This window comes from Pseudomonas berkeleyensis (assembly GCF_014109765.1).
GTDB lineage: Bacteria > Pseudomonadota > Gammaproteobacteria > Pseudomonadales > Pseudomonadaceae > Aquipseudomonas > Aquipseudomonas berkeleyensis.
This window is the reverse complement of sequence record NZ_CP059139.1, coordinates 2,641,890-2,699,560: the sequence shown is the minus strand read 5'-3', so window position 1 is coordinate 2,699,560 and position 57,671 is coordinate 2,641,890. Positions and strand designations below refer to the sequence as shown.

The following is a 57,671-nucleotide window of genomic DNA, read 5'->3' as shown; positions in this document are numbered from 1 at the left end:
TGTTCGGCCTTGCCAGTGGCGGCGGCAACACGATAGCCGAGCTGCTTGAGCAGCACGACCGCGATACTGCCGACGCCGCCCGTAGCGCCCGTGACCAGCACGGTGCCGGATTCCGGGGTGACGCCAGCCTGCTCCAGCTTGTCCACGCACAGTGCAGCGGTCAGGCCGGCAGTGCCAAGGATCATCGCCTCGCGCAGCGGCAGCCCCTGCGGGCGCTTGATCGCCCAGGCCGCCGGCACGCGGATGTACTGGCCGAAACCACCGGCGGTATTCATGCCCAGGTCGTAGCCGGTGACGATCACCTCGTCACCCACGGCGAACTCGGCAACGCTGGAAGCCTCGACCACACCCGCCGCGTCGATACCAGGCGTATGCGGGTAGGCCTTGGTCACACCACGATTGCCGCTGGCGGACAGGGCATCCTTGTAGTTGAGCGAGGAATAGCGCACGCGGATCAACAACTCGCCCTGCGGCAGTTGCTCGACGTTGCGCTGGACTACTTCACGCTGGAAACCGCCATCGGCGCCTTCGCTGACCAGCAAGGCCTTGAACTCGGTCATCACCCTCTCCTCTTATCGTGGTTCGCTGCTGTGCGACGCGAGTCGGCCGTGCAGCCCATCATGAACGAAGCGTTACCAGAAGCGCTGCTGATTGAGCCGGCTCAACCAGGTCAGGACGAAGCGATCCAGCGCCATGCTGGCAGCCAGCCCGACACGCTCCTGCAGGCTCTTTTTCTGAGCGAAATGCAGATGGAACAGTTCAGCCTCGGCGGCGCGCTCGGCCAGGTACTGGTCGCTGGTCTTGAGTTCATCCACCAACAGGCGCTCCTGCGCGGCCATGCCCAGCCAGACTTCACCGGTGGCGATGGCGTCGATGTCCAGTTGCGGGCGGTAACGGGCGACGAAACCCTTGAATAGTTCGTGGGTGGTTTCCAGGTCTTCCTGGAATTTCTCCCGACCTTTCTCGGTGTTTTCACCAAAGACGGTCAGCGTGCGCTTGTATTCACCGGCGGTCAGCACTTCAAAATCGATCTCGTGCTTTTTCAGCAAGCGATGCACGTTGGGCAACTGCGCCACCACGCCGATGGAGCCGAGAATGGCGAAAGGCGCACTGAGAATTTTCTGGCCGATGCAGGCCATCATGTAGCCGCCGCTGGCGGCTACCTTGTCAACGCACACGGTCAGCGGAATGCCGGCATCGCGGATACGCACCAGCTGTGAAGAGGCCAGACCGTAGCTGTGCACCATGCCGCCACCGCTTTCCAGGCGCAGCACCACTTCGTCCTCGACCTTGGCCATGGACAACAGCGCCGTCACTTCATGGCGCAGATTGTCAGTGGCCGATGCCTTGATATCGCCATCGAAATCCAGCACGAACACCCGCGGCTTGCTGGGCGGCGCTTTTTTCTCCTGTTTGGCAGCCTTGGCCTCCGCCTTGCGCGTGGCCTTGAGCTGATCCTTGGACAGCACGCTCTGCTCCAGGCGTTCGCGCAGATCCTTGTAGAAGTCATTGAGCTTCTGCACCTGCAACTCACCACTACCGCGCCGCCCTTTGCCACGCGTGGCGGCGATCGCCACCAGCACCACGACGATGGCGACCACCAGGGTCAGGGTTTTCGCCAGAAAGCTGGCGTACTCGCTAAGAAACTCCACGGATCCCCCTCGGACATTGCAGCCGCGCTTGGGCGCATAAAGGCTCAAGCATACCGGCGCAGCGGCCCGCCGGCCAACCTCGGCAGCGCTGCTGCGATTGCCATACAAGCAATTCAAACAAGCGTATGTTTTTTCGTTGACAGCCCATGAGCTTCCTCATACCCTCGCGAAACATTCAACGTACCGAGACCAATACGGACGTGGGCAGCATCTATCTGATTCGACATGGCCAGGCCTCATTCGGTGCAGACGACTACGATGTCCTGTCTCCCGTCGGCGTGCGCCAGGCCGAAGTGCTGGGCGAACATCTCGAGCAACTCGACATCCGCCTCGATCGATGCGTCAGCGGCAGCCTGCGCCGCCAGCAGCACACGGCCAACGCCGCACTGCAGCGCATGAGCCAAGCGCCAGTGCTGGACATCGATGAGGCCTTCAACGAATTCGATGCCGATGCGGTGATTCGCACGCTGCTGCCGGATCTGCTACCGGAAGAACCCGAAGCCCTGCATATCCTGCGCAACGGTGCGCAGAACCGTGCCGAGTTCCAACGCCTGTTCGCCAAACTGATCCAGCGCTGGATTTCCGGCGAACATGACAAGCCCGGTCTGCAGAGTTGGCAGGCCTATGTCGAACAGGTCGAAGGTGGCCTGCGGCGCATCCTCGAACAGGCCAATAGCAAACAGAACATCGCCGTGTTCACCTCCGGCGGCACCATCACCGCCCTGCTCCGGCTGATTACCGGCGTGCCCTCTGCAAAGGCCTTCGAACTGAATTGGCAAATCGTCAATACCTCGCTCAGCCAGCTGAAATTCCGCGGCAGCGAGGTGAGTCTGGCTTCCTTCAACAGCCATGTGCATTTACAGCTGCTGAAGGCGCCGGAGCTCATCACCTATCGATGAGTTCCAGCCCACTGCGGCCGCAAGGCTGCGCGAAACAACCTAAAAAGGATAAGACCATGAGTGTTGCTGACATCGCCCAAACCATGCAGTCCAAGTTCAACGCCAGCGCCGCTGCAGGCCTGGATCTGGTATTCCAATTCAACATCGAAGATGGCGAAAACTACGCGCTCATCGTCAAAGACGGCACCTGCGCCCTCGAGCAAGGCGACAACCCGAACGCCAACGTGACCCTGATCATGGACAGCGAAACCCTCAAGGGCATCGTCAGCGGCGAAACCGACGGCATGCAGGCTTTCATGGCTGGCAAGCTGCGCGCTGAAGGCGACATGATGCTGGCGATGAAGCTGGGCGAACTGTTCCCGGTCTGATCGGCGAGCTGAGCGCAAAACACGAAAACCGGAGTCCTGGCACTCCGGTTTTTTATTGCCTACGCACAAGCGAAAGCTCAGGTCGAGAATGACTGATCAGGCAGTTTGATCGAGGTGCAACACGCCCGCCTATAACGGCGCGTATTGCTTGTGACAGCCGGGGTGCAGCATTAGATTAGCCAATTATCTGGGGCACCCATCATAAGTAGAAGGGATAAGCATGGCGCTCACTGACCAATCCACCCGTATCCGTACTGGCGAAGAACTCGATGCTGCCGTCATCGACACCTACCTGAAAGCCAATATTCCAGGCCTGAGCGGTGAAGCCAAGATCAGCCAGTTCCCCGGCGGCGCTTCGAACCTGACCTACCTGATCGAGTACCCGCAGCAGGAATTCGTCCTGCGCCGCCCGCCCTTCGGCCACAAGGCCAAGTCGGCACACGACATGGGCCGCGAGTACCGCATTCTCAATCAGCTCAACGCCGGCTTCCCCTATTGCCCGAAAGCCTACGTGCACTGCACCGACGAGTCGGTGATCGGCGCCGAGTTCTACGTCATGGAGCGGGTCAAGGGCATCATCCTGCGCTCCGAAATGCCGGCCGAACTGAACTTCAGCGCCGAGCAGACCGCCGCGCTGTGCAAGAGCTTCATCGACAAGCTGGTGGAGCTGCACAACGTCGACTACAACGCTTGCGGCCTGGGCGACCTGGGCAAGCCTGAAGGTTATGTCGAACGCCAGATCAGGGGCTGGAGCGACCGTTACGAGAAAGCCCTGACCCCGGATGCACCGACCTGGGAACCGGTCAAGGCCTGGCTGAATGACAAGATGCCAGCCGATCACCACAAACCGGGCATCGTGCACAACGACTACCGCTTCGACAACGTGATCCTCGACCCGAACAACCCGATGCAGATCATCGGTGTGCTCGACTGGGAGATGACCACCATCGGCGATCCGCTGATGGATCTGGGCAACACCCTGGCCTACTGGATCGAAGCTGGCGACCCGGCGCCAGTGCAACTGATGCGCCGCCAGCCCAGCAACGCGCCGGGCATGCTCACGCGCCAGCAGTTCGTCGACTACTACGCTGAAAAAGCCGGCATCGAGATCAAAAGCTTCGATTTCTACTACACCTACGGCCTGTTCCGCCTGGCCGGCATCGTCCAGCAGATCTACTACCGCTTCTACCACGGCCAGACCCAGGACAAGCGCTTCGCCCAGTTCATTCACATGAACAAGCTGCTGGAGCAGATGTGCCTGCAAGTCATCGGCAAATCCACTCTCTAACCCCGGGGTAATCACAATGTCCAAGACCCAACTGTTCGACCTCGACGGCAAGATCGCCTTCGTTTCCGGCGCCAGCCGCGGCATCGGCGAAGCCATCGCCAAGCTGCTGGCCCAGCAAGGCGCCCACGTGATCGTCTCCAGCCGCAAGATCGACGGCTGCCAGGCCGTGGCTGACGCCATCACAGCCGAGGGTGGCAAGGCCACTGCCATCGCCTGCCACATCGGCGAGATGGAGCAGATCACCAACGTCTTCGCGCAGATCAAGGAACAGTTCGGCCGTCTCGACATCCTGGTCAACAACGCCGCGACCAACCCGCAGTTCTGCAATGTGCTGGACACCGACCTCTCCGCCTTCCAGAAGACCGTGGACGTGAACATTCGCGGCTACTACTTCATGTCCATCGAAGGCGGCAAATTGATGAAGGGCAACGGCGGTGGTTCGATCATCAACGTCGCCTCGATCAATGGCGTCTCCCCTGGCGAATTCCAGGGCATCTACTCGGTGACCAAGGCGGCGGTGATCAGCATGACCAAGGTGTTCGCCAAGGAATGCGCGCAGTTCGGTATTCGCTGCAACGCCCTGCTACCGGGCCTGACCGACACCAAGTTCGCCTCGGCGCTGACCAAGAACGACGCCATCCTCAAGCACGCCCTGCAGCGCATCCCGCTCAAGCGCGTGGCTGATCCGAGCGAGATGGCCGGTGCCGTGCTGTACCTGGCCAGTGAAGCCTCCAGCTACACCACCGGCGTGGCGCTGAATGTCGACGGCGGTTTCCTCTCCTGAGGCCAGATGCCCTGAACGAAAAAGGCACCTTGTAGGTGCCTTTTTTGTAGGGTGCGCCGTGCGCACCGCAGATGGATTCGGTCTATCGGTGCGCACAGCACACCCTACTTCCGCCACACTCTGCTATCGCTTACCAATCCTTCAGCGCGGCTTCGGCTGCGGGGTTCATCGGCTCAGCCAGCAGGCCGGTCGGAGTCAGACTGACGCTATAGACCGCATCGGCGGCAATCGGCAGATAAGTCACACGCAACGCCTGTGGGTCGAACAACAGCAGGTCACGCTGATTCATGCGCAGCCAACGCCACAGATCGACGCCATAGGGGCTTTCGGCCAGTTGTACGCGGCCATGCTGCGCCAATGCTTGCTGCTCGATGGCCAGAAAACGCCCCGACAAACGCTCCAATCGGTAGCCAGGCTCCAGACCGATCAACTCGGCCAGGCCTTTCCAGCGAATCAACCGACCATCGAGCTGCCACATGTCACCTTCCAGAGTAACCGTGCGCTCGCGCCCACCTTCGAGCAGCGTCACCTGATAACGTTGCGGGCCATCGGCCTTGAAGCTCAGCGTCACCAACGGCTTACCCGGCTGCAACGGTTCGTAGGCGTACAGATCGTAGGCCACCAGGCCCACCAGCCCGGCCAACGCGAGAAATGCCAGACCACAGGTACCACGCAACCAGCCGAGGAACCAGCCTGTATTGAGCAGGATGCGCAGTGCCACCAGCAGCGCCAATACGGCCAATAGCGCCACGGCCCAGGCCAACCCGTCGTATTGCATCGATTGCGTTCCTTCTCTGGCGAAATCCCGGCATTATGCGCAGCTCTCCTCACGACGAACAGCCAGCAGGCTGCGCATTCGCCCACAAGTCGACACTTTAATATGCCCTTCGCTCTCGAGCTCGCCATCGACCCCAGCACACTGGCCATTCTCGCTCTGGTCGCCTTCATCGCCGGCTTTATCGACGCCATCGCCGGCGGCGGTGGCCTGCTGACCATCCCCGCCCTGCTCACCACCGGCCTGCCACCGCATCTGGTGTTGGGCACCAGCAAGCTGTGCGCCACTTTCGGATCGGGCACTGCCGCTCTGACCTTCTACCGGCGCAAGCTGTTCAGCCCGGGCAAGTGGAAGAACGCGATGGCCAGCACTGCCATTGGCGCCATTGGCGGTGCAGTGTTAGTACACTGGATGCCAGCCGAGTGGATCAACAAGATGCTGCCGTTGGTGGTATTCGCCTGCGGCCTGTACCTGCTATTCGGCAAGACACCCGACGCGCCGCTGGACGCCGATCTGCCCATCGCGAGCCGCCGGCAATGGCCCCAGGGCATCGGCCTGGGCTTCTACGATGGCGTAGCCGGCCCGGGAACCGGTGCGTTCTGGACGGTCAGCACGCTGCTCATGTACCCGCTCGATCTGGTGCGCGCTAGCGGTGTGGCACGCTCGATGAACTTCATCAGCAACGCCTGCGCTCTGGCGGTGTTCATCATCGCCGGGCAAGTGGCCTGGGTGCTGGGTCTGTGCATGGGCTTTTCGCTGATGGCCGGCGCCTTTCTCGGCGCACGCACGGCGATTGGCGGCGGCTCGAAATTCATCCGCCCGGTATTCATCGCCGTGGTTCTGGCGCTTACCGCCCGCCTGGTCTGGCAGCACTGGGTCGGTTAACTCCGCCAGGACATAGCGTCGTGTAGGAGCGGCTTCAGCCGCGAAATGATCGGTGAAATTCGCGGCTGAAGCCGCTCCTACATGAGGAGTTCTAAATCGGCAGCGTCGGCTCGGGCAAACCGAGGCGGCGAGCGACGTAGAGGTCGATCAGATGGCGGGCAATGGAGCGCGACGCAGGCAGCGGCGGCAACTCGTCGACACGGAACCAGCGCGCATCCTCGATTTCGTCTTCCTGCATGACGATCTCGCCACCGGCATATTCGGCATGGAAACCGAGCATCAACGAATGCGGAAACGGCCAGCCCTGGCTGCCGATGTACTGCAGATTCTTCACCTCGAGGCCGACTTCCTCGCGTACCTCGCGCGCCACGCAATGCTCCACCGACTCGCCTGGTTCGACGAAGCCCGCCAGGGTGCTGTAGACCCCTGTCACGAAGCGCGGCGAGCGCGCCAGCAGGACTTCATCACCACGCGTCACCAGCACGATCATGCTCGGCGCCAGGCGCGGATAATGCTGCGATTCGCAGCTGTCACAGCGCATCGCCCGCTCACCAGGAAGCTGGCGAGTCGGCGCACCGCAACTGCCACAGAAACGATGTTCGGCGTACCAGGTGCCGATCTGCGCGGCGTAGGCCAGCATGCGGAAGGTTTCCGCCTCGCCCTGCAGCATGAACTGACGCAGGCTCTGCCAGGTGCAGCCCTCCAGAGTGGCCGAAGGCTTGAGTTGCAGCAGGTAAACGGCATCTTCGCCGAAATGACCGATGCCCTGCTCACCGAGAATCGGCAGATCCTGGCGCTTGATCCAGTCACGCGGGAACAGCACGCCGTTGCTGTCGGCAAGAAAGTGCTGCTGGCTGTAGAGCAGCGCCCAGCCCCCCGGCTGGGCCGGGTCGAGGAATGTATTGCGCCAGACCATCAGGCAGCCACCGGCATGCCCAGCGCCTTGACGCTCTCTTCGGCAAGGTCGAGCACACTCGGGCAGGTTTCAGGGCGCATGACGGCGCCAGCTTCCAGGTAATACTCCAGGCTGCTGAGCGCATCAGCGAGGGTTTCCAGCATCTGCTCCGAGGGCATCTGCCCGGTGTCGAGCATGCGCGTCTGGATGTAGTCGGCGCAGGCCCCAACCAGCATCGCGGCGCGACGCTGCTCGAGGAACCAGAGGCCGCCACGCACGGCCTGCAGACTGAACGGAACATTGGCCAGGTGCATCTTGTCACCGGCTGATTCCAGATACGCGGTAATCGCCCGCTTGGCCAGAGCCAACCCCGCCTGGGCCTCGTCGACCACGACGATGCGTGCTTCGTTGAGCTGATGAATGGCAAAGGAGTCCGCTTCGTTACCCGGCTCGACGGCAGTCGGACGGGTATCTCGCCCTTCGCCGCGCTCAAGGCTGGCCACCATGCCTTCGACATAGAGCACGGCATCGGCCAGCTTGTGCAATTGCTCCGGATGCGGCGGTGTGTCTTCGCTCCAGCCAGCGACATGCGGCAACTGGGCGCTGAGGGAGTTACCGGCCGAGTTCAGGCCGACCATGCCCAGGGTCTTGGCCAACTTGCCCAGCAGCGAATGCAAAGTCCCCAGGGTTTCACCCTGCAGGGTGCCGCGCTCGAGCAGGTCGAGCATATCCTTGACGCTGGCCAGTTCTTCGCGAATCGCGGTAGACAGCGAACGCATCACCGCCTTGCCCGGCCCGGCAAGACGTTGATATTCCTCTTCCAGCAGGTGGTCGGTAAACGGCAGCGGCGTGAGACCGAACACTTCACGCATGGCAGTGGCGTGCGGGCCATGGCTGTCGGCGAGCGCGACCAGATACAGCAGTTCCTTGAGCAAGCTGCGCGGCGCTTCGTATTGCGGGTTGCCGAGTATCAGTTTGAGCTCGCGATCCAGTCGCGAGAACAGCTGCTTGCGCGACTTGCGCGGCAGCAGTTGGCCGTCGCACTGAGCTTCGATGGCCGCAGCGCCTATCCAGCACATGCGCCCACGCGGTTCGTTGGCGAACAAGCTGTCCAGCCGCGCCATGGCGCGCACCATCAGCTTGAGGCTGGCCTGTGGATTCTGCTCACGAATGAAACCCAGCAACCCAATCTGATACATATGCCGCAGGCGCTTGCCTTCGGTCAGTTTGGCAGCGCCATCGAGCGGTTGGCTCGCCGTATGCGGACGTGCATGATCGAGACGCACACTGAAGAAGAAGCTCTCCGGGAGTGCTTGCTGAGCACCTGCCTGGCGCAGATCGTTGATCGCCGGCAGCAGCAGCTCTGGCATTTCCTGGCGGTGAGCGTCGACGTTTTCCAGGTAGCGGCGCAACACATGCAACGCGTTACTGAGCGCTGCCAGTTGCACGTCACGCTCCTCGCCGGCACCAGCGGGAATGTCAGTGGCCTGATCCAGCACTTCCTGAGCCAGCAGCTCGGCGCCGGCCAGCTCGATCAGATTGAGCGTACCGCGCACCTGGTGCAGGCTTTCCACCGCCTGCTGCAACAGACTGCCGTTGTGCCGCTCGGCGATGAAGTGCTCCAGGCTCTGCTCGGCCTCCTCCATGGTGACGAACAGCTCGTCGCGCACCAGGTTCAGGGATGTGGCTCCACTTACCATGCTCTAGACCTCGCAGCGAACATCAGCGAAAACGGCATCAGTCGGCAAACTCCGGCTTCTGCTTGGTCATGTGCGCCGCCATGGCCAGGCGTAGGTCTTCCGACTGCAGCATGGCAGCGTTCCAGGTGGCGATGTATTCGAGGCCATCGTCGACCCGGTGATCGCGCATGTAGCGAATCATTTCTTTGGTGCCGCGCACGGCAATCGGCGATTTGGCAGCGATTTGTGCGGCAATCTCCATCACCCCGGCAAGCAACGCTTCATGGCTTTCGTAGGTGCGGTTGACCAGGCCGATGCGGGCAGCTTCATTGCCATCGATGTTGCGCCCGGTGAAGGCCAGCTCACGCATCATGCCGTCACCGATGATGCGCGGCAGGCGCTGCAGTGTTCCGACGTCGGCGGCCATGCCCATGTCGATTTCCTTGATCGAGAACTGCGCATCGACCGTGGAATAGCGCATGTCGCAAGCGCTGATCAGGTCGATGGCGCCGCCGATGCAATAGCCCTGAATCGCAGCCAGCACCGGCTTGCGGCAATTGTCGACGGCGTTGAAGGAAGCTTGTAGCTCGAGAATCTTGCGGCGCAGCGCTGTGGCATTGCGGCCGACGTCCTTGCCCAGCTGGGCGCCGACCGAGGCCAGCAGCATCAGGTCGATACCCGAGGAGAAGTGTTTGCCTGCGCCCGAGAGCACCACGACGCGGACTGCGTCATTGTCATCGACCCACTGGAAGATCTCGATGATCTCGCGCCAGAAGTCGGCATTCATGGCGTTGATCTTTTCCGGACGATTGATCTGCACGTGAGCGATCTTGTCCGCCAGCTCGACGCGGAAGGCTTTGTAGTCGGACATGGCAGGCATCCTCAGCAGCGGCTTGGCAGCACGATAATTATTTTGTGATTAATAACCGAGCAACTATAACAAGCACGCCATAAAAGTCGATGCTTGCCACTGTGACGCAGGGCACGCCCCGGACGTTATCAATTGCTTTGAATATCAGAGATAAGAGATTGATCTGTCGAGGTTCTTGCTCCTCGACAGATCCGCAGCTCATTCACTCCACCAGGCAATCCACGCAGTACTCGCCCGCTTCGGTTTGCAGACCGTGCACGTCGATATCGAAACCCGGGAAGGCCTGGTCGAAGGTACGCGCGAACGCCAGGTAGTCGAGAATCGAGCGCGTCGCCGCGGTGAAGCGCTCACCCGGCATGATCAACGGAATGCCCGGCGGGTAAGGCACCAGCATCACCGCAGCGATACGCCCCTGCAACTGATCGATAGGGACTGCCTCCACCTCGCCACGTACCAGGCGGTCATAGGCATCAGCAGGTTTGATCGCCAGCTCGGGCAGCGCCGTGTACATGCTCTTCAGCGCCTTGGCCGTGGCGTTCTCGCGATAACAGCCATGCAGCGCATCGCACAGATCGCGCAGGCCCATACCGTGATAGCGCCACGCGCCAGCGTGGGCGATAGAGGGCAGCACATCGATCAGCGGCAAGTTGGCGTCGTAGCTGCGCTTGAACTCCAGCAGCTCGGTCAGCAGCGTGCTCCACTTGCCCTTGGTGATGCCCATGGAGAACAGCACCAGGAAGGAATACAGGCCTGTTTTCTCTACCACCAGACCACGTTCCCAGAGGAACTTGCTGACCACCGCAGCGGGAATGCCCTGCTGCTCCAGCTTGCCAGCCGCATTGAGCCCAGGCATTACCAGGGTGACCTTGATCGGATCGAGCAACACGTAATCGTTGGCCACCTCGCCGAAACCATGCCAGTCGGCGTCCGGCTGCAGCAGCCAGTCAGCAGTCGACAAACTGTCGGCACCATCGGCGGCGCTCGGCTGCCAGATGCTGAACCACCAATCCTCGGCATTCAGGTTGCGCCGTACGTTGGCCAGCGCACGACGGAAGCTCAGCGCCTCGTCGAAGGTTTCCTGAATCAGCGAGCGCCCTGCCGGCCCTTCCATCATCGCCGAGGCCACATCCAGCGAGGCGATGATGCCGTACTGCGGCGAGGTGGAGATGTGCATCATGAAGGCTTCATTGAAACGGTCACGATCCAGCTGGCGTTGCCCACCATCCTGCACGTGAATCATCGAGGCCTGACTGAAGGCCGCCAGCAGCTTGTGCGTGGAATGCGTGGTGAACACCAACGGCGAATGCGCGTCGCACTGGGTGCCCATGCCGTAGCGGCCGGCATAGAACTCGTGGAACGCCGCGTAGGCGTACCAGGCTTCGTCGAAGTGCAGCACCTCGACCGAATCGCCCAATGCCTGCTTGACCATCTCGGCGTTGTAGCACAGCCCGTCATAGGTGGAGTTGGTCACCACCGCCAGTTTGACCTTGGGCGCACGACCGCGGGCCAGCGGGCTGGCGTCGATCTTGGCCTGGATCGACTCCCTGCTGAACTCAGAAAGCGGAATCGGCCCGATGATGCCCAGCTCGTTGCGCTCGGGGCACAGGTACAGCGGAATCGCGCCGGTCATGATGATCGAGTGCAGGATCGACTTGTGGCAGTTGCGATCCACCAGCACCAGATCATCACGCCCGACCATCGAATGCCAGACGATCTTGTTCGCGGTCGAAGTGCCGTTGATCACGAAGAAGGTGTGGTCGGCGCCGAAGTTGCGCGCCGCACGCGCCTCGGCCTCGGCCAATGGCCCGGTGTGATCGAGCAGCGAGCCCAACTCCGGCACCGACACCGACAGGTCGGAACGCAGGGTGTTCTCGCCGAAGAACTGGTGGAAGGCCTGGCCTACCGGGCTCTTGCGGTAGGCCACACCACCACCGTGACCAGGCGTGTGCCAGGAATAGTTGGACTGCGCGGTGTGCTGCACCAGCGCCTTGAAAAATGGCGGCAGCAGGCCTTCCAGGTAGTTATGCGCCGCACGCGCCACCTGCCGGGCGAGGAAGGAGACGGTGTCCTCGTAAAGATAAAGGATGCCGCGCAACTGATTGAGATCGGCCATGGCCTCGGCCGGCGCGTTCTCGATGGTCACCTGCTCGCCGAGTGCGAAGATCGGCAGTTGCGGCGCCCGCACCCGCGCTACGCGGATCAGCTCGACCATGTCCTGCAGCAGACGACTGTTCTCGCCCGCCCCCTCGGCGGCCACCAGGATGCAGGCCAGGCCGTGATGAGTGGAAGCGACGATACGCCCTTCTGCCGCACTGGCCGTGGGCAGAATGCTGAAGCCGTCCTGGGTAAGCTCCTGAGCGATGGCACGCACGCGATCACCGGCCACGGTATCGGCCTTGATGTCGCGGTGCACGATTAGGACGGGAAACTTGAGGTCTTTATACATTGTGACGTCCTGAAGGCTGGCAGGCTTGGCCTGCCCATCGCCTCAGGTTAGAGGCTCCCCTTCAGCGGCGGAACCCCCCATGCATCACGCTATAACAAAAGGTCGCAATTGCGCTGTTCGGTTATTCCGGCGCTTTTTCCAACTGCGCCCACAGCGACGGTCCGCCAGCGGACTTCTCGATCACGGCCAGACGCGCCATATGCGCTGCGAGCTCATCGTCGCTGGCACGAATGACGCGCGTGCGTGGGCGCGAGGCGTCCAGACGGCGGATCGGCGTGGCCTGCTGACGCCCACTGCCATCGCCGTCGGAGCCTTCACCAGCCAGAGACAGATTGGTTTGCCCACCGGTCATCGCCAGGTAAACGTCGGCGAGAATCTCCGAGTCGAGCAAGGCGCCGTGCAGTTCACGGTTGGAGTTGTCGACGCCATAGCGCTTGCACAGCGCATCCAGGCTGTTGCGTTGTCCCGGATGGCGCTCACGCGCCATCATCAGGGTGTCGAGCACCGAGCAGTAGTCACTGACATCGGAGCGTTCGCTCTGCCCCAGCAAGGCGAACTCGTTGTTGATGAAGCCAACGTCGAACGCCGCGTTGTGGATGATCAGTTGTGCGCCCTTGATGAATTCGTAGAACTCATCAGCGACTTCCTTGAATCGCGGCTTGTCGGCTACGTACTCGTTGGTGATGCCGTGAACCGCGATGGCGCCTTCATCGATCTCGCGATCGGGGTTGAGGTAGACGTGGAAATGACGCCCGGTCAGCCGGCGCCCCAGCAATTCGACACAACCGATCTCGATGATGCGGTGCCCGTCGGTGACCGGCATACCCGTGGTTTCGGTATCCAGCACCACATAGCGTTTGACGGTGTTATCGGTGGTCACGCCTTGCCTCTCTCATCTATCTAGGTTGTCGCACGTTCAGTGCGGCATCTTAACTCAGGTGGTGGTCAGCGTTCAGCGCGCCGAGCGCACCTCGTCGACGCCGCGATTGGCCAACTGGTCAGCTCGTTCGTTGCCGGGGTGGCCAGTGTGACCACGCACCCACTGCCAACTCACCTGGTGACGATTCACTTCCTCGTCCAGCTTCTGCCAGAGGTCGGCATTCTTCACCGGTTCTTTCGAGGCCGTTTTCCAGCCGCGCTTCTTCCAGTTCGGCAGCCATTCCTGGATGCCCTTCATCACGTACTGCGAGTCGGTCACCAACTTGACCGTGCAGGGCCTGGTCAGGGCGATCAGGCCGGCAATCGCCGCCATCAACTCCATTCGGTTGTTGGTGGTATTCGGGTCACCGCCCCACAGCTCCTTTTCCACCCCTTTGTACACCAGCAACGCCCCCCAGCCGCCGGGGCCAGGATTGCCCTTGCAGGCGCCATCGGTGTAGATCACGACATCATCGGTTTCAGACATTCATAAGCTCAGTACAGAATTGATTGGCCGGGGCATGGCCTTCAGTTGTCGAGATCGCGCCGGCTGATCTTCGCCACGGGCATCGGCAGCAGCTTGCCCATTGGCTCGCGGCGCGACTGCCGCAACGGGCGCAGCCCGACCACCAGTTTGCGTGCCACCAACAGGTAGAAACCGGCTCCCGGCAACTGCCAGGCATCGCCCCAGCTTTCCATTCGCCGCAGGCGCATTTGCCAGGCCAGCGAAGCGAGCGGCGGACGATAGCACCCGAACCGGCGTTTCTCCAACGCAAAGCCCAGCAACGTCAACCAGTCACCGACCCGGTTCGGGGCAATACAGCGAGCCTTGGCAAGGCCATCCCGGGCAAACAAACTACGTGCTCCCCAGGCACTCCAGGGATGGATACCCAGAATCAGCAGATGCCCTCCAGGCCTGACGCTGCGAGCGGCTTCACGCAGCAGGCCGTGAGGCGACAGGCTGAAGTCCAGGCCGTGCTGCAACACCACCAGATCCGCCGCATGCTCGCCCAGCGGCCAGGATTGCTCCTCGCAGACGATCTGCACGCCTGGCATGGGCGCACCGAGACGCACGTTGTGCTGGATTTGGCCGGCCTTGGGCGGCCCCTCGGCACCGGGCCCATAGCTCACCAGATAACCCCCGAAAAAGCGCGCCAGTTCCTCTTCCAGCAGGCGTCGCTCCTCTTCCAGCAACAGTTGGCCGAGGGGGCCGGCAAGCCAGTCTCGCGCCTCGCCAATGAGTTTGAGCCACTCAGGGTCGGCCTGGGCGAATGCCTGATCAGTCATCGCTGCCTCCGCATGACAGTTTCTGCATGTCGTGCCTAAGATGCACCTTTATGACCAGCTTAGCGACCCGCAATGATTCAGATCGACGCGCTGCCCGCCTTCAATGACAACTATATCTGGCTGCTGCAGGAGCCGCGCAGCAAACGCTGCGCCGTGGTCGACCCCGGTGATGCCGCGCCGGTTATGGCCTGGCTGGAGGCCCATCCTGATTGGCAACTCAGCGACATCCTGATCACCCATCATCACTTCGATCATGTCGGCGGTGTCGAGAAGTTGAAGAATGCCACCCATGCGCGTGTCGCCGGCCCAGCGGCAGAAAAGATCCCGGCGCGCGATATCGACCTGAACGACAACGACGAGATCGACGTGCTCGGCCTGCGCTTCAAGGTCATGGCCGTCCCTGGCCACACCCTCGGCCATATCGCCTACTACCATGCAGAACAGAACCTGCTGTTCTGTGGCGACACCTTGTTCGCAGGCGGCTGTGGTCGCCTGTTCGAAGGCACACCGCAACAAATGCATCAATCCCTGAGCCGCCTGGCTGCTCTGCCCGGTGAAACGCTGGTGTACTGCACCCACGAGTACACGCTGAGCAATCTGCGCTTTGCCCACGCCGTGGAGCCGGACAATGCGCGCCTGAACGAGCGTCTGGCCGAAGTGAGCCGCTGGCGTGACGAAGGCCGTATCAGCCTGCCGTCGAACATCGAACTGGAACTGGCCACCAATCCGTTTCTACGTGCCGAGGAGCCGACGATCATCGCTGCGACCAAACGACGCGACGACCGGCAGTCAAGCGAACCGAGCGCCGTATTCGCTAGCTTGCGTTCATGGAAGGACACATTTTAGTCGTCGACTAAAAGGTCGACAGGCTCGCAAAAGGCTGGTGAAAACTTGACCAGCCTTGACCCGATTCCTAGAATCGCCCGACCTTTTCGCCGGGACATACACCTCACCCAATGCCTTCATCATCACGCAAGCCATTGAATATCAAGGCATTGGTGCGCAGCGCTCGAGCGCTCGCGGTGATGTGTTGCGTGACCCTGGCCGGCTGCCAGAGCCTGCCCAGCGAGACCCCGAATCGCGCAACCGACACCTCCCGTGCCGTTGGCCTGGAACGTGAACCGGAGTGGCTGAGCAGCGACGTCAAACCACGCGAATACAACGATATCTGGGAACGCTTGCGCGACGGTTTCAAACTGCAGGATGAAATCGGTATCAACCCGCGCATCGAACGTGTACGCCTCTGGTACGCCAGCAATCCCAAGCACGTCGATACCGTCAGCGAGCGCAGTGCACCTTATATTCACTATATCGTCGAGCGCCTGGCCGAGCGTGACATGCCAATGGAACTGGCACTGCTGCCGGTGATCGAAAGCGCCTACGACCCGCAGGCCTATTCTTCCGCCCATGCCGTCGGCCTCTGGCAGTTCATTCCTTCGACCGGTCGCCACTACAACCTGCGCCAGACCAATTGGTACGACGGCCGCCGCGACGTCACCGCATCGACTCAAGCCGCGCTCAACTACCTCAGCCGCCTGCATGAAATGTTCAACGGTGACTGGCTGCTCGCCCTGGCAGCCTACAATGCCGGCGAAGGCCGCATCAGCCGCGCCATCGAACGCAACGAGAAGCTCGGCCTGCCCAGCGACTACTGGAACCTGTCGCTGCCCAAGGAAACCGAGGACTACGTACCCAAGCTGCTCGCCCTGTCTCAGGTGATCCTGACGCCCGAAGCCTATGGCGTGACGCTGTCGCCGATTGCCAACGAACCCTACTTCGAGCAGATCGCCATCAAGCAGCACATGGATCTGTCCCGGGTCGCCCAACTGGCCGACCTCGATGAAGAAGAGCTGCGCCAACTCAACCCTGCCTACAAGCGCGGCATAACCCTCGACGGGCCGCAGCACCTGCTGGTACCGACCGAAAAAGCCGAGATGCTCAGCGCCAGTCTGGCCCTGATGAAACCGCAGGAAATGGTCGACTGGCAAAGCTATACCGTACGCTCCGGCGACAGCCTGCACGCCATCGCCAACCGTCACCACCTGTCGGTCAACATGCTCAAGGATGTCAATCGCCTGAGTGGCAACAACCTGAGCATTGGCCAGGTGCTGACCATTCCCGCCAAACCTGGCGTGTCGCCCAGCGAGCCGCTGTATCAGCAGCACAGCACCGCACAAGTGGCAGCCAGCCGTACCTACCAGGTGAAGAACGGCGACAATCTGTGGCAGATCGCCCGCGCCCACCAGGTCGCCGTGCATGACCTGCAGCGCTGGAACAAGCTGCAAGGCAATCAGTTGAAAGTCGGCCAGGTTCTCAATCTGGCGGCCGCCGATAGCGGCGCTCGGGTCGCCAGCACTGCGCGCAGCAAGAGCGATTCTCGCGATAAAGCCACTTACTATCGCGTGCAGCAGGGCGATTCCTTCTACGTCATCGCCAAACGCTTCAAGATCGACCTCAAGAACCTGCAGGCCTGGAACCCGCGCAGCAGCACCCTGCGGCCTGGTCAGATGTTGACCCTCTATCTGCCCTGATCAGCACTGCACGACATGTCCTGAAAAACCTCGCCCTGGCGACGTTTTCAGAACGAGATCGCTGTATTGGCGTGTCCTCGAAGCATTCCGCGCAGATACCTATCGAGTAGCCGTTACCCGGCACCTGCTGTCGCGCTCTTTTTCCTGCCGATACAAGCTGTTACTGTACCGACCCAGAAGCCCAAAAGCCGCCATGGATCGGATCTCACGCCCGATGCGTCCCCTCCTCCTGCTGTTCCTCAGCCTGGCCTTGAGCTTTCCCGCCTCTGCGACCATTAGCGAGAGCCACGGCTACGCCCAGTTCGGGACACTCAAGTACCCCGCCAGCTTCAGTCACTTCGACTGGGTCAACCCCGATGCGCCCAAAGGTGGCACGTTGCGTATCATGGCCGCCGGTACGTTCGATACGCTCAACCCTTATACCTTCAAGGGCAGTAGCCCGATCTCCACGGCGCACTTCCTGCAATATGGCGTCAATGAGCTGAACGAACCGTTGATGGTCGGCACGGGGGCCTACGACCCCTCGGGTGACGAACCGGCCTCCAGCTATGGCCTGATCGCCCGCAGCGTGGAGTACAGCGAGGATCGCAGTTGGGTCGTGTTCAACCTGCGTCCTGAAGCCCGCTTTCACGACGGCAAACCGATCACCGCGTACGACGTGGCTTTCTCCTATCGCCTGCTGCGCAACGAAGGCCATCCGCAGTACCGCACCAACCTGCAGGAAGTGAAGCGCGTCGACATCCTCAATCGCCACCGCATCCGCTTCGTTCTCAAGCGTGCAGGTAACCCGTTGCTGATCCTGCGCCTGGGCGAACTGCCGGTACTGCCGCAGCACTACTGGAAGGATCGTGACTTCAAGGCCACCACGTTCGAAGCGCCGCTGGGCAGCGGCCCTTACCGCATCGTGCAGGTCGTACCGGGCCGGCGCCTGGTTTTCGAGCGTGTGAAGGATTGGTGGGGCAAGGATCTGCCGGTCAACCGTGGCAAGTACAACTTCGATCGCGTCGAGGCGGAGTTCTACCGCGACAACCACGTCGCCTTCGAAGCATTCAAGGCGGGTGAATTCGATCTGTATATCGAGAACCAGGCGAAGAACTGGGCCAACGGTTATCGCTTTCCAGCCATCACCCGTGGCGAGGTGATCCGCGCGGAAATCCCCCACCAGATCCCGACCCAGACCCAGGCGCTGTTCATGAACACCCGTCGCACGCTGTTCAGCGATCGCAGGGTACGCGAAGCGCTTGGCCTGATGTTCGACTTCGAGTGGACCAACCGCACGCTGTTCAACAATGCCTACGTGCGCGCCGCCAGTTACTACCCCAACAGCGAATTCTCCGCCACCGGCAAGCCCGAAGGCGCCGAATGGCTGCTGCTTTCGCCGCACCGTGACAAGCTGCCGAAGCGCCTGTTCAGCGAGCCGCCGACACAACCGGTAACCGACGGTCGTGGTGTACCACGGGAAACCATGCGCCGCGCCCTCGGTCTATTGGCCGACGCCGGCTGGAAACCCACTGGCCAGCAACTGCGCAACGCCCGTGGTGAGCGCTTCGAGTTCGAGATCATGCTGGTCAACCCCAGCCTCGAACGCATCCTCCAACCCTATACCGCCAGCTTGGCCAGCATCGGCATTCGCGCCAACCTGCGCACCGTGGATCGCGCCCAGTACAAGCAACGCCTCGACCAATTCGACTACGACATGATTCTGCTCACCTTGCCGCAAACCCTTAGCCCCGGACTGGAACAATCGATGTATTTCCATTCCAGCCAGGTGGGCATCAGGGGCGGACGCAACTATGCCGGTGTGGCCAATCCGGTGGTCGACGAGATGATCGACAAGCTGCTCTCGGCGCAGACCCGTGACGAACAGGTCGCTGCCACCCGCGCGCTGGATCGTGTCCTGCTCTGGCAGCATTACAGCATCCCCAACTGGTACATCAATTATCACCGCCTGGCCTACCGCAATCGGTTCGCCTTCGTCACCACGCCGCCCTATACGCTGGGCCTGCGCACCTGGTGGCTGAAGCCCACGGAGAACGCTCGATGACCCACCCGCTGCGCAGTTTCCTGCTCCACGGTAGCAGCATCATTCTGCTCGGTCTTGCCGGCCTCACCGTTGCCGCCCCGCAACACGCCACCACGCTCTATGACGAACCACCCAAGTATCCGGCGAACTTCAAGCATTTCGACTACGTCAACCCCGACGCACCGAAAGGTGGCATCTTCCGTCAAGCCGGCTTTGGCGGTTTCGACAGTCTCAACCCGTTCATCAGCAAGGGCGTGTCGGCCGACGATATCAGCCTGATCTACGACACCCTCACCGTGCAAAGCATGGACGAGCCTTTCAGCAGCTATGGATTGATCGCCGAGAAGATCGAAAAGGCGCCGGACAACGCCTGGGTACGATTCCTGCTTCGCAAGGAGGCGCGCTTCCACGATGGCACGCCGGTGACTGCCGAAGACGTCCAATTCACCTTCGAGACCCTGATGAAAAAAGGTGCACCGATGTACCGCGGCTACTATGCCGACGTCGAGCGGGTCGAAGTGGAATCACCACACAGCGTGCGCTTCATCTTCAAGCACGCCGGCAATCGTGAACTCCCCCTGATCGTCGGTCAGCTGCCGGTACTGCCCAAGCACTGGTGGAGCGAGCTGGACGACAGCAAGAAAGCGCAGCAGCCCGTGCTGGGTGACGAACGCATCAGCGCGGCAATCGAGGCCGACCCGGACGGCCGTTCGATTCTCGTACGTCTGCAGGAAGCTCCACTCCTGGACGGCAATCAGAAACTCAGTCTGGAGGTGCTGCAACTCAACCTGCAAGCCGCCAGCCGCGCCGAAGACCAGGCCCTGGCACCACTCAAGCAGATCGACAACATCACCGAAGAGGATCAGCGCAGTCTGCGTCTGAGCCTGCGCAAGCCTGCCGATGACGCCCTGCTCGCAGCCTTGCGCCAGTTGCCCTTGTTGCCGACCAAGCGCGACTTCGCTCGCGGCAATCTGGAGCGCCCGCTTGGCAGCGGCCCCTACAAGGTCGGCCGTGTGCAGGCTGGGCGCAGCATCCGCTACGACCGGGTCGAGGACTGGTGGGCCAAGGATCTGCCGGTCAGCCGAGGTTTCTACAACTTCGACCAGATGCAGGTCGATTATTACCGCGACAACACCGTGGCGCTCGAAGCGCTCAAGGCCGGCCAATTCGATTACTGGCTGGAAGTCAGCGCGAAGAACTGGGCCACGGCCTACAACACGCCAGCGGTCGCCAACGGCCAGTTGCTCAAGGAAGAAATCCAGAACCGCAACCCAACGGGCATGCAGGGGTTCATTTTCAACACCCGCCGCCCGCAGTTTCAGGATCGCCGCGTACGCGAAGCCCTGGGCCTGCTGTTCGATTTCGAATGGGCCAACAAACGCCTGTTCAATGGCGCCTATTTCCGTACTCGCAGCTACTTCGACAACTCCGAGCTGGCCTCGCAGGGCCTGCCGGGCGAAGACGAGCTGGCCATTCTCGAACCACTGCGCGGCAAGATTCCGGCTGAAGTGTTCAGCGAAGAGTTTCGTGTACCAGTCACCGACGGCAGCGGCATCATTCGCGAGCAACAGCGGCGCGCCTACCAACTGCTGCAACAGGCTGGCTGGCGCATCGAGGGTGACCGCATGCTCGACGCCAACGGCCAGCCCGTGAGCTTCGAGTTCCTTCTCGCACAGACCGAGTTCGAACGCATCCTGCTGCCATTCAAACGCAACCTGGCAGATCTCGGCATGGATCTGGTGATCCGTCGCGTCGATGTCTCGCAGTACCTCAACCGCCTGCGTTCGCGCGACTTCGACATGATCGTCGGCGGGTTCGGCCAGTCCAACTCGCCCGGCAACGAGCAGCGCGAATACTGGCACTCCTCCAGCGCCGACAACCCCGGCAGTCGCAACTTCATTGGTCTCAAGGATCCAGCTATCGACCAGCTCGTCGAGGGACTGATCAACGCCGACTCACGGCAGAGCCTGATCGCCCACACCCGCGCCCTGGATCGCGTGCTGCTGTGGGGCTACTACGTAATCCCCAACTGGCACATCAGAACCTGGCGAGTGGCGTACTGGAACCGCTTCGAGCACCCGAAAGTCACACCGCTCTACGATATTGGCCTGCATACCTGGTGGGTGCGCCCGGGCCAGGAGCAGCCGAGCGAGGCGCAGCAACAAACGACCGAAGAGGCAGTGCAATAACATGCTGGCCTATATCTTTCGGCGCCTGCTGCTGATCATCCCTACCCTGTTCGGCATTCTGGTCATCAACTTCATCATCATCCAGGCCGCACCTGGCGGCCCGGTGGAGCAGATGATCGCCAAACTCGAAGGCTTCGATGGCGCCACCAGCCGTATCGCCGGCGGCGGCGCCGAAGTCTCCGTGGCCGGCTCCAACTATCGCGGCGCACAAGGCCTCGACCCGCAACTGATCGCTGAAATCGAGAAGATGTACGGTTTCGACAAGTCGGCGCCGGAACGCTTCTGGATCATGCTGAAGAACTACGCGCAGCTCGACTTCGGTTCCAGCTTCTTCCGCGATGCCCAGGTCATCGATCTGATCATCGAGAAGATGCCGGTGTCGATCTCCCTTGGCTTATGGAGCACCCTGATCATGTATCTGGTCTCCATTCCCCTGGGGATCGCCAAGGCCACGCGCCACGGCAGCGCCTTCGACGTCTGGACCAGTTCGGCGATCATCATCGGTTACGCCATTCCTGCGTTTCTCTTCGCCATCCTGCTGATCGTGCTGTTCGCCGGCGGCAGCTACTGGGACTGGTTCCCGCTACGCGGGCTGACCTCGAACAACTTCGAAGAGCTGAGCTTCGGCGGCAAGATTCTCGACTACCTCTGGCACCTGGTGCTGCCGGTCACCGCACTGGTCATCGGCAACTTCGCCACCCTGACCCTGCTGACCAAGAACAGCTTCCTCGACGAGATCGGCAAGCAGTACGTGACCACGGCCCGTGCCAAGGGCCTGAGCAATAATCGCGTGCTCTACGGCCACGTCTTCCGCAACGCCATGCTGCTGATCATCGCCGGCTTCCCGGCCGCCTTCATCGGCATCTTCTTCACCGGCTCGCTGCTGATCGAAGTGATCTTCTCGCTCGACGGCCTGGGCCTGATGAGTTTCGAGGCAGCGATCAACCGCGACTACCCGGTGGTGTTCGGCACCCTGTTCATCTTCACCTTGCTGGGGCTGATCGTGAAACTGATCGGTGACATCACCTACACCCTGGTCGATCCGCGTATCGACTTCGAAAGCAGGGAGGGTTGATCGATGAAACTCTCCCCTCTCAATCAACGCCGCTTCGAACGCTTCAAGGCCCACAAACGTGGCTGGTGGTCGCTGTGGCTGTTCCTTATCCTCTTCGGCCTCAGCCTCGGCGCAGAAATGATCGCCAACGACAAGCCGCTGGCAGTGCGCTACGACGGCGAGTGGTATTTCCCGGTGCTCAAGCGCTATCCGGAAACTGTGTTCGGCGGTGAGTTCCCCCTTCAGGCCAACTACAAGAGCCCCTACATCCAGGAACTGATCGCCGAGAAAGACGGACGGATGATCTGGCCGCCAATCCCGTTCAGTTACTCGAGCATCAACTACGACCTGGAAGTGCCGGCACCCGCACCGCCCTCTGCACAGAACTGGCTTGGCACCGATGATCAGGGCCGCGACGTGCTGGCACGAGTGATCTACGGCTTCCGCATCTCGGTGCTGTTCGCCCTGATCCTGACCCTGGCCAGCTCGGTGATCGGCGTTGTTGCCGGCGCCTTGCAGGGCTTTTACGGTGGCTGGGTCGACCTGCTCGGCCAGCGCTTTCTGGAAATCTGGTCAGGCCTGCCAGTGCTCTACCTGCTGATCATCCTGGCCAGTTTCGTCCAGCCCAATTTCTGGTGGCTGCTGGGCATCATGCTGCTGTTCTCATGGATGAGCCTGGTGGACGTGGTACGCGCCGAGTTCCTGCGCGGGCGCAATCTAGAGTACGTGCGCGCTGCCCGCGCGCTGGGCATGGATAACGGCGCGATCATGTTTCGCCACATCCTGCCCAATGCGATGGTCTCCACCATGACGTTCATGCCGTTCATTCTCACTGGCGCGATCGGCACGCTTACCGCCCTGGACTTCCTCGGCTTCGGCCTGCCGCCTGGCGCACCCTCGCTGGGTGAACTGGTCGCACAGGGCAAGAGCAACCTGCAGGCGCCCTGGCTGGGCATCAGTGCCTTCGCCGTACTCGCGATCATGCTGAGCCTGCTGGTGTTCATCGGCGAAGCCGCCCGCGATGCCTTCGACCCGAGGAAATGACATGAGCCAGCCCGAAACCCTGTTGCAAGTTCGCGACCTGGCCGTGGAGTTCGTCAGCGGCGAGCAGCGCCAGTGCGTGGTCGAAGGTGTCAGCTTCGACATCCGCCAAGGCGAAACCCTGGCCCTGGTCGGTGAGAGTGGCTCTGGCAAGTCGGTCACGGCCCACTCCATTTTGCGTCTGCTGCCCTACCCGCTCGCTCGCCACCCGCACGGCAGCATCGAGTACGCCGGTGAAGACCTGCTCAAACTCAGCGAAGGCCGACTGCGCGGCATCCGCGGCAACCGTATCGCCATGGTCTTCCAGGAGCCCATGACCTCGCTCAATCCGCTGCACAGCATCGAGAAGCAGATCAACGAAGTGCTCGCGCTGCACAAGGGTCTGCGCGGCAAGGCCGCCAGTGCACGCACGTTGGAGCTGCTCGAACTGGTTGGCATCCCCGAACCGAAGAAGCGCCTGAAAGCCTACCCGCATGAACTTTCCGGCGGCCAACGGCAACGGGTGATGATCGCCATGGCGCTGGCCAATGAGCCACAACTGCTGATTGCCGACGAGCCAACCACTGCGCTGGACGTCACCGTGCAGCTGAAAATCCTCGAATTGCTCAAGGATCTGCAGGCACGCCTGGGCATGTCGCTGCTACTGATCAGCCATGATCTCAACCTGGTTCGCAGAATTGCACATCGTGTATGTGTCATGCAGCGCGGTCGCATCGTCGAACAGGCATCGTGTGAAAAACTGTTCCAGGCGCCAGAGCATCCCTACACCAAGGATCTGCTCGGTGCCGAACCCAGTGGTGAACCTGCGGCCAACCCCGTAGGCCAGCCACTGCTGGAAGTAGACGATCTGCGTGTCTGGTTCCCGATCAAGAAGGGCCTGCTGCGCAAGACCGTGGATCATGTCAAAGCGGTGGACGGCATCAACTTCAGCCTGCCTCAGGGTCAGACCCTGGGCATCGTCGGCGAGAGTGGTTCCGGCAAGTCCACGCTGGGCATGGCCATCCTGCGACTGCTCGCCAGTCGCGGCGACATCCGCTTCCAGGGCCAGCAGTTGCAGGGCTTGTCGCAGAAAGAGGTTCGTCCCCTGCGGCGACAGATGCAGGTGGTGTTTCAGGATCCTTTCGGCAGTCTCAGCCCGCGTATGTCGGTGGGTCAGATCGTCGGAGAAGGCCTGCGCATTCACGGCATGGGCACTGAGGCCGAGCAGGAACAGGCGATCATCGATGCGCTTTTGGAGGTAGGGCTGGATCCGCAGACGCGGCACCGCTACCCCCACGAGTTTTCTGGTGGGCAGCGGCAGCGGATTGCCATTGCCCGGGCACTGGTGTTGAAACCGGCGCTGATCCTGCTGGACGAGCCCACTTCGGCGCTCGACCGTACGGTGCAGCGTCAGGTGGTGGAGTTGCTGCGCGGCTTGCAGGCCAAGTACAACCTGACCTACCTGTTCATCAGCCATGACCTGGCGGTTGTCAGGGCGCTGAGCCATCAATTGATGGTGGTGAAACAGGGTCAGGTGGTCGAACAGGGGTCTGCCGAATCGATCTTCAACTCACCGCAACACCCTTATACGCAGCAATTGCTGGAAGCCGCATTCATGGCCCCGGCAACGGCTCACTGATCCTTGAAACAGGAAGAGGAATAGCACCATGGGTTTTCTAACCGGTAAGCGCGTACTCATCGTTGGCGTCGCCAGCAAACTGTCCATCGCCTCGGGTATCGCTGCCGCCATGCATCGCGAAGGTGCCGAGCTGGCTTTCACCTACCAGAACGAGAAGCTCAAGGGCCGCGTAGAAGACTTCGCCGCCGGCTGGGGCTCCAGCGCCGACCTGTGCTTCCCTTGCGACGTCGCCAGCGATGAGGAAATCGCAGCCGTATTCGAAGCGCTGAGCAAGAAATGGGATGGCCTGGACTGCATCGTTCACTCGGTTGGCTTTGCTCCTGGCGACCAGCTCAATGGCGACTTCACCGACGTCACCACCCGCGAAGGTTTCAAGATCGCTCATGACATCAGCGCCTACAGCTTCGTGGCCCTGGCCAAGGCTGGCCGCGAGATGATGAAAGGCCGTAACGGCAGCCTGCTCACCCTCTCCTACCTGGGTGCCGAGCGCACCATGCCCAACTACAACGTGATGGGCATGGCCAAGGCCAGCCTGGAGGCCGGCGTACGCTACCTGGCTGGTAGCCTCGGCCCGGAAGGCACTCGCGTCAACGCCATCTCCGCCGGCCCGATTCGCACCCTGGCCGCCAGCGGCATTGCCAGCTTCCGAAAGATGCTGGCTGCCAACGAGAAGCAGACCCCGCTGCGCCGCAACGTGACCATCGAGGAAGTCGGCAACGTCGGCGCCTTCCTCTGCTCCGACCTGGCCTCGGGCATCAGCGGTGAAATCACCTACGTCGACGGCGGCTTCAACACCACCGCCATGGGCGCGATGGAAGACTGATGATCGCCCTCCCGACGAGGCAACTTGTCGGGAGCGCTCTCAGCGTCGTTTAGCGACAGCCGCCAGGGATGGCAGGCAATAAAAAAACCGCACAGTGTGCGGTTTTTTTATTGCCTCGAAAGAGCGCCTGCTGTGCGGCGCTCCCTGAGCGCTTAGAAGCGCTCGATATCAGCCTTGGCTTCCAGCTGCTTGCGCAAAGCAGCGAAGTCCTGCTGGCCAGCACGCGATGCGAGGAAGTTGCGGTACATGGCAAGCTCCTCATCGGCCAGCGCCTCTTCAGGCACATTCACGCCATCCAGACGCAGCACGACATAGTCGCCATTGTTCAGCGTCACACCAGCAAAGGTCGGCTCACCGGCCTTGGCAGGCTTGGGCATACGGAACAGCGCCTGCAACACCTTGGGCTCGACGCCATCCTGGCTGCGCGTAGCCGCTTCCTGCACCTGCCAGCCTTCGGCCTCGGTTTGACCAACCTGAACCGCTGCCAGCAGCTTCTCACCCTCGGCCTTGGCAGCGGCACTGGCGCGCTCCTGCAGCAGATGGTTACGAATGCTCTCGGCAACCTGCTCCAGCGGCAACTGCTCGGGCTTGTCGTGTTCCTTGACCCGTACAACCACCACGGTGCTCGGATCCAGCTCGATGGCAGAACTGTTGGTACCGTCTTCCAGCACTTCCGGGCTGAATGCCGCCTGCAGAACCTGGCGGTTGGCAGTGATGCCGGTGGCGCCACCCTCACGACCGAACGGTTCGGTGACCTTGACGGTCAAGCCAAGCTCCTGCGCGGGCTGCACGAGATCGGACGCCTCGAAGGCAGCATCTTCCAATTGTTTGGTCGCTTCGACGAAACGCAGTTCGACCTGCTGAGTCTTGAAGTCACGCGCCAGCTTGTCCTTGAGACTGTCGAAGCTTGGCACTTCCGGAGCCTGGACGCCGAGCAGCTTGATCAGGTGCCAACCGAACTCGCTCTGCACCGGCTCGGAAACCTGACCTTGCTGCAGCGCGTACAACGCATCTTCGAAGGCCGGATCATAGACACCGCGCCCAGCGTAGCCCAGATCGCCACCATCGGCAGCGGAACCCGGATCCTGGGAGAACTCCTTGGCCAACGCAGCGAAATCCTCGCCGGCATCGACACGCGCCTTGATCTCTTCGATCTTCTTCTGCGCGGCTTCGTCATCGCCCTCGATCAGGATATGCGCAGCCTGGCGTTGCTCGGCCAGATTGGCGATTTCGTTCTGATACAGCGGCTGCAGCTCTTCGTCGGTGACCTCGACCTGGTCGAAGAAGCTGTCCTTCTCCAGTGCGACGTATTCCAGCACCACTTGCTCAGGGCTCATGAACTCGCTGGCGTGCTCGTCGTAATAAGCGCTGACATCGCTATCGGTCAGCTCGATAGACGCAGGATCAGCCTTGATCGTACGGCTGGCAAAATCGCGGGTCTGACGCTCCAGATTGGCGAAAGCACGCGCTTCTTGCTCGGTCACGAAACTGCTGGCACCGAGCCCGGCACGCAGTTGGCCAATCAGCATTTCCTCTTTCAGCATCTGACGGAATTGCAAACGGCTGTAACCCATCTGGCGGATCACCTGATCGAAGCGCGCAGCATCGAAACGGCCATCGGTCTGGAATTCAGGCGTTTGCAAAATGACCTGATCCAAAGCGCCCTCTGAGAAGGCGAAATCCGCATCGCCGGCTGCCTGCAGCAGCAACTTGCGATCGATCAGCCCTTTGAGCGAGGCCTCGCGCAGCAGCTTCTCATCGAGCAGCGAGGCATCGAAGTCACGTCCCAACTGCTGCAGCAATTGACGGCGCTGCATCTCAACGGCCCGGTTCAGCTCGTCGAGGGTAATGGTGTCACCGTTCACGTCCGCCGCATTGTTGCGATTGCTGGTTCCCGTGACGATGGCTTCGAAACCGGTAAAGGCCATCAGCATGACGATGAGGCCGATAATGATTTTGGCAATCCAACCGCGTGAATTGTCCCTGATGTTTTGCAGCATGCTTCCCCCAGAACGGCCGTACAGACTCACCAGCCGCGCAGTGTGGGTAATGTCCAGATAGAAGAAAGGCGCATCCTTGGATGCGCCTTCTCGTAACGTGTTAAGCGGCCAGTGCAGCGGAGTCTGCGACTACCTGCCCTGCCTCCTAACAACCGCCAGAACTAGCCTGACGGCGAGGCAAACCCGGAAGACGCTTAGTTAACGGCGTCTTTCAGAGCCTTGCCAGCTTTGAAGCCTGGGATCTTGGCAGCAGCGATGCTGATCGGCTTGCCAGTCTGCGGGTTGCGACCGGTACGGGCAGCGCGCTCTTTGACAGCGAAAGTACCGAAACCAACCAGTACAACGGAATCACCAGCCTTCAGAGCGCCAGTGACGGATTCAATCACTGCATCCAGCGCGCGGCCAGCAACAGCTTTCGGGATATCAGCAGATGCAGCGATGGCATCGATCAGTTCCGACTTGTTCACTCTAAGTCCCCTTATTTCTGTTGAGTTTGTTTCTTGATTTTTAGTGTAAGCAAAGCGGGTGCTGGATGGCCTGCTGACACAATAAGAGCCGCTTTATAACAAGGGCTCAAAAATTGTGTCAAGGAAGCCCCCCGGCTAATGCGTGCTAATTCGCTCCTTGGAATCAGACTCGCGTTTGTCATCCGTTGCAACCATCTCGGGAGCCGCATCGGGCAAGGGCTCCGGGGCGTATTGCAGCGCAATTTGCAGGACCTCGTCAATCCATTTAACCGGTTTAATCTGCAGGTCTTGCTTAATATTTTCCGGAATTTCTTTCAGATCACGCACATTTTCTTCCGGAATGATCACCGTCTTGATTCCACCACGATGCGCAGCCAACAATTTTTCCTTGAGCCCACCAATGGCCAGCACCTGACCTCGCAAGGTGATCTCGCCGGTCATGGCAACGTCGGCCCGCACCGGAATCTGCGTCAGCGCCGAAACCAGTGCCGTGCACAAACCGATGCCTGCACTCGGGCCATCCTTGGGCGTGGCGCCTTCTGGCATATGGATGTGAACGTCGCGCTTCTCGTTGAAGTCTGCAGGGATCCCCAGACTTTTCGCCCGACTGCGCACCACTGTCATGGCGGCCGTCATCGACTCTGCCATGACATCGCCCAGCGAGCCGGTCTTGATCAGATTGCCCTTGCCAGGCACCACTGCGGTCTCGATGGTGAGCAACTCGCCCCCCACCTGCGTCCAGGCCAAACCTGTCACTTGCCCGATCTGATCCTGCTGTTCGGCAAGGCCGTAGCGATGCTTGCGCACACCCAGGAAGTGCTCCAGCGCATCCGCGGTTACCGTGACCTGGAAACGCTTCTCGCGCACGTGCTCCTTGACCACTTTGCGGCATACCTTGGCGATTTGTCGCTCCAGGCTGCGCACGCCAGCTTCGCGCGTGTAGTAACGAATGATGTCGCGAATCGCCGATTCCTCGAGCTCCAGCTCGCCCTTTTTCAGACCATTGGCCTGTATCTGCTTGGGCACCAGGTACTTGATGGCGATGTTGACCTTCTCATCCTCGGTGTAACCCGGCAGGCGGATGACTTCCATCCGATCCAACAGGGGACCTGGAATGTTCATCGAGTTGGCGGTGCAGAGGAACATCACATCCGACAGGTCATAATCGACCTCCAGATAATGATCGTTGAAATTGTGATTCTGTTCGGGATCAAGGACTTCGAGCAGCGCCGAAGCAGGATCACCGCGCATGTCCTGACCCATCTTGTCGATTTCGTCGAGCAAGAACAGCGGGTTGCGCACGCCAACCTTGGTCATCTTCTGAATCAGACGACCCGGCATCGAACCGATGTAGGTACGACGGTGACCACGAATCTCGGCTTCGTCACGTACGCCACCGAGCGCCATACGCACGAACTTGCGATTGGTCGCGGTAGCGATGGACTCAGCCAGCGAGGTCTTGCCCACGCCGGGCGGGCCAACCAGGCACAGCACTGGCCCCTTGAGTTTCTTCACCCGCTTCTGCACGGCGAGATACTCAAGGATGCGCTCCTTGACCTCTTCCAGACCGTAATGATCGGCATCGAGAATGCTCTCGGCACGCGCCAGATCCAGGCGCACCTTGCTCTCTGCCTTCCACGGTACATTCACCAGCCAGTCGATATAGGAACGCACCACGGTGGCTTCGGCGGACATCGGCGACATCTGCTTGAGCTTGTTCAGCTCAGCATTGGCCTTGGTCAGCGCCTCCTTGGACAGGCCGGCGTTATCGATGCGCTTGCGCAGCTCATCGAGCTCGTTATGGCCCTCATCGATGTCGCCCAGCTCCTTCTGAATGGCCTTCATCTGCTCATTCAGGTAGTACTCGCGCTGACTGCGCTCCATCTGCTTCTTCACGCGGCCACGAATGCGCTTCTCGACCTGCAGCAGATCGATTTCGGCATCCAATAGCGCCAAAACGTGCTCGACGCGGGCGGACAGCGAGGTAATTTCGAGAATTTCCTGCTTCTGCTCGATCTTCAACGCCATGTGCGCAGCCATGGTGTCAACCAGACGGCTAGGCTCATCGATGCTGTTGAGCGACGACAGCACTTCGGCTGGCACCTTCTTGCCCAACTGCACATATTGCTCGAACTGACTGAGCAGGCTGCGAGTAAATACTTCTGACTCACGCTCTGCGGTTTCACCCTCTTCGAGAGGTTGCACTTCAGCACGGCAGTGATCGTCGATTTCGATGAAACGCTCGATGGCGCCCCGCTGCTCACCCTCGACCAGCACCTTGACGGTGCCATCGGGCAGCTTGAGCAGCTGCAGGACGGTGGCAACAGTGCCGACACGATAAAGATCCTGATCATCCGGATCATCGACCGCAGGATTCTTCTGGGCCACCAGCAGAATCTGTTTGTCGCCCGTCATCGCAGCCTCGAGGGCCTCGATGGATTTCTCACGCCCGACGAAAAGCGGGATGACCATGTGCGGATAGACCACTACATCGCGCAATGGCAGGAGAGGCAATTCGATGGTTGTCTTCATGATTTCGGCTCAGCGGCGGCCATAAGGCCGTAAACAGGCGGGATTACCCTTGGCTTTTAAGATGGGGGTAGCTCCCGTAAAAAACAAGCGCAAAGTCCATAAAAGCGAAGGGGCCAGTTAGGCCCCTTCTTTGCGTCATGTAACAGCTCGGCTACGCGTCTGGCGCGGCCTTTGCGGGCGGCTCGCTGTTCTCGTAGATCAACAGCGGCTTGGAGGTTCCTTCGATCACGCTTTCGTCGATCACCACCTTGCTCACGTCCTGCTGGGACGGGATCTCGTACATGGTGTCGAGCAGAATGCCCTCGAGGATCGAACGCAAGCCACGAGCACCGGTCTTGCGCTCCAGTGCCTTCTGCGCCACGGACTTCAGCGCATCCGGACGGAACTCCAGATCAACGCCCTCCATCTCGAACAGCTTGGCATACTGCTTGGTCAGCGCATTCTTCGGCTCGGTGAGAATCTGCACCAGGGCAGCCTCATCCAATTCTTCCAGCGTTGCGATGACCGGCAAGCGACCAACGAACTCAGGAATCAGGCCGAACTTGACCAGATCGTCCGGCTCGACCTCACGCAGAGACTCGCCGATCTTCTTGCCCTCCTGCTTGCTACGCACTTCTGCACCGAAACCGATGCCGCCCTTGGTGGAGCGAGCCTGAATGACTTTCTCCAGCCCGGCGAATGCACCGCCGCAGATGAACAGGATGTTACGCGTATCCACCTGCAGGAACTCCTGCTGCGGATGCTTGCGCCCGCCTTGCGGCGGAACCGAAGCCACAGTGCCTTCGATCAGCTTGAGCAGCGCCTGCTGCACGCCCTCACCCGACACGTCACGAGTGATCGACGGGTTGTCGGATTTGCGCGAGATTTTGTCGATCTCGTCGATGTAGACGATACCCATCTGGGCCTTCTCGACATCGTAATCGCACTTCTGCAGCAGCTTCTGAATGATGTTCTCGACGTCCTCGCCCACATAACCGGCTTCGGTCAGGGTGGTGGCATCGGCAATGGTGAATGGCACATTGAGCAGGCGCGCCAGGGTTTCCGCCAGCAGCGTCTTGCCCGAACCAGTCGGACCGATAAGCAGGATGTTGCTCTTGCCCAGCTCGACGTCATCTTTCTTGTCACGCTGATTCAGGCGCTTGTAGTGGTTGTATACAGCAACCGAAAGCACCTTCTTCGCCCGCTCCTGGCCGATCACGTACTGATCGAGGATGCCACTGATCTCCTTGGGAGCTGGCAATTTGTGCGCGTTGCTCTCGGCCTGGGCTTCCTGCACCTCCTCGCGGATGATGTCATTGCACAGGTCGACGCACTCGTCGCAGATGAAGACGGAAGGACCGGCGATCAATTTTCGCACTTCATGCTGGCTTTTGCCGCAGAAGGAGCAATAAAGCAGTTTGCCGTTGTCCTCGCCGTTACGGGTATCAGTCATTCGATCAATCCAATACGGTAGGCTTGAAACACAAGATGAAGGCAAATGCGGGCATTTTCAAGGGCGCGGCTCGCGCTCGTGATCAATGCCCGCATGCGAAACCTCATCTAGACCGGCATTTGCCGCTTTTCATGAACGGCATCGACGAGACCGTACTCGACGGCGCGCGGGGCACTCATGAAGTAGTCACGGTTGGTGTCGCGCTCGATGGTTTCCAGATCCTGGCCAGTGTGGTGGGCCAGCAACTCATTCAAACGCTGGCGAATGAACAGGATTTCACGGGCATGGATATCGATGTCCGAAGCCTGACCCTGGAAGCCGCCCAACGGCTGGTGAATCATCACGCGCGAGTTAGGCAGGCAAAAACGCTTGCCCTTGGCGCCACCAGCCAACAGGAAAGCGCCCATGCTGCAGGCCTGACCGATGCAGGTCGTGGAGACATCCGCCTTGATGAACTGCATGGTGTCGTAGATCGCCATGCCGGCAGTCACCGAGCCACCTGGCGAGTTGATGTACAGGTGAATGTCCTTGTCAGGATTCTCTGCTTCCAGGAACAGCAACTGGGCGCAGATCAGGTTGGCCATATAGTCCTCGACCTGACCAACCAGAAAGATCACACGCTCCTTGAGCAGGCGCGAATAGATGTCATAGGCACGCTCGCCACGAGCGGATTGCTCGATGACCATCGGCACCAGGCCGCCAGCGGCCTGGATTTCAGGCATGTTTTGCATAAAAGGATTGCGGGACATGTCTTGCGCTCACTCCCTAATAGTCATGTCTCAAATACGCATAAGCCAGCACGGAGGCTGGCTTATGGTGGTGTACTCGAACGGGGTTACGAGATCAGTCGGCTTTAGGAGCTTCCGCCGGCTTGACTGCGTCTTCGTAGGAAACCGCTTTATCGGTCACGTTGGCCTTCTGCAGAACAGTATCTACAACTTGCTCTTCCAGTACAACCGAACGTACTTCGTTCATTTGCTGGTCGTTCTTGTAGTACCAGGCAACTACCTGCTCCGGCTCTTGGTAAGCGGAGGCCATCTCTTCGATCAGCTCGCGCACACGGGCTTCATCCGGCTTGAGCTCGAACTGCTTGACCACTTCAGCGACGATCAGGCCCAGCACGACACGGCGCCTGGCTTGCTCTTCGAACAGCTCGGCCGGCAGTTGATCTGGCTTGATGTTGCCACCAAATTGCTGAACGGCCTGCACGCGCAGACGATTCACTTCATTCCCGATCAGCGCTTTCGGCACTTCAACCGGGTTGGCAGCCAGCAAGCCATCCATTACCTGGTTCTTGACCTTGGATTTGATAGCCTGACGCAGCTCGCGCTCCATGTTCTTGCGAACTTCGGCACGGAAACCTTCCAGACCACCTTCCTTGATACCGAACAGGGCGAAGAACTCGTCGTTCAGCTCAGGCAGTTGCGGAGCGGAGACGCTGTTCACGGTGACAGTGAACTCGGCGGTTTTGCCGGCCAGATCGAGGTTCTGGTAGTCCTCTGGGAAAGTCGGGTTGATCACGCGCTCTTCACCAGCCTTGGCACCCACCAGGGCGTCTTCGAAGCCCGGGATCATGCGACCGGAACCCAGCACCAGCTGGGTGCCCTTGGCACTACCGCCAGCGAAGGCTTCACCGTCGATCTTGCCAACGAAGTCGATGTTCAGCTGATCGCCATTCTCGGCAGCACGCTCAACAGTTTCGAAACGGGTGTTCTGCTTGCGCAGGATGTCGAGCATGTTGTCGACGTCGCTGTCGACTACATCGGCTTCGAGACGCTCAATGGCGATGGTGTCGAAGCCGGAAACCTGAAACTCAGGGAACACTTCGAAGGTAGCGACGTATTCCAGATCCTTGCCCTTCTCGAAGGACTTCGGCTCTACAGCCGGAGCACCGGCCGGGTTCAGCTTCTGCTCGACCACGGCTTCGTAGAAGGTAGCCTGGATCAGGTCGCCCAGTGCTTCCTGACGAGCAGCGTCTTCGTAACGCTGACGAATCACGCTCATCGGCACCTTGCCAGGACGGAAGCCAGGAACCTTGGCACGACGGGCAGTCTGTTGCAGACGCTTGTTGACTTCGGTCTCGATGCGCTCGACGGGTACGCCGACGGTCATGCGACGCTCAAGAGCAGAAGTGCTTTCAACAGAAACTTGCATGGATATTCCTCGTTGCACAGACAAAAGCCGGCTAGAACCGGCCCCGAATTCAAGGCCAAGCATTCTAGAGGGTCAATATTAAGAAGTCACCCTAGAAGCAGGCGTTAATGCGGGAGGATTTGTAAGATGGTGCGGACGGAGAGACTCGAACTCTCACACCTTGCGGCGCCAGAACCTAAATCTGGTGTGTCTACCAATTCCACCACGTCCGCGTGGCTTTGCAGCTTAAAACAAAAACGCCAGGCTTTTGGCCTGGCGCTTTGGAATATGGGGTGGACGATGGGAATCGAACCCACGACACCAGGAGCCACAATCCTGTGCTCTACCAACTGAGCTACGCCCACCATATTGCATTTTGCTTACCCAGCTTGCCTGACCGCCAAATGGCGCACCCGGCAGGACTCGAACCTGCGACCATCCGCTTAGAAGGCGGATGCTCTATCCAGCTGAGCTACGGGCACTTATCCATCCGCTAGCGCAGACTTAAAGCTTTTGGCTCCAACCTCACCACCAGGGCTTGGCTCTTGCCGCCTCACCCAGCGAGTGGCTGTTCCTGAGAAGCGGGGCGAATGTTATAGACGCCTCCCAACCTCGTCAACAGAAATTTTCAAAAAAATTCAGCGATTTAAAGGAGTTACGCGAAAACAGTGGTGGGCGCCTTTGCCCAAGTGAGCGCCCATGCGAGAATGCGCGTCCTTTTTTCATCCTTATTAATGGTTAACCAGCGCAATGACCGCACAACTGATCGACGGCAAGGCGATCGCCGCCAGCCTCCGCCAGCAGATTGCCCAACGTGTCGCCGAACGCCGCCAGCAAGGCCTTCGTGCGCCAGGCCTGGCTGTGATCCTGGTGGGCACCGATCCGGCCTCCCAGGTCTATGTGTCACATAAACGCAAGGATTGCGAAGAAGTCGGCTTTGTTTCCCGTGCCTATGATCTGCCGGCCGAGACCAGTCAGGCTGATCTGCTCGCCTTGATCGACGAGCTCAACGAGGATCCAGCCATCGACGGCATTCTGGTTCAGCTGCCGCTGCCGGAGAATCTGGATTCTTCGCTGCTGCTCGAACGCATCCGTCCGGATAAAGATGTGGACGGTTTCCACCCCTACAACATCGGCCGCCTGGCCCAGCGCATGCCGCTGCTGCGTCCCTGTACTCCCAAGGGCATCATGACCCTGCTGGAAAGTACCGGTGTCGATCTCTACGGCCTGCACGCCGTGGTAGTCGGCGCGTCCAATATCGTCGGACGCCCGATGGCCATGGAGTTGTTGCTGGCCGGTTGCACCGTGACCGTCACCCACCGTTTCACCAAGGATCTGGCTGGCCACGTAGGTCAGGCCGATATCGTCGTAGTCGCGGCGGGCAAGCCGGGCCTGGTCAAGGGTGAGTGGATCAAGCCGGGCGCCATCGTCATCGACGTCGGCATCAACCGCCAGGAAGACGGCAAGCTGGTTGGCGACGTGGTCTACGAGACCGCCCTGCCCCGCGCCGGCTGGATCACCCCGGTTCCGGGCGGCGTCGGCCCCATGACCCGCGCCGGCCTGCTGGAAAACACCCTGCACGCAGCTGAACACCTGCACAAATAAGCAGCGCTGCACAACGAACAACGGCACCCAAGGGTGCCGTTGTCGTTTCTGCCACTTGAATCAGTTGCGCGCCTGCTCCCAAGACTTGAGCAACTCGTCGTAGGCGATGGTTTCACCTTTAGGTTTCTCGTTAGCCAGCTTGGGCTTCGGTGCACCCGGCTGGTCGAACCAGTACTGCGGGTCACGCGGCTCGTTCAGCTTCGGCCCACACTCGCCCAGCACACCGGAACGCTCCAGACGACCGAGCATGGTGTCCTGCGCTGCGGCCAGGCCATCGAGCGCCTGCTGCGGGGTCTTGTCGCCGCTGGCGGCCTCGGCAATGAACTGCCACCACAACTGTGCCAGACGCGGATAGTCCGGTACGTTGGTACCGGTCGGCGTCCACTGCACGCGCGCCGGGCTGCGGTAGAACTCCACCAGGCCACCGAGTTTGGGCGCCACGTCGGTCATGGCCTGCGAGTTGATGTCCGACTCGCGGATCGGCGTCAGACCGACCAGAGTTTTCTTAAGCGACACGGTCTTGGAAGTGACGAACTGGGCGTAGAGCCAAGCGGCCAGGCGTTGTTTCTCTGGAGTGGAATTGAGGAAAGTCCAGGAGCCGGTATCTTGGTAACCGAGTTTCATGCCCTCCTCCCAGTACGGCCCCTTAGGTGAAGGTGCCATGCGCCATTTCGGTGTGCCATCGTCGTTGACCACCGGCAAGCCCGGCTTGGTCATGTCGGCAGTGAAGGCGGTGTACCAGAAGATCTGCTGAGCAATCGCTCCTTGCGCCGGCACCGGGCCGGACTCGGAGAAGGTCATGCCCTGCGCTTCCGGCGGCGCATACTGACGCATCCAATCGACGTATTTCTGCGTGGCGAATACCGCCGCCGGCCCGTTGGTGTCTCCACCGCGGGCGACACTGGAACCGACTGGCCGGCAGCCATCGACGCGAATCCCCCACTCATCCACCGGTAGACCATTGGGCAGTCCCTTGTCGCCACCGCCAGCCATGGAGAACCAGGCATCGGTGAAGCGCCAGCCCAGCGACGGATCTTTCTTGCCGTAGTCCATGTGACCATAGACGCGCTTACCGTCGATCTCTTTGACGTGTACCGAGAAGAATTCAGCAATGTCCTCGTAGGCTGACCAGTTCACCGGCACGCCCAGCTCGTAGCCGTAGATTTCCTTGAACTTGGCCTTCAGCTCCGGGCGCTCGAACCAGTCGGCGCGGAACCAGTAGAGGTTGGCGAACTGCTGATCAGGTAACTGATAAACCTTGCCGTCCGGTCCGGTGGTGAAGGACAGGCCGATGAAGTCGTCAAGATCGAGAGTCGGCGAGGTAAAATCCTTACCTTCATTGGCCATCATGTCGGTGATCGAGACCGCCTTGCCGTAGCGGAAGTGGGTGCCGATCAGATCCGAGTCATTGACCCAGCCGTCATAGATGTTCTTGCCCGACTGCATTTGCGTCTGCAGTTTCTCGACTACATCGCCTTCCTGCATCAGGTCATGCTTGAGCTTGATGCCGGTGATTTCGCTGAACGCCTTGGCCAGCACCTTGGACTCATACTCGTGAGTGGTCAGGGTTTCCGAAGCGACATTGATGTTCATGCCACGAAACGGCTCGGCAGCCTTGATGAACCATTTCAGCTCTTCGAGCTGTTGCTCCGGCGTCAGTGTCGAGGGATTGAACTCATCGGCGATCCATTTCTTCGCGGCCTCTTCATAGGCATCCGCCCAGGCTGCACCACTCAAACCGGACAACGCCAGCAAGGCGGCCAACGCCATGCTATGTCGGGTCTTGTTGTTATTGTCGAACATAGAGACCTCCATCTCAGGATATGGGGAGAGGCATACCGGCGGCAGCCCGGCTCAGCCCCAGCGCATGACTGCGCACAACCACAACAGTGATAGCAGCGACGCTATCCACACGCTCCAGTCGGTCACGCCGATTACCAGCAGATGCAGGTAGGCGCTGCCGAGCAGACCGATGAACAACCGATCACCACGGGTGGTGGTGATCGGCAGAAAACCCTTGCGCTCGACGCACGGCCAGCGCAGCTCGATCAAGGTCATACCGGCTAGCAGCACGGCGATGCAGCCGAAGAACAGCGCGGTCGGCAGAGTCCAGGCCATCCAGCTCATGATGAACCTCCCTTACACGCGACCGAGGGCGAAGCCCTTGGCCACGTGGTTGCGAACGAACCAGATCACCAGCATCCCGGGGATGATGGTCAGCACCCCGGCAGCGGCTAGCACACCCCAATCGATACCCGAGGCGGACACGGTACGGGTCATCACCGCCGCGATGGGTTTGGCGTCCACCGAGGTCAGGGTGCGCGCCAGCAGCAACTCAACCCAGGAGAACATGAAGCAGAAGAAGGCGGTGACGCCGATACCGGAGCGAATCAACGGGATGAAGATCTTCACGAAGAATTTCGGGAAGCTGTAGTCGTCGATATAGGCCGTCTCGTCGATTTCCTTCGGCACGCTGGACATGAAGCCTTCGAGGATCCACACCGCCAGCGGCACGTTGAACAGGCAGTGCGCCAATGCCACGGCGATATGGGTATCGAACAGGCCGATGGACGAGTACAGCTGAAAGAACGGAAGCAGGAACACCGCTGGAGGCGCCATGCGGTTGGTCAGCAGCCAGAAGAACAGGTGCTTGTCGCCGAGAAATCGGTAGCGCGAGAAGGCATAGGCCGCCGGCAGCGCCACGCTGAGCGAGATCAGCGTATTGAGGCTGACGTAGTACAGCGAGTTGAGATAGCCCTCGTACCAGCTGCGGTCGGTGAAGATCACCCGGTAGTTGTCCAGGGTGAAACTCTGCGGCCACAGGCTGAGCCCACCTAGTATCTCGGTATTGCTCTTGAACGACATGTTCAGCAGCCAGTAGATCGGCACCAGCAGGAACAGGAAATAGATCAGCAGTACCAGGCGTTTACGTAGCGTCATGGTCGGCCTCAGCGGGTTTTGTCGTCGTGGGTCATGGCGGTGTAGAACAGCCAGGACACCAACAGGATGATCAGGAAGTACACCAGCGAGAACGCCGCCGCCGGGCCCAGGTCGAACTGGCCGACGGCCATCTGCGTCAGGGTCTGGCTGAGGAAGGTGGTGGCGTTGCCCGGCCCGCCACCGGTTAGCACGAAGGGCTCGGTGTAGATCATGAAGCTGTCCATGAAGCGCAACATCACCGCAATCAGCAGCACGCTCTTGAGCTTGGGCAACTGGATATGGCGGAATACCGCCCAGCTCGACGCGCGGTCAATGCGCGCCGCCTGGTAATAGACGTCGGGAATGGCGCGCAGGCCCGAATAGCACAGCAGTGCCACCAGCGACGTCCAGTGCCAGACGTCCATGATCAGCACCGTCACCCAGGCGTCCATGGTGTTGGCCGCGTAGTTGTAGCTGATGCCCAGGCTGTTCAGCGCCCACCCCATCAAGCCGATGTCGGCGCGACCGAAGATCTGCCAGATGGTGCCGACCACGTTCCACGGGATCAGCAGCGGAATGGCCATCAGGATCAGGCACAGCGAAGCCCAGCGCCCGCGCGTCGGCATGCACAGGGCGATGGCGATGCCCAGCGGAATCTGGATCAGCAACACGCAGGCGGAGAAGATGAACTGGCGCAACAGCGAGTCATGTAAGCGCGGATCCTGCAGCACCTGGCGATACCAGTCGACGCCGACGAAGTAGCGCGTGGACGGGTCGAAGATATCCTGCACCGAGTAGTTGACCACCGTCATCATCGGCACGATGGCGCTGAACGCCACCAGCAGGAATACCGGCAGCACCAGCCACCAGGCCTTGTTGTTCTGCACCTTCATGGCGCCACCTCCACCAGGTAGTCGTCGGCATAGAGCATCAGCCACTGCGCCGGAAAGCTCAGGTACACCTGCTCGCGCGGCACTGGCTGGTCTTCCTGCAAACGCGCCTTGAGCACCTGGCCATCGAGGTCGAAGGTAAGGATCTTGTAGGTACCGAGATCCTCGACGTGCAGCACCTGGCCGCACAGCGCGTCTTCATAAGCGCCATCCCAGATGTGCACGAACTCGGGGCGGATACCCACCTGCAGACGCTTGCCGTCCAGTTCGGCGAGACGCCGATTGAGCGCATCGGAGAGTGGTAGCTGGGTGCCCGCGAAGCGCACCCCGCCCTCGCAGCACTGCACGTCGATCAGGTTCATCCCGGGACTGCCGATGAAATAGCCGACGAAAGTGTGTCCGGGGCGCTCGAACAGCTCGCGCGGGGTACCGAACTGGACGATCTGGCCGCCATACATCACCGCGATCTTGTCGGCGAAGGTGGAGGCCTCCAACTGGTCGTGGGTGACGTAGACCATGGTGATGTTGAACTGCTCATGGATCTGCTTGAGCTTGCGCCGCAGCTTCCATTTCAGGTGCGGGTCGATCACCGTCAGCGGTTCGTCGAAGAGAATCGCCGAGACGTCGTCACGCACCAGGCCACGACCCATGGAGACTTTCTGCTTCTCGTCGGCGGTGAGGTTGCGCGCTTTCTTGTGCAGCAGCGGATGCAGCTCCAGCACCTCGGCGATCTCGTGCACCTTGCTCATTACCCGTGCTTCATCCATGCCCTGGTTGCGCAACGGGAAGGCCAGGTTGTCGAACACCGTCATGGTGTCGTAGACCACCGGAAACTGGAAAACCTGGGCGATGTTGCGCTCTTGCGGCGACAGCGTGTTGACCGCCTTGCCGTCGAACTGCACCTCGCCCTGGGATGGGCTGAGCAGGCCGGAGATGATGTTGAGCAAGGTGGACTTACCGCAGCCAGACGGTCCCAGCAGCGCATAGGCGCCGCCCTGCTGCCAGACGTGGTTCATCTCGCGGATCGCGTAGTCTTCCGGCGCCTTCGGCACGCCGCTGTAGCTGTGCGCGAGGTTGTGCAAGCGAATCTCGGCCATCAGGCAGCCCTCCCCTGACGACGGCTGGGCGCCTGCACCAACTGCCCATCGGCGGCGAAGACGAACAGCTTGTGGGTGGGGATGTAGATCAGGATCGGCGTATCCACCGCATACTCGTGCACGCCCGGCAAATGCAGCACCAGCACGAACTGCTCGTTGCGCACATGCAGGAAGGTTTCCGAGCCGCTGATCTCGGCCAACTCGACGGTTACCGCCAGCTCCAGATCATCGTCATTGGACGGCACCAGGCCGATATGGCTGGGGCGCACGCCAAAACGATACTCGCCCTCGGCGATGCCGCGCAGATCGGGGTTGAGCGGAAAGTGCACACAGTCGGCGAAGCTCACCTCGGAGCCGCTGATGCGCCCCGGCATCAGGTTGATCGCAGGCTCCGAGAACAGCTCGGCGGCCAGCACCTGTTGCGGGCGGTGGTAGACCTCAGCAGTTTTGCCGCTCTGCACCACCCGGCCTTCGTGGAGGATGGTGGTGGTGCCGCCCAGTGCCAGCGCCTCGTTGGGCTCGGTGGTGGCGTAGATGGCGATGGTATGGCGCGCCTGGAACAGCTCGCGCATTTCCTGGCGCAGCTCCTCGCGCAGCTTGTAGTCGAGGTTGACCAGCGGCTCATCGAACAGGATCAGCGAAGCATCCTTGACCAGCGCCCGCGCCATGGCCGTGCGCTGCTGCTGGCCGCCGGACAGCTCCAGTGGGTAGCGCGACAGCAGTTTCTCGATGCGTAGCATGCGCGCCGTGGCCTCGACCTTCTCGACGATCTGCTCCTTGGCTACACCGGCCTGACGCAGTGGCGAGGCGATGTTCTCGAATACCGTCAGGGTCGGGTAGTTGATGAACTGCTGATAGACCATCGACACGTTGCGCTGGCGCACCGGCACCCCGGTGACATCGGCGCCGTTCATCAGCACCCGGCCGCTATTGGGCCGATCCAACCCGGCCATCAGTCGCATCAGGCTGGTCTTGCCGGCCAGGGTACGGCCGAGCAGAACGTTGAAGGAGCCGGGTTCGAAACTCAGGCAAGCGTCGTCGATATGCACCTGGCCGTCGACGATACGGGTGACGTGTTCGAGCTTGAGCGACATGGCCTGTCCTTTTTCTTGTCGTGCCATTCGATTGCGAACATCGATAGCGACAAGCGTGCCAGCCCCCCAAAACCTAACGCATCTCTTTGATAAGAGTTGAAAAGTCTGCCAACGAGCAGCGCGCAGCCAGTTTTCCACTGAACACTTTTGAACAGTCGAATGTGAACAACTGAACAATTCGTTCGTTGACTTTGAACAGTCTTGAACGAAACTGGATCGATCGCGGCGCAGATCGCGAACCAACAAGAAGAGACCGCCAATGACCGACGCTGCCCGCGCCCCGGCGCACGACGCCATCATCCAGGAGTCCTGGTCGCGCTGCCGTGACTACGGCCTGACTCACCAGAGCACGCCACGCTTCGACCCACCGGCGCCCGGCGATCTTTCGGCCCTGCTGGAAAGCCGCCAGGCCCTGGTGCAGACCACTCACCAGGAAGTGCTGCCCTACTACGGCACCATCCTGTCCAACTCCAATTGCCTGATCATGCTCGCCGACGACCAGGGCCGACTGCTGCAATCCTGGGGCGACCAGCGCTTCATCGAACCACGCCAGGCCGCCGGATTCGTCGCCGGTGCCAGCTGGCTGGAGCGTTACACCGGCACCAACGCCATCGGCACCGCGCTCAGTTGCGGCCAGGCCGTGCATATCCAGCACGACGAGCACTTTCTCAAGGCCAACCGTTTCATGACCGGCTCGGCCTCGCCGATCTTCGACGAACAACGGCGCATGATCGCCGTGCTCGACGTGTCCAGCGACAGCTACCTGCCGCAGGCGCACACCCTCGGCATGGTCAAGATGATGAGCCAATCGGTGGAGAACCGCCTGATCCTCAAGCTGTTCGCCGACCAGTACCACCTGCTCAGCTTCAATACCAGCCTCGACAACCTCGACAGCCCCTGGGCCGGCCTGGTGGTGTTCGACGAGCGGGGCCACGTGGTGTCAGCCAACCGCCGCGCCGATAACCTGCTCGGCCAGCCCCTGACCTACGGCGCCATCGAGCAGCTGTTCGATGTGCCGCTGCAGCAGTTGCTCAACCAGCCGGACGGCCAGCCATTCAACCTGCGCACCAGCGGCCACTTTCGTTTTCACGCACGGGTACGGCGCCCTGCCCGGCCCGTGCCGATCCGGGCGCGCGATTTCCGCCCACCCGCCACGCCCAGAGCGCTCGAGGAGCCACGACTGCATGCGCTGAGCCTGGGCGATGCGCGCATGGACAAGGCCATCCGTCAGGCCGAACGCTTGCTGGAAAAGGACATCCCGATCCTGGTACAGGGCGAAACCGGCGCCGGCAAGGAGGTCTTCGTCAAGGCGCTGCATCGCGCCAGCTCACGCGCCGAGCAGCCCTTCATCGCGGTCAACTGCGCGGCCATTCCGGCAGAACTGGTGGAGTCGGAACTGTTCGGCTACGAGAAAGGCGCCTTCACCGGTGCCAGCCAGAAAGGCCATGTCGGGCTGATCCGCAAGGCGCACAAAGGCACGCTGTTTCTCGACGAGATCGGCGACATGCCGCTGCGCGTGCAGGCCCGACTGCTGCGCGTGCTGCAGGAGCGCTGCGTACAACCGCTGGGGAGCAGCGAACTGCACCCGGTGGATGTGCGGTTGGTGTCTGCCACCAACCGCCCACTGCGCCAGGACGTCGACAGTGGGCAGTTCCGCGCCGACCTGTATTACCGCATCAGCGGCCTGAACCTGGAACTGCCACCACTGCGTGAGCGCAGCGACAAGCAGGCGCTGTTCCAGAAACTCTGGGAGCAGCACCGTGAACCTGGCCAACGTGCGGGCATCAGCCGCGAAGTACTGGAGCTGTTCCAGCATCACCCCTGGCCAGGCAACCTGCGCCAGCTCAGCAGCGTGTTGCGCGTGGCACTGGCCATGGCCGACGACCAGCCCATCCGCGCCGAGCACCTGCCGGACGACTTCTTCCTCGACCTGCCAACGGAGGTACCCCTGCCAGCGCATCTCGAGTCCGATGACCTGGCCAGCCAGTACCAGGCTTGCGGCGGCAATATCTCCTACCTCGCCCGTCACCTCGGCCTAAGCCGCAATACCCTGTACAAGCGTTTGCGCGAACAAGGTGTCAGACCCTGACAGGGCGTCTCGCCCTGATTCCCAGTCGCCAGCCCTGCTGCATGCCCGCTGCCGCCAACAGGATGGCCGCCACACCGAGCCACTGCAGTGCACTCAACCAATGATCGAAGGCCAGCCAGTCGACCAGGATCGCCGCGACCGGGTAGATGAACGACAGCGCACCGGTCAGCGCGGTCGGCAACTTCTGGATCGCGCCATACAGCAGCATGTACATCAATCCCGTGTGCACGATGCCCAGCGTCGCCAGGCTGGCCCAGGCGACATCACCCAGGGGTAACTGCCACCCCATCAACGGCGCCAGCATCAGCACACCCGTTAGCAACTGGATCAAGGCAATCAGGTGCGGCGGCGTACCGCTGAGACGTTTGACGATCAGTGCTGCAGCCGCATAGAGCAGCGCCGCAGCCAGCGCCAGGGCGATACCCAACAGGTAGTTGCCACCGGCCACCGCGCCCTGACCATGTGCACTGACGATCGCCAGCATGCCGATGAAGGCCAATGCCAGCCAACCAAGCTTGTGCAAGGTGATCCGCTCGCCAAGAAACAGCGCCGCCAAGCCCACCAGTATGAATGGCTGGACGTTGTACACCACGGTACTGACGGCGATGGAGGCCTGCGCATAGGAGGCGAACAACAGCAGCCAGTTGCCGACGATGGCCACGCCGCTGAGCACGGCCAGCAGTAATACTCGTCGTCCCAGCAACTCGGCGCGCAGCAGGCCCAACGCGGCGCAGACCAATAGCAGCATGCCGCCGCCGATCAGGCAGCGCCAGAACACTACATCCACCACGGCCTGGCCGGACACCAGCACGAACCAGCCGATAGTGCCGGAAATCAACATGGCGGCGACCATTTCCAGCGAGCCGCGTTTGAGGTTGTTGTCCATCAGTAGAGCCTCCTCAAGTGAGGCAATGATTATCCGAAGGTGCAACTTCCCTCACCATGGAGAATCTGAGGCAGAATCCGGCTCTCACCTTTTTTACGATGGCAGATTCCAGCTTTTCCCTAACGAGACCTGCAATGACCGATGAAATCGACCAGACCCTGATCGCCGCACTGATGGAAGATTCGCGACGTTCGCTCAAAGCCCTGGCGCAGATCAGTGGCCTTTCCTCCCCCAGCGTGGCCGAGCGCTTGCGCCGCCTGGAGGAACGCGGCGTGCTCAAGGGCTATACGGTGGAGATCGATCCACGTCATTTTGGCTATCAGTTGCAGGCCATCGTTCGCGTGCGACCACTGCCCGGCAAGCTGCACGAGGTGGAGCGATTGCTTCAGGCCACGCCGGAGTTCACCGAGTGCGACAAGGTCACTGGCGAGGACTGCTTCGTCGCTCGCCTGCACGTACGCTCCATGGAACAGCTGGACGAAGTGCTCGACCGCATCAACGGCTACGCCGAAACCAATACCGCCATCGTCAAGAAGACCTCGGTTCCCCGCCGACTGCCCCCGATGAACTGACAAGGAACGATCATGCGCTCATCCCTACGCTCCCTGCTCGTCACGCTCGGCCTATGCCTCAGCAGTCAGGCGGCCCTCGCCGAACTGAACCAGGCAGTCGATGCTGCCGTGAAACCGATGATGCAGGCCTACGCCATTCCCGGCATGGCCATTGCCATCAGCCACAAGGGACAGTCGCATGTCTTCGGGTACGGCGTCGCATCCCGCGAAAGCGGCAAGGCCGTGGATCGCCACACCCTGTTCGAGCTGGGTTCGATCAGCAAACTGTTCACCGCCACCCTTGGCGCCTACGCCGAAGCCCGCGGCACGCTGAATCTCAGCGACAACGCCAGCCAGTACCTGCCAGCCCTGCGCGGCAGCGCCTTCGATCACATCAGCCTGCTGGATCTGGCCACCTACACAGCCGGCGGCCTACCGCTACAGTTTCCGGACGCAGTCAGCAATGAGCAGCAGATGCTCGATTACTACCGCAACTGGCAGGCGGTCTACCCGCCAGGTACGCAGCGCCTGTACTCCAACCCCAGCATCGGCCTGTTCGGTCACCTGGCAGCTGCCAGCCTGGCCGAGCCGTTTCAACAGTTGATGGAGAAGGATCTGCTGCCACAACTGGGTCTGCAGGAAAGCTACGTGCAGATACCCGCCGAGCAGATGACGCGTTATGCCTGGGGTTATCGCGATGACAAACCTGTGCGGGTAAACCCCGGCGTACTGGACGCCGAAGCCTACGGCCTGAAATCCAGTGCCGCCGATATGCTGCGCTTCATCGACGCCAACCTGCGCCCGGACAAACTGCCCGCCCCCCTGCACCAGGCCATCAGCTCCACCCATCGCGGCTATTACCAGATCGGTGACATGACCCAGGCACTGGGCTGGGAGCGCTACACCTACCCCATCAGCCTGGAGAAACTGCAGGCCGGCAACTCAGCGGAAATGGCGCTGCAACCCCAGATAGTGGAGCGCTTCAGCGTGCCCAAACCAGCCGAAGGCGATCTGCTGCTGAACAAGACGGGTTCGACCAATGGTTTCGGCGCCTACATCCTGCTGCTACCGGCGCGCGATACCGGGCTGGTGATACTCGCTAACCGTAATTACCCCAACGCCGAGCGCGTGCGCCTGGCACTGCAACTGCTCGATGCCATCGAGCAGTAACCTAATCCCGGCAACGCACGTGAGCGCGGGCAGCATCGGTGCGCACAGCGCACCCTACTGACAGCCCTGCCGACTTCGTCAGGCCGAGAAGCCACCATCGATGGTCAGGTTGGCACCGGTGATATACGCCGCCTCCGGGCCAGCCAGATAGGCGACGAAACTGGCGATTTCCTCGGCCTTGCCGTAGCGCGGCAGGGCCATGGTCTGCTTCAGCGACTCGGCGAAATCCCCCTGATCCGGGTTCATGTCGGTATCCACCGGGCCCGGTTGCACATTGTTGACGGTGATGTCACGCGGCCCCAGGTCACGCGCCAGGCCCTTGGTGAAACCAGCTACCGCCGCCTTGCTCAGCGCATAGACCGAACCACCGGCGAACGGCATGCGCTCGGCGTTGGTGCTGCCGATGGTGATGATGCGACCGCCCTCACCCATCAGCCGCGCTGCTTCCTGGCTGGCGATCACCACGCTGCGCACGTTGACATCCAGGGTGCGATCCAGATCCTCGATGCTGAATTCATCGATCGGCGCTACCGCCAGCACACCGGCGTTGTTCACCAGGATATCGAGGCGCCCGAAACTCTCCTGCGTGTGGCGGATGGCAGCGCGAATAGCCTGCTCGTCACGGCTGTCGGCCTGGATGGCGATAGCGCGGCCGCCGCCGGCTTCGATTGCACGCACCACATCGAGGGCGCCTGTAGCCGATGAAACGTAGGTCAGTGCAACGGCAGCACCTTCTTTTGCCAGGCGCTGGGCAATGGCGGCACCGATGCCGCGGGAGCCACCCTGAATGAAGGCGACCTTGTTTTCGAGGGTTTTCTGAGTGCTCATGGGAAATCTCCTGAAACTGAGGGGTTGAATGGAACACGCCCTCAGTATTCACTCGGCATTCAAAACCGATAAGCTGGCAATTGCTATCTTCAGTCGATACCAATGGTTTATGGAGTGCCCATGGAAACCCTCAGCAGCATCGAGTGCTTCGTCCGCACCGCCGAGGCAGGCAGCTTCGCCGAAGCCGCGCGGCGCTTGGGCCTGACCCCGGCAGCCGTTGGCAAGAACGTCGCACGCCTGGAGTCCAACCTCGGCGTACGCCTGTTCCTGCGCAGTACGCGCCGGCTGACCTTGACCGAAGCCGGCGAACGCTTTCTGGCGGAAGTAAGCGGCGGCCTGGCGAGCATTCAGGGCGCGGTGGCGAACCTGGCGAGCAGCCAGGGGCAACCTGCGGGTACGTTGAAGGTGAGCATGGGTATGGCCTTCGGCCGCGACTACATCCTGCCGCACCTGAGCGATTTCCTCACACGCTACCCGGCGATCACCCCGGACTGGCACTTCGACAACCGTGCCGTAGACCTCATTGGTGAAGGCTTCGACGCGGCCATCGGCGGCGGCTTCGAATTGCCTCCCGGTGCGATTGCCCGGCAACTGGCGCCTGCCCACCGGGTGCTGCTGGCAGCTCCGGCCTATCTCGCCAAACACGCGCCCATCGCGCGACCGGAGGATCTGACGCAGCATGACGGCATTCTCATCCGCTCGCCGCAGACGGGTCGCGTGCGCACTTGGCCACTGCGTACGCGTGACGACCAACAAGCCACCCTCGAACTGAAGCAGCGCATGACCATGAACGATCCCGATGCGGCTTGCCATGCCGCTCTGCAAGGCCTTGGCATCACCCTGGTCAGCACCGTCCACGCGCTGCCCTATCTGCAACGCGACAGCCTGCAGCGGGTATTACCGGACTGGTACGTCGACACCGGCAGCCTGAGCCTGTACTTCAGCGCGCAGAAGCTGCTGCCGGCCAAGACCCGAGTATTCATCGACTTCATCGTCGAGCGATTTCGTGAACACCGCTGGGTGGAGCGTTTCGACGCTCGCCAACGCCGCTAGCAGCCCTCCCAGAAACGACAAAGGCCGCTATCCAGCGGCCTTTGTCGTTCAGCGCAGCACTTACTCGGCTAGACGCCAGGTGGTGCCGCCCTTACCGTCTTCCAGCACCACGCCCATCGCAGTGAGCTGGTCGCGGATACGGTCACTTTCCGCCCAGTTCTTGTCGGCACGAGCCTGCAGGCGTGCGGCGATCAGCGCATCGACCTCCGCGGCATCAACCTTGCCGGCAGCGCCCGCCTGAAGGAAGGCTTCCGGCTCCAGTTGCAGCACGCCGAGCACGCTGGCCAGTTGCTTGAGCTGGGCAGCCAGGCCGGCAGCGGCCTGCACGTCCGACTCACGCAGGCGGTTGACCTCACGAATCATCTCGAACAGCACCGCGCAGGCTTCCGGCGAGTTGAAGTCGTCGTCCATCGCCGCGCCGAAACGCTCGACGAACGCCTCGCCGCCAACAGGCGTGGCTTCCGGCAGGCCTTTGAGGCCGTTGTAGAAGCGCTCCAGGGCGCCCTTGGCTTCCTTGAGGCTCTCTTCCGAATAGTTGATCGGGCTGCGGTAGTGGCTGGATACCAGCAGGTAGCGCACCACCTCCGGGTGGTACTTCTCCAGCACCTCACGAATGGTGAAGAAGTTGCCCAGGCTCTTGGACATCTTCTCGCCATCCACGCGCACGGCGCCGGCGTGCATCCAGGCATTGGCGTACTGCTTACCAGTGGCCGCCTCGCTCTGTGCGATCTCGTTCTCGTGGTGCGGGAACACCAGATCCGGGCCGCCGCCATGAATGTCGAAGGTCTCACCGAGGCAGCAGGTGGACATCACCGAGCACTCGATATGCCAGCCCGGGCGCCCTGCGCCCCAAGGCGACTCCCAGCTCGGCTCGCCCGGTTTGACGCCCTTCCACAGGACGAAGTCCAGCGGGTCTTCCTTGGCCTCGTCGACCTCGATGCGCGCACCGATCTTCAGGTCTTCGATCTTCTTGCGCGACAGCTTGCCGTAGCCAACGAACTTGCCGACGCGGTAGTACACGTCGCCATTACCCGGCGCATAGGCATAGCCCTTGTCGATCAGGGTCTGGATCATCTGGTGCATGCCGGCGATATGGCCGGTGGCACGCGGCTCGATGTCCGGGCGCAGCACGGACAGGCGCGCCTCATCCTCATGCATCGCCGCGATCATGCGCTCGACCAGCGCCTCGAACGGCTCGCCGTTCTCATTGGCGCGCTTGATGATCTTGTCGTCGATGTCAGTGATATTGCGCACGTAGGTCACGTCATAGCCGCGCTGACGCAGCCAGCGGGTGACCACGTCAAAGGCAACCATTACCCGGGCGTGACCGATATGGCAGAAGTCATAAACGGTCATGCCGCACACGTACATGCGCACGCTGTTACCGATCAGCGGCTTGAACGGTTCCTTGACCTTGCTGAGCGTGTTGTAGATCGACAGTGCCATTACTGACCCCACGAATCGCGCAGCGTGACGGTACGGTTGAACACCGGCTTACCAGGCTGCGAATCCTTGTCCAGGCAGAAGTAGCCTTCACGCTCGAACTGGAAGCGGTCGTCAGCGCTGGCCTTGGCCAGGGATGGCTCAGCGCGGCAGCCGGTGAGCACCACCAGCGACTCGGGATTGATGTTGTCGAGGAAGCTGCCGCCCTCTTCGCTCTTCTCAGGATTGGCCGAGCGGAACAGGCGATCGTATAGGCGTACTTCGCACTCGACGCTCTCGGCGGCCGGCACCCAGTGGATCACGCCCTTGACCTTGCGCCCTTCGGGGTTCTTGCCCAGGGTATTCTCGTCATAGCTGCAGCGCAGTTCGACGATATTGCCAGCAGCGTCCTTGATGGCTTCATCGGCGCGAATCACGTAGCTGCCACGCAGACGTACTTCGCCACCCGGGATCAGGCGCTTGAAGCCATCCGGCGGGGTTTCCTCGAAATCACTGGCGTCGATGTAAATCTCGCGGGAGAACGGCAGCACGCGAACGCCCATGTCCTGCTTGGGATGACGCGCCAGCTCCAGGTTCTCGACCTGGCCTTGCGGATAATTGGTGATCACCACTTTCAGCGGCTTGAGCACGCACATGGCGCGCGCGGCATTGGCGTCCAGATCATCGCGGATGGCGAACTCGAGCATGCCGATATCCACCAGGCCGCCGGCGCGGTTGACGCCGATCATGTCGCAGAAGGCGCGGATCGAAGCCGGCGTGTAGCCGCGACGGCGGTAGCCGGACAGCGTCGACATGCGCGGGTCGTCCCAACCATTGACGTGACCTTCATCGACCAGTTGCTTGAGCTTGCGCTTGCTGGTGATGGTGTAGTTCAGGTTCAGGCGGGCGAATTCGTACTGGCGCGGCTGCGCAGGCACCGGCAGATTCTCCAGGAACCACTCGTACAGCGGGCGATGATCCTCGAACTCCAGGGTGCAGATGGAATGGGTGATACCCTCGATGGCGTCCGACTGGCCGTGAGTGAAGTCGTAGCTCGGGTAGATGCACCACTTGTCACCGGTCTGGTGGTGATGGGCGTGGCGGATGCGGTAGAGGATCGGGTCGCGCAGATTGATGTTCGGTGAGGCCATGTCGATCTTGGCGCGCAGCGAACGGGCGCCATCGGGGAACTCGCCGGCCTTCATGCGGGCGAACAGGTCGAGATTCTCTTCGACACTGCGCTCACGGAACGGGCTGTTCTTGCCCGGCTCGGTCAGGTTGCCGCGATACTCGCGCATTTCTTCGGCATTGAGGTCGCAGACGAAGGCTTTGCCCGCCTTGATCAGCTCGATGGCCCAGGCGTGCAGTTGGTCGAAATAATTGGAGGCGTAGCGCTCCTCGCCGGCCCACTTGAAGCCCAGCCACTCGACATCGGCCTTGATCGCGTCGATGTATTCCTGGTCTTCCTTGGCCGGGTTGGTGTCGTCGAAACGCAGGTTGCACTGGCCACCGAACTCTTCGGCCAGGCCGAAGTTCAGGCAGATGCTCTTGGCATGGCCGATGTGCAGGTAGCCGTTGGGCTCCGGCGGAAAGCGGGTCACGATCTTGGCGTGCTTGCCGCTGTCCAGGTCAGCCTGGACGATGGGACGCAGGAAGTTAGCAGCTTTTTCGACGGTAGGCTTGCTCATGGTGTCCTTAACAATACTGGCGCGGCACAGGGTAGGCCGCTTCGGGCAAAGTCCGTATCATAACCAACCTGTCAAGCCCCTGACAGGGTGCACGCCACCTTGGCAAGCGCTGTTCACCCCGAGCCATCGGCTCGAACCTGCCCCATCACGGATACGATCATGATCAAACTGCACACCAACCACGGCGTCATCACCCTGAACCTGTTCGCCGACAAGGCCCCGGAAACTGTGGCCAACTTCGAGCAATACGTGAAGGAAGGCCATTACGACGGCACCATTTTCCACCGCGTGATCGGCAACTTCATGATCCAGGGCGGCGGTTTCGAGCCGGGCATGAAGCAGAAGCCAACCCGCGCACCGATCAAGAACGAAGCCAACAACGGCGTGGCCAACAAGGTCGGCACCGTCGCCATGGCTCGCACCATGGAGCCGCACTCGGCCAGCGCGCAGTTCTTCATCAACGTCGCCGACAACAGCTTCCTCAACCACAGCGCACCGACCGTTCAAGGCTGGGGCTACGCCGTATTCGGTGAAGTGGTCGAAGGCATGGACGTGGTCGAGAAGATCAAAGGCGTCGCCACCACCATGAAATCGGGCCACCAGGACGTACCGGTCGACGACGTGATCATCGAGAAGGCTGAAGTCGTAGCCGAGTAAGTCGATGATCCTGCTGATCTCCGATCTGCACCTCGAAGAGAAACGCCCGGATATCACCCGGGCGTTTCTGCTTTTTCTCGCCACCCGCGCGCGCCAGGCCGAGGCGCTGTACATCCTCGGCGACTTCTTCGAAGTCTGGATCGGCGACGATGGCATGTCGCCCTTCCAGCATGAAATCGCCCGCGCCCTGCGCGAGCTGAGCGATGCAGGCACGCGCATCTACCTGATGCACGGCAATCGCGACTTTCTCATCGGCAAGCGCTTCTGCAGCGAGGCGGGCTGCACTTTGCTGAGCGATCCGCACAAGGTGCAGATGGGTGGCGAGCCGGTGCTGCTGATGCACGGCGACAGTTTGTGCACTCTGGACGTCGGCTACATGAAGTTGCGCCGCTGGCTGCGCAACCCGCTGTCGCTGCTGATCCTACGCAATCTGCCGCTGAGCACCCGGCAGAAGCTGGCGCGCAAGCTGCGCAACGAAAGCCGCGCGCAAACGCGGATGAAGGCCAGCGACATCGTCGATGTCACGCCCGAGGAAGTTGTTCGGGTAATGGCCGAGTACGGCGTGCGCACGCTGATCCATGGTCATACCCACAGACCGGCCGTGCATGAGCTGCACGTCAATGGCCAACCGGCACGACGCATCGTGTTGGGGGACTGGGATAGTCAGGGCTGGGCGTTGCAGATCGATGACAAAGGATTCAACCAGGCGCCGTTCGAGCTCACGCCTGCAAACGCCTCCAAACCGTAGCCCATAAACGGTTGTAGGAGCGGCTTCAGCCGCGAAAAGCCACGATGTAGGGCGGGTGAAACCCGCCATTTCCCTCGCGGCGGGTTTCACCCGCCCTACCCGTCTATTGCAGTGTTCGCGGCTGAAGCCGCTCCTACAATTATTGGAAAACCGCTTCGCGGCTGCTTTCTGCAGGCACACCGCTGTGGAAACGGAATTGCTCATCCGGCGTAGTGATCAGTTCCTGCTCCACCGCGCGTACCACCTCGATACGTGCATCCACGTCTGCTGCGTCACCATACAGATAGGCGAGCTTGAGATAACCCCGGTAGTGGCGCCCTTCGCTCTCCAGCAACCCGGCGTAGAACTTGGCCAACTCCGCATCCAGGTGCGGCACCAGCGCGGCGAAACGCTCGCAGGAGCGTGCCTCGATGAAAGCGCCGACCACCAGCACATCCACCAGCCGCTCCACTTCGCCACCACGCAACAGTGCGCGCAGGCCAGCAGCGTAGCGGGAAGCGGACACATGGCGCACCTCGATGCCACGCCCGCGGATGATCTTGCTCACCTGCTCGAAGTGCACCAGCTCTTCACGGGCCAAACGCGACATTCTCGCGGTCAATTCGGTCTTGGTCAGGTAGCGCCCCATCAGGCTCAGGGCCGTCTGCGCCGCCTTGTATTCCAGGTTGCGATGGTCGAGCAGAAGAATCTCCTGCTGACGCAAGGCCTCTTCCAGCCAGGCATCAGGGGTGGCGACGCCGCCGAGAAACTCGAGAATTTCCTGCAGGATCGATACAGGTTCCTCACTGTTACTCGGAACATGCTGGGCAGTTGACATCATATTTGAAGCGCTCTCGGTGCTGGCCAGGTTGCCAATGGCGGGCCATTATACGAGTGGCAAGCAGGACGACCAGCACGCCGTTGATACAGGTCAACAAGACCTGGTGAATGGCACGCCTATAGTTGAATCAATGCCATTGATTTTCAGGGAGCCGACCATGCAAGCGATTCGAAGCATTCTGGTAGTAGTGGAACCACAACACCCGGAGGGCCTCGCACTCAAGCGGGCCAAGCTGATAGCCGGCGTCACTCAATCCCAATTGCACCTGCTGGTGTGTGACAAGAAAGCTGATCACAGCGCCTGGCTCAACGACCTCAGCAGCGTTCTGAACGAAGAAGGTTATGCCACCTCCACGCAGCAGGCCTGGCATGACAATCCGCACCAGACCATCATCGCCGTGCAACAGGCTGAAGGCTGTGGCCTGGTGATCAAGCAGCACGTTCCTGACAATCCATTGAAGAAAGCCATCCTTACTCCGGATGACTGGAAACTGCTGCGCTACTGCCCTGCCCCCGTCCTGATGGTCAAGACCGAATCGCCCTGGACCGGCGGCAATATCCTCGCAGCCGTTGACGTCGGCAACGCCGATGGCGAGCACCGCACGCTGCACGCCGGGATCGTCAGCAATGGCTACGACATCGCTGGCCTGGCCAAGGGCACGCTGCACGTGGTCACCGCCCATCCGACGCCGATGCTGTCAGCGGCCGATCCCACCTTCCAGCTCAAGGAAACCATCGAAGCGCGCTATCGCGAGCAGTGCCGCAGTTTCCAGGCCGAGTACGACATCAGCGACGAACGCCTGCACGTCGTCGAGGGGCCTGCCGATGTAATGATCCCGCATATAGCTCAGCAGTTGAGCGCCGCCGTGACAGTGATCGGCACCGTGGCTCGCACTGGCATCTCCGGCGCACTAATCGGCAATACCGCAGAAGTGGTGCTGGATTCTCTGGAAAGCGACGTGCTGGTGCTCAAGCCGGACGACATCATTGCGCATCTGGAAGAACTGGTGGCGCAACGTTAGAACGTAGGGTGCGCCGTGCGCACCAGCGGTTTGACCGACCCCGAAGCGGTGCGCCCAGCAGCGCACCCTACGGGTCATCGCCTCTCACACGCGAACTTCCAATCCTTCACGCAGGAATTTCGGCGCGATGTAGCGCTCGTAGTGCGCCTCCGAGAGCAGGAAGAATTCGCGGTCGATGGCGTCACGCAGTGACGGCAACGCCCAATTGCGAAATTCAGGCAGCACCACCATGCCGTATGCCTCCAACTGATTGATCATCCGCGCGCCACGCGCGATCAGTTGATAGGCCCAGCAGTAAGGCGACTGTTGCGGCACGAAACGAATCTGCCGCTGTTCCAGCTGACCCCGTAGACGCTGCTCGTCGAACACCTCGACCTTGGCCGTCATCACCTGCACCAGCAACACTTCCAGGCGCGTCCAGACGGCGCGCTTCTCGTCGTCGTTGTAGCTGTTCCAGTTGATCACCTCGTGGTGAAAGCGCTTGCAACCGCGGCAGACAACATCACCGTAGACGGTCGAGCACAGCCCCACACAAGGTGTCTTGATGCGCTGATTGGACATGACGAAACAACATAGACAGCAAAACGGCCTGGCATCTTAGCCCTTTGTCTAATTCAGTTCACCCCTGCCAACAGGCCGCAGAAAAACCACCTACGCTGGCCGCACTGCGTCAAAATGGCCTCAAAACGCTCATTTAGAACACCTAAACTGCGCTTTTTCAGCGCTTTTCGCAGGATCGCCATCGATATGGGCTTGCCGCGCCTACATTTTCAACGGCCTGTCGATACGGGGACATCGGCTTAACTTTATCCGCGCTTTCCATTAGAATCGGCCCGCCTTTTACGGCGCCAATGTCCGTTGGAAGCTGTTTTCAAAGCGTCACGAGCACAGTCGATCCTGCAGGTACGATGGCGGCGCAGCGTCTTGGAGTCCCCCCGAGCCCCTGCGTCAGCCCTCATCAGAAACCGTCCTGCCGGCGTAAAACTTTGAAAGCAGCTTCTACAAGAGACTCATGAAACCTCGGCTGATCGGCTCATAAAGTCGAAAAGCGCCCGGTTCATGGGTATCTGGATCGCGTCCCGGACAACCCTTTGGGACCACTGATGAGGGTAATAACTGTGCTTGAAGCCTATCGCAAACACGTAGCAGAGCGTGCCGCTCAGGGTATCGTGCCCCAGCCGCTGAACGCCGAACAAACCGCAGGCCTGGTCGAGCTGCTGAAAAACCCGCCGGCTGGCGAAGAAGAATTCCTCGTAGACCTGATCACCAATCGCGTACCGCCAGGCGTGGACGAAGCTGCCTACGTCAAGGCCGGTTTCCTCTCTGCCGTTGCCAAGGGCGAAGCCACTTCCCCGCTGATCAGCAAGCAGCGCGCCGTTGAGCTGCTGGGCACCATGCAGGGCGGCTACAACATCGCCACCCTGGTCGAACTGCTGGACGACGCTGCCCTGGGCGCCGTTGCCGCCGAGCAACTCAAGCACACCCTGCTGATGTTCGACGCCTTCCACGACGTTGCCGAGAAAGCCAAGGCTGGCAATGCCAACGCCAAAGCCGTTCTGCAGTCCTGGGCCGATGGCGAGTGGTTCACCAACAAGCCGGCCATTGCCGAGAAATACAGCCTGGCTGTATTCAAGGTGCCTGGCGAAACCAACACCGATGACCTGTCCCCTGCCCCGGACGCCTGGTCGCGCCCTGACATCCCGCTGCACGCCCTTGCCATGCTGAAAATGGCTCGCGACGGCATCGTGCCGGAGCAACAAGGCGCCATCGGCCCGCTCAAGCAGATCGAAGAGATCAAGGCCAAGGGCTTCCCGGTCGCCTACGTCGGTGACGTGGTCGGTACCGGTTCTTCCCGTAAGTCCGCCACCAACTCGGTGCTGTGGTTCTTCGGCGACGACATCCCGTACGTTCCGAACAAGCGTGCTGGCGGTTTCTGCTTCGGCTCCAAGATCGCCCCGATCTTCTACAACACCATGGAAGATGCCGGCGCCCTGCCGATCGAGTTCGACGTGTCGAACATCAACATGGGCGACGTGATTGACGTCTACCCGCACGCTGGCAAGGTCTGCAAGCACGGCACCGACGAGGTCATCACCACCTTCGAACTGAAGACCCCGGTGCTGCTCGACGAAGTCCGCGCTGGCGGCCGCATCCCGCTGATCGTCGGCCGTGGCCTGACTGAAAAGGCTCGCACCGAGCTGGGCCTGGGCCCAACCAACCTGTTCAAGCTGCCTGAAGCACCTGTCGACACCGGCAAGGGCTACACCCTGGCGCAGAAGATGGTCGGCAAGGCCTGCGGCCTGCCGGAAGGCAAAGGCGTTCGCCCAGGCACTTACTGCGAACCGAAGATGACCACCGTCGGTTCCCAGGACACCACTGGCCCGATGACCCGCGACGAGCTGAAAGACCTGGCGTGCCTGGGCTTCTCCGCTGACCTGGTCATGCAGTCGTTCTGCCACACCGCGGCCTATCCGAAGCCGATCGACGTCACCACCCACCACACCCTGCCGGATTTCATCCGCACCCGTGGCGGCGTGTCCCTG

The 57,671-nt window shown here is 61.0% G+C and carries 49 protein-coding genes, 3 tRNA genes and 1 pseudogene (2 of these 53 cut by a window edge); 22 read left to right on the top strand and 31 right to left on the bottom strand.

The features are described 5' to 3' along the window. Together HS968_RS12595 and sohB are read right to left on the bottom strand one after the other, a co-directional pair. Positions 1–560, bottom strand: partial view of a YhdH/YhfP family quinone oxidoreductase gene (locus HS968_RS12595; protein ID WP_182371479.1) — the 5' portion only. Its footprint begins 430 nt before the window's first position; the window shows 560 of its 990 coding nt (coding positions 1–560); its start codon is at positions 558–560; its stop codon lies beyond the left edge, outside the window. Positions 561–632: 72 nt separating this feature from the next. Next, complete coding sequence (sohB, locus tag HS968_RS12590; RefSeq protein WP_182371478.1) at positions 633–1,652, bottom strand: protease SohB; 1,020 nt, start codon at positions 1,650–1,652, stop codon at positions 633–635. Positions 1,653–1,852: 200 nt separating this feature from the next. Here sohB and HS968_RS12585 point away from each other — a divergent pair, with 200 nt between their 5' ends. From HS968_RS12585 to HS968_RS12570, 4 genes are all read left to right on the top strand, one after another. Further along, positions 1,853–2,551, top strand: coding sequence for a histidine phosphatase family protein (locus tag HS968_RS12585; protein ID WP_182371620.1), 699 nt, complete (start codon positions 1,853–1,855; stop codon positions 2,549–2,551). A gap of 56 nt (positions 2,552–2,607) precedes the next feature. Then, entirely contained in the window at positions 2,608–2,919 is a 312-nt protein-coding gene (locus HS968_RS12580) for an SCP2 sterol-binding domain-containing protein (RefSeq protein ID WP_003459932.1), read from the top strand. Positions 2,920–3,139: 220 nt separating this feature from the next. After that, positions 3,140–4,207 (top strand): phosphotransferase family protein, encoded by a 1,068-nt coding sequence (locus HS968_RS12575; protein ID WP_182371477.1) that lies wholly within the window; start codon positions 3,140–3,142, stop codon positions 4,205–4,207. Between the two features lie 16 nt (positions 4,208–4,223). Continuing rightward, complete coding sequence (locus HS968_RS12570; RefSeq protein ID WP_106741463.1) at positions 4,224–4,991, top strand: SDR family oxidoreductase; 768 nt, start codon at positions 4,224–4,226, stop codon at positions 4,989–4,991. A gap of 130 nt (positions 4,992–5,121) precedes the next feature. Here the strand turns inward: HS968_RS12570 and HS968_RS12565 are convergent, their stop codons facing one another. Further along, a complete protein-coding gene (locus tag HS968_RS12565; protein WP_119691181.1) occupies positions 5,122–5,769 on the bottom strand; it encodes a hypothetical protein in 648 nt (215 codons plus the stop codon). Between the two features lie 102 nt (positions 5,770–5,871). Between HS968_RS12565 and HS968_RS12560 the strand changes: the two genes are divergently transcribed. Then, positions 5,872–6,651, top strand: a complete 780-nt coding sequence (locus HS968_RS12560) for a TSUP family transporter (protein ID WP_182371476.1) — start codon at positions 5,872–5,874, stop codon at positions 6,649–6,651. Between the two features lie 91 nt (positions 6,652–6,742). Here HS968_RS12560 and nudC read toward each other — a convergent pair whose 3' ends face one another. The 7 genes from nudC to HS968_RS12525 form a co-directional block, all read right to left on the bottom strand. After that, positions 6,743–7,567: an NAD(+) diphosphatase gene (gene nudC / locus HS968_RS12555; RefSeq protein ID WP_182371475.1), complete on the bottom strand. Its 825-nt coding sequence runs from the start codon at positions 7,565–7,567 to the stop codon at positions 6,743–6,745. Continuing rightward, positions 7,567–9,246 carry a ferrous iron transporter B gene (locus HS968_RS12550; protein ID WP_182371474.1) on the bottom strand — a complete coding sequence of 560 codons (1,680 nt, stop codon included), beginning with the start codon at positions 9,244–9,246 and terminating at the stop codon, positions 7,567–7,569. The genes nudC and HS968_RS12550 overlap by 1 nt, the downstream gene beginning before the upstream one ends. Positions 9,247–9,283: 37 nt before the next feature. Next, a complete protein-coding gene (locus HS968_RS12545; protein ID WP_119691177.1) occupies positions 9,284–10,096 on the bottom strand; it encodes a crotonase/enoyl-CoA hydratase family protein in 813 nt (270 codons plus the stop codon). Positions 10,097–10,298: 202 nt separating this feature from the next. Next, on the bottom strand, positions 10,299–12,542 hold the full coding sequence (locus HS968_RS12540) for an Orn/Lys/Arg family decarboxylase (protein WP_182371473.1): 2,244 nt from the start codon (positions 12,540–12,542) through the stop codon (positions 10,299–10,301). Positions 12,543–12,663: 121 nt separating this feature from the next. Next, positions 12,664–13,365, bottom strand: a complete 702-nt coding sequence (gene dnaQ / locus HS968_RS12535; protein WP_238338965.1) for a DNA polymerase III subunit epsilon — start codon at positions 13,363–13,365, stop codon at positions 12,664–12,666. Between the two features lie 129 nt (positions 13,366–13,494). Beyond that, the gene (gene rnhA, locus HS968_RS12530) at positions 13,495–13,947 is read right to left on the bottom strand and encodes a ribonuclease HI (RefSeq protein WP_061239171.1); all 453 of its coding nucleotides are present in this window, start codon (positions 13,945–13,947) and stop codon (positions 13,495–13,497) included. A gap of 41 nt (positions 13,948–13,988) precedes the next feature. Then, positions 13,989–14,747, bottom strand: coding sequence for a class I SAM-dependent methyltransferase (locus tag HS968_RS12525; protein WP_119691173.1), 759 nt, complete (start codon positions 14,745–14,747; stop codon positions 13,989–13,991). Positions 14,748–14,819: 72 nt separating this feature from the next. Here HS968_RS12525 and gloB point away from each other — a divergent pair, with 72 nt between their 5' ends. The 8 genes and pseudogenes from gloB to fabI all read left to right on the top strand — a co-directional run bounded on the left by gloB (position 14,820) and on the right by fabI (position 26,026). After that, complete coding sequence (gene gloB / locus HS968_RS12520) at positions 14,820–15,593, top strand: hydroxyacylglutathione hydrolase (RefSeq protein WP_182371471.1); 774 nt, start codon at positions 14,820–14,822, stop codon at positions 15,591–15,593. Positions 15,594–15,703: 110 nt separating this feature from the next. Then, the gene (locus tag HS968_RS12515) at positions 15,704–17,278 is read left to right on the top strand and encodes a lytic transglycosylase domain-containing protein (RefSeq protein ID WP_182371470.1); all 1,575 of its coding nucleotides are present in this window, start codon (positions 15,704–15,706) and stop codon (positions 17,276–17,278) included. A gap of 214 nt (positions 17,279–17,492) precedes the next feature. Continuing rightward, a complete protein-coding gene (locus HS968_RS12510) occupies positions 17,493–19,322 on the top strand; it encodes an extracellular solute-binding protein (RefSeq protein ID WP_182371469.1) in 1,830 nt (609 codons plus the stop codon). After that, positions 19,319–21,478, top strand: a pseudogene (locus tag HS968_RS26905) (extracellular solute-binding protein); the annotation flags it as partial. The gene HS968_RS12510 and the pseudogene HS968_RS26905, both read left to right, overlap by 4 nt. Positions 21,479–21,491: 13 nt before the next feature. Further along, entirely contained in the window at positions 21,492–22,565 is a 1,074-nt protein-coding gene (locus HS968_RS12500; protein ID WP_182371467.1) for a microcin C ABC transporter permease YejB, read from the top strand. A 3-nt stretch (positions 22,566–22,568) separates the two neighbouring features. Then, entirely contained in the window at positions 22,569–23,588 is a 1,020-nt protein-coding gene (locus HS968_RS12495; RefSeq protein ID WP_075747984.1) for an ABC transporter permease, read from the top strand. Between the two features lies 1 nt (position 23,589). Further along, positions 23,590–25,203 carry an ABC transporter ATP-binding protein gene (locus HS968_RS12490; RefSeq protein WP_182371466.1) on the top strand — a complete coding sequence of 538 codons (1,614 nt, stop codon included), beginning with the start codon at positions 23,590–23,592 and terminating at the stop codon, positions 25,201–25,203. Positions 25,204–25,231: 28 nt separating this feature from the next. Next, positions 25,232–26,026 carry an enoyl-ACP reductase FabI gene (gene fabI, locus HS968_RS12485; RefSeq protein WP_106741505.1) on the top strand — a complete coding sequence of 265 codons (795 nt, stop codon included), beginning with the start codon at positions 25,232–25,234 and terminating at the stop codon, positions 26,024–26,026. 152 nt (positions 26,027–26,178) lie between these two features. On the opposite strand, the gene HS968_RS12480 is transcribed toward fabI, so the two are convergent. The 9 genes from HS968_RS12480 to HS968_RS12440 form a co-directional block, all read right to left on the bottom strand. After that, the gene (locus HS968_RS12480; protein WP_182371465.1) at positions 26,179–28,026 is read right to left on the bottom strand and encodes a SurA N-terminal domain-containing protein; all 1,848 of its coding nucleotides are present in this window, start codon (positions 28,024–28,026) and stop codon (positions 26,179–26,181) included. Between the two features lie 194 nt (positions 28,027–28,220). Beyond that, positions 28,221–28,493, bottom strand: coding sequence for a nucleoid-associated protein HU-beta (gene hupB / locus HS968_RS12475; RefSeq protein WP_003239952.1), 273 nt, complete (start codon positions 28,491–28,493; stop codon positions 28,221–28,223). Positions 28,494–28,628: 135 nt separating this feature from the next. Then, a complete protein-coding gene (gene lon, locus HS968_RS12470; protein WP_182371464.1) occupies positions 28,629–31,025 on the bottom strand; it encodes an endopeptidase La in 2,397 nt (798 codons plus the stop codon). A gap of 151 nt (positions 31,026–31,176) precedes the next feature. Continuing rightward, positions 31,177–32,457: an ATP-dependent Clp protease ATP-binding subunit ClpX gene (gene clpX, locus HS968_RS12465; RefSeq protein WP_106741513.1), complete on the bottom strand. Its 1,281-nt coding sequence runs from the start codon at positions 32,455–32,457 to the stop codon at positions 31,177–31,179. A gap of 107 nt (positions 32,458–32,564) precedes the next feature. Beyond that, positions 32,565–33,206, bottom strand: a complete 642-nt coding sequence (gene clpP / locus HS968_RS12460; protein ID WP_106741516.1) for an ATP-dependent Clp endopeptidase proteolytic subunit ClpP — start codon at positions 33,204–33,206, stop codon at positions 32,565–32,567. Between the two features lie 94 nt (positions 33,207–33,300). Beyond that, complete coding sequence (tig, locus tag HS968_RS12455) at positions 33,301–34,611, bottom strand: trigger factor (RefSeq protein WP_182371463.1); 1,311 nt, start codon at positions 34,609–34,611, stop codon at positions 33,301–33,303. A gap of 127 nt (positions 34,612–34,738) precedes the next feature. Next, positions 34,739–34,823 (bottom strand) — tRNA-Leu (locus tag HS968_RS12450). 56 nt (positions 34,824–34,879) lie between these two features. After that, positions 34,880–34,955 (bottom strand) — tRNA-His (locus HS968_RS12445). Between the two features lie 40 nt (positions 34,956–34,995). Further along, positions 34,996–35,072, bottom strand: a tRNA-Arg gene (locus HS968_RS12440). A gap of 268 nt (positions 35,073–35,340) precedes the next feature. Between HS968_RS12440 and folD the strand changes: the two genes are divergently transcribed. Next, positions 35,341–36,195, top strand: coding sequence for a bifunctional methylenetetrahydrofolate dehydrogenase/methenyltetrahydrofolate cyclohydrolase FolD (gene folD / locus HS968_RS12435; RefSeq protein ID WP_074919020.1), 855 nt, complete (start codon positions 35,341–35,343; stop codon positions 36,193–36,195). 60 nt (positions 36,196–36,255) lie between these two features. On the opposite strand, the gene HS968_RS12430 is transcribed toward folD, so the two are convergent. From HS968_RS12430 to HS968_RS12405, 6 genes are read right to left on the bottom strand one after another with little or no spacing between them, the layout of a single operon-like run. Then, positions 36,256–37,998 carry an ABC transporter substrate-binding protein gene (locus tag HS968_RS12430; RefSeq protein ID WP_017360739.1) on the bottom strand — a complete coding sequence of 581 codons (1,743 nt, stop codon included), beginning with the start codon at positions 37,996–37,998 and terminating at the stop codon, positions 36,256–36,258. Positions 37,999–38,049: 51 nt separating this feature from the next. Then, a complete protein-coding gene (locus HS968_RS12425; protein ID WP_182371462.1) occupies positions 38,050–38,322 on the bottom strand; it encodes a DUF2160 domain-containing protein in 273 nt (90 codons plus the stop codon). A gap of 12 nt (positions 38,323–38,334) precedes the next feature. Then, positions 38,335–39,135, bottom strand: a complete 801-nt coding sequence (locus HS968_RS12420) for a carbohydrate ABC transporter permease (RefSeq protein WP_182371461.1) — start codon at positions 39,133–39,135, stop codon at positions 38,335–38,337. 8 nt (positions 39,136–39,143) lie between these two features. Continuing rightward, entirely contained in the window at positions 39,144–40,007 is an 864-nt protein-coding gene (locus tag HS968_RS12415) for a carbohydrate ABC transporter permease (RefSeq protein WP_182371460.1), read from the bottom strand. Next, the gene (locus HS968_RS12410; protein WP_182371459.1) at positions 40,004–41,101 is read right to left on the bottom strand and encodes an ABC transporter ATP-binding protein; all 1,098 of its coding nucleotides are present in this window, start codon (positions 41,099–41,101) and stop codon (positions 40,004–40,006) included. Before HS968_RS12410 ends, HS968_RS12415 begins: the two co-directional genes overlap by 4 nt. Continuing rightward, on the bottom strand, positions 41,101–42,195 hold the full coding sequence (locus HS968_RS12405) for an ABC transporter ATP-binding protein (protein WP_179544747.1): 1,095 nt from the start codon (positions 42,193–42,195) through the stop codon (positions 41,101–41,103). Before HS968_RS12405 ends, HS968_RS12410 begins: the two co-directional genes overlap by 1 nt. Positions 42,196–42,454: 259 nt before the next feature. Between HS968_RS12405 and HS968_RS12400 the strand changes: the two genes are divergently transcribed. Continuing rightward, complete coding sequence (locus HS968_RS12400) at positions 42,455–44,284, top strand: sigma-54-dependent Fis family transcriptional regulator (protein ID WP_182371458.1); 1,830 nt, start codon at positions 42,455–42,457, stop codon at positions 44,282–44,284. Here the strand turns inward: HS968_RS12400 and HS968_RS12395 are convergent. Next, entirely contained in the window at positions 44,274–45,170 is an 897-nt protein-coding gene (locus tag HS968_RS12395; protein WP_182371457.1) for a DMT family transporter, read from the bottom strand. The two genes, HS968_RS12400 and HS968_RS12395, sit on opposite strands and share 11 nt — an antisense overlap. Before the next feature lie 134 nt (positions 45,171–45,304). On the opposite strand from HS968_RS12395, the gene HS968_RS12390 reads away from it, so the two are divergent. Together HS968_RS12390 and ampC are read left to right on the top strand one after the other, a co-directional pair. Further along, entirely contained in the window at positions 45,305–45,742 is a 438-nt protein-coding gene (locus HS968_RS12390; RefSeq protein WP_106741659.1) for an Lrp/AsnC family transcriptional regulator, read from the top strand. 12 nt (positions 45,743–45,754) lie between these two features. Next, positions 45,755–46,891 carry a class C beta-lactamase gene (gene ampC, locus HS968_RS12385; RefSeq protein ID WP_182371456.1) on the top strand — a complete coding sequence of 379 codons (1,137 nt, stop codon included), beginning with the start codon at positions 45,755–45,757 and terminating at the stop codon, positions 46,889–46,891. A gap of 78 nt (positions 46,892–46,969) precedes the next feature. Here ampC and HS968_RS12380 read toward each other — a convergent pair whose 3' ends face one another. Next, on the bottom strand, positions 46,970–47,719 hold the full coding sequence (locus HS968_RS12380; RefSeq protein ID WP_182371455.1) for a 3-oxoacyl-ACP reductase family protein: 750 nt from the start codon (positions 47,717–47,719) through the stop codon (positions 46,970–46,972). A gap of 120 nt (positions 47,720–47,839) precedes the next feature. On the opposite strand from HS968_RS12380, the gene HS968_RS12375 reads away from it, so the two are divergent. After that, on the top strand, positions 47,840–48,772 hold the full coding sequence (locus tag HS968_RS12375; RefSeq protein ID WP_182371454.1) for a LysR family transcriptional regulator: 933 nt from the start codon (positions 47,840–47,842) through the stop codon (positions 48,770–48,772). A gap of 60 nt (positions 48,773–48,832) precedes the next feature. On the opposite strand, the gene cysS is transcribed toward HS968_RS12375, so the two are convergent. Together cysS and HS968_RS12365 are read right to left on the bottom strand one after the other, a co-directional pair. Beyond that, positions 48,833–50,218, bottom strand: coding sequence for a cysteine--tRNA ligase (cysS, locus tag HS968_RS12370; RefSeq protein ID WP_182371453.1), 1,386 nt, complete (start codon positions 50,216–50,218; stop codon positions 48,833–48,835). Further along, the gene (locus HS968_RS12365; RefSeq protein WP_182371452.1) at positions 50,218–51,882 is read right to left on the bottom strand and encodes a glutamine--tRNA ligase/YqeY domain fusion protein; all 1,665 of its coding nucleotides are present in this window, start codon (positions 51,880–51,882) and stop codon (positions 50,218–50,220) included. Before HS968_RS12365 ends, cysS begins: the two co-directional genes overlap by 1 nt. 159 nt (positions 51,883–52,041) lie before the next feature. Between HS968_RS12365 and HS968_RS12360 the strand changes: the two genes are divergently transcribed. Together HS968_RS12360 and lpxH are read left to right on the top strand one after the other, a co-directional pair. Then, positions 52,042–52,539 carry a peptidylprolyl isomerase gene (locus HS968_RS12360; RefSeq protein WP_179625108.1) on the top strand — a complete coding sequence of 166 codons (498 nt, stop codon included), beginning with the start codon at positions 52,042–52,044 and terminating at the stop codon, positions 52,537–52,539. A 4-nt stretch (positions 52,540–52,543) separates the two neighbouring features. After that, the gene (gene lpxH / locus HS968_RS12355) at positions 52,544–53,287 is read left to right on the top strand and encodes a UDP-2,3-diacylglucosamine diphosphatase (protein WP_182371451.1); all 744 of its coding nucleotides are present in this window, start codon (positions 52,544–52,546) and stop codon (positions 53,285–53,287) included. A 139-nt stretch (positions 53,288–53,426) separates the two neighbouring features. On the opposite strand, the gene miaE is transcribed toward lpxH, so the two are convergent. Then, positions 53,427–54,107, bottom strand: coding sequence for a tRNA-(ms[2]io[6]A)-hydroxylase (gene miaE, locus HS968_RS12350; protein WP_119691146.1), 681 nt, complete (start codon positions 54,105–54,107; stop codon positions 53,427–53,429). Between the two features lie 157 nt (positions 54,108–54,264). On the opposite strand from miaE, the gene HS968_RS12345 reads away from it, so the two are divergent. After that, positions 54,265–55,128, top strand: coding sequence for a universal stress protein (locus HS968_RS12345; RefSeq protein ID WP_182371450.1), 864 nt, complete (start codon positions 54,265–54,267; stop codon positions 55,126–55,128). Positions 55,129–55,212: 84 nt separating this feature from the next. Here HS968_RS12345 and HS968_RS12340 read toward each other — a convergent pair whose 3' ends face one another. Further along, the gene (locus HS968_RS12340; protein ID WP_119691144.1) at positions 55,213–55,689 is read right to left on the bottom strand and encodes a DUF1289 domain-containing protein; all 477 of its coding nucleotides are present in this window, start codon (positions 55,687–55,689) and stop codon (positions 55,213–55,215) included. Positions 55,690–56,246: 557 nt separating this feature from the next. Here HS968_RS12340 and acnB point away from each other — a divergent pair. After that, on the top strand, positions 56,247–57,671 hold the 5' portion of the coding sequence (gene acnB, locus HS968_RS12335) for a bifunctional aconitate hydratase 2/2-methylisocitrate dehydratase (protein ID WP_182371619.1). 1,185 nt of this gene lie beyond the right edge of the window; the window shows 1,425 of its 2,610 coding nt (coding positions 1–1,425); it begins with the start codon at positions 56,247–56,249; its stop codon lies beyond the right edge, outside the window.

What these genes read in the sequence shown, in the direction of transcription:
- folD (WP_074919020.1), top strand. Translation starts at nt 35,341, where the DNA reads ATGACCGCACAACTGATCGACGGCAAGGCGATCGCCGCCAGCCTCCGC.
- HS968_RS12365 (WP_182371452.1), bottom strand. Translation starts at nt 51,882, where the DNA reads ATGAGCAAGCCTACCGTCGAAAAAGCTGCTAACTTCCTGCGTCCCATC.
- gloB (WP_182371471.1), top strand. Translation starts at nt 14,820, where the DNA reads ATGATTCAGATCGACGCGCTGCCCGCCTTCAATGACAACTATATCTGG.
- lon (WP_182371464.1), bottom strand. Translation starts at nt 31,025, where the DNA reads ATGAAGACAACCATCGAATTGCCTCTCCTGCCATTGCGCGATGTAGTG.
- HS968_RS12345 (WP_182371450.1), top strand. Translation starts at nt 54,265, where the DNA reads ATGCAAGCGATTCGAAGCATTCTGGTAGTAGTGGAACCACAACACCCG.
- HS968_RS12390 (WP_106741659.1), top strand. Translation starts at nt 45,305, where the DNA reads ATGACCGATGAAATCGACCAGACCCTGATCGCCGCACTGATGGAAGAT.
- HS968_RS12400 (WP_182371458.1), top strand. Translation starts at nt 42,455, where the DNA reads ATGACCGACGCTGCCCGCGCCCCGGCGCACGACGCCATCATCCAGGAG.
- HS968_RS12570 (WP_106741463.1), top strand. Translation starts at nt 4,224, where the DNA reads ATGTCCAAGACCCAACTGTTCGACCTCGACGGCAAGATCGCCTTCGTT.
- fabI (WP_106741505.1), top strand. Translation starts at nt 25,232, where the DNA reads ATGGGTTTTCTAACCGGTAAGCGCGTACTCATCGTTGGCGTCGCCAGC.
- HS968_RS12575 (WP_182371477.1), top strand. Translation starts at nt 3,140, where the DNA reads ATGGCGCTCACTGACCAATCCACCCGTATCCGTACTGGCGAAGAACTC.
- HS968_RS12425 (WP_182371462.1), bottom strand. Translation starts at nt 38,322, where the DNA reads ATGAGCTGGATGGCCTGGACTCTGCCGACCGCGCTGTTCTTCGGCTGC.
- HS968_RS12430 (WP_017360739.1), bottom strand. Translation starts at nt 37,998, where the DNA reads ATGTTCGACAATAACAACAAGACCCGACATAGCATGGCGTTGGCCGCC.
- HS968_RS12380 (WP_182371455.1), bottom strand. Translation starts at nt 47,719, where the DNA reads ATGAGCACTCAGAAAACCCTCGAAAACAAGGTCGCCTTCATTCAGGGT.
- dnaQ (WP_238338965.1), bottom strand. Translation starts at nt 13,365, where the DNA reads ATGCCGGTCACCGACGGGCACCGCATCATCGAGATCGGTTGTGTCGAA.
- HS968_RS12410 (WP_182371459.1), bottom strand. Translation starts at nt 41,101, where the DNA reads ATGGCCGAGATTCGCTTGCACAACCTCGCGCACAGCTACAGCGGCGTG.
- HS968_RS12420 (WP_182371461.1), bottom strand. Translation starts at nt 39,135, where the DNA reads ATGACGCTACGTAAACGCCTGGTACTGCTGATCTATTTCCTGTTCCTG.
- HS968_RS12405 (WP_179544747.1), bottom strand. Translation starts at nt 42,195, where the DNA reads ATGTCGCTCAAGCTCGAACACGTCACCCGTATCGTCGACGGCCAGGTG.
- HS968_RS12415 (WP_182371460.1), bottom strand. Translation starts at nt 40,007, where the DNA reads ATGAAGGTGCAGAACAACAAGGCCTGGTGGCTGGTGCTGCCGGTATTC.
- nudC (WP_182371475.1), bottom strand. Translation starts at nt 7,567, where the DNA reads ATGGTCTGGCGCAATACATTCCTCGACCCGGCCCAGCCGGGGGGCTGG.
- HS968_RS12375 (WP_182371454.1), top strand. Translation starts at nt 47,840, where the DNA reads ATGGAAACCCTCAGCAGCATCGAGTGCTTCGTCCGCACCGCCGAGGCA.
- HS968_RS12550 (WP_182371474.1), bottom strand. Translation starts at nt 9,246, where the DNA reads ATGGTAAGTGGAGCCACATCCCTGAACCTGGTGCGCGACGAGCTGTTC.
- cysS (WP_182371453.1), bottom strand. Translation starts at nt 50,218, where the DNA reads ATGGCACTGTCGATCTACAACACGCTCAGCAAGGTCAAGGAACCGTTC.
- HS968_RS12565 (WP_119691181.1), bottom strand. Translation starts at nt 5,769, where the DNA reads ATGCAATACGACGGGTTGGCCTGGGCCGTGGCGCTATTGGCCGTATTG.
- HS968_RS12515 (WP_182371470.1), top strand. Translation starts at nt 15,704, where the DNA reads ATGCCTTCATCATCACGCAAGCCATTGAATATCAAGGCATTGGTGCGC.
- HS968_RS12395 (WP_182371457.1), bottom strand. Translation starts at nt 45,170, where the DNA reads ATGGACAACAACCTCAAACGCGGCTCGCTGGAAATGGTCGCCGCCATG.
- HS968_RS12480 (WP_182371465.1), bottom strand. Translation starts at nt 28,026, where the DNA reads ATGCTGCAAAACATCAGGGACAATTCACGCGGTTGGATTGCCAAAATC.
- HS968_RS12540 (WP_182371473.1), bottom strand. Translation starts at nt 12,542, where the DNA reads ATGTATAAAGACCTCAAGTTTCCCGTCCTAATCGTGCACCGCGACATC.
- rnhA (WP_061239171.1), bottom strand. Translation starts at nt 13,947, where the DNA reads ATGTCTGAAACCGATGATGTCGTGATCTACACCGATGGCGCCTGCAAG.
- HS968_RS12560 (WP_182371476.1), top strand. Translation starts at nt 5,872, where the DNA reads ATGCCCTTCGCTCTCGAGCTCGCCATCGACCCCAGCACACTGGCCATT.
- clpP (WP_106741516.1), bottom strand. Translation starts at nt 33,206, where the DNA reads ATGTCCCGCAATCCTTTTATGCAAAACATGCCTGAAATCCAGGCCGCT.
- clpX (WP_106741513.1), bottom strand. Translation starts at nt 32,457, where the DNA reads ATGACTGATACCCGTAACGGCGAGGACAACGGCAAACTGCTTTATTGC.
- HS968_RS12340 (WP_119691144.1), bottom strand. Translation starts at nt 55,689, where the DNA reads ATGTCCAATCAGCGCATCAAGACACCTTGTGTGGGGCTGTGCTCGACC.
- HS968_RS12545 (WP_119691177.1), bottom strand. Translation starts at nt 10,096, where the DNA reads ATGTCCGACTACAAAGCCTTCCGCGTCGAGCTGGCGGACAAGATCGCT.
- HS968_RS12510 (WP_182371469.1), top strand. Translation starts at nt 17,493, where the DNA reads ATGCGTCCCCTCCTCCTGCTGTTCCTCAGCCTGGCCTTGAGCTTTCCC.
- lpxH (WP_182371451.1), top strand. Translation starts at nt 52,544, where the DNA reads ATGATCCTGCTGATCTCCGATCTGCACCTCGAAGAGAAACGCCCGGAT.
- HS968_RS12360 (WP_179625108.1), top strand. Translation starts at nt 52,042, where the DNA reads ATGATCAAACTGCACACCAACCACGGCGTCATCACCCTGAACCTGTTC.
- HS968_RS12525 (WP_119691173.1), bottom strand. Translation starts at nt 14,747, where the DNA reads ATGACTGATCAGGCATTCGCCCAGGCCGACCCTGAGTGGCTCAAACTC.
- HS968_RS12580 (WP_003459932.1), top strand. Translation starts at nt 2,608, where the DNA reads ATGAGTGTTGCTGACATCGCCCAAACCATGCAGTCCAAGTTCAACGCC.
- HS968_RS12490 (WP_182371466.1), top strand. Translation starts at nt 23,590, where the DNA reads ATGAGCCAGCCCGAAACCCTGTTGCAAGTTCGCGACCTGGCCGTGGAG.
- ampC (WP_182371456.1), top strand. Translation starts at nt 45,755, where the DNA reads ATGCGCTCATCCCTACGCTCCCTGCTCGTCACGCTCGGCCTATGCCTC.
- tig (WP_182371463.1), bottom strand. Translation starts at nt 34,611, where the DNA reads ATGCAAGTTTCTGTTGAAAGCACTTCTGCTCTTGAGCGTCGCATGACC.
- HS968_RS12500 (WP_182371467.1), top strand. Translation starts at nt 21,492, where the DNA reads ATGCTGGCCTATATCTTTCGGCGCCTGCTGCTGATCATCCCTACCCTG.
- miaE (WP_119691146.1), bottom strand. Translation starts at nt 54,107, where the DNA reads ATGATGTCAACTGCCCAGCATGTTCCGAGTAACAGTGAGGAACCTGTA.
- HS968_RS12495 (WP_075747984.1), top strand. Translation starts at nt 22,569, where the DNA reads ATGAAACTCTCCCCTCTCAATCAACGCCGCTTCGAACGCTTCAAGGCC.